The organism is Microbacterium marinilacus, assembly GCF_019753765.1.
In the GTDB taxonomy this organism is placed as follows: Bacteria; Actinomycetota; Actinomycetes; order Actinomycetales; family Microbacteriaceae; genus Microbacterium; species Microbacterium marinilacus.
The window spans coordinates 338,055-393,306 of sequence record NZ_JAIJZW010000003.1 but is presented as its reverse complement, the minus strand read 5'-3'; the positions used below and the strand labels follow the sequence as shown (position 1 = coordinate 393,306).

Sequence of the window (55,252 nt, the reverse complement as noted above, 5' to 3'; positions counted from 1 at the left end):
TCTCGAAGTCGGGGCCCTTCGGTCGCGACCCTCCGGTCACGAGCGTGGCGCCCTGCTCGGTGCCGACCTCGATGTAGTCGGTCACGCGGCTGTGCTGCTTCTCGTTGATCAGCGGGCCCATGTTGACGGGCTGATGCCACGGCCCGACGGTGACCTTCTGCATCTGCGTGGCGAGCCGCTCGACCACCTCGTCGTGCACGCTGCGCAGCACGACGACGCGGGACCCAGCCGCGCAGATCTGGCCCGTGTTGAGCGTGATGCCCATCGCGATGGCGGGGATGGCGGTGTCGAGGTCGGCGTCCGGGAAGATGACCTGCGGCGACTTGCCGCCCAGCTCGAGGTGCAGCGGCGTGAGGTGCCGCGAGCAGGCCTCCATGATCAGGCGGCCCGTCTGCGGCGAGCCGGTGAAGCCGATGCGCCGGATGCGGGGATGGTCGGGGATCGCGGCCCCGGCCTCCGAGCCGTAGCCCGTGACGACGTTGATGACGCCCGCCGGGATGCCGGCCTCGATCGAGAGCTTCGCGAGCGCGAGCGGGGTGAGCGGCGCGTCCTCGGCGGGCTTGATGACGATGGTGTTGCCGGCGGCGATCGCCGCCCCGACCTCGGTCACGAACATGGGGCCGGGGGCGTTCCACGGGATGATCGCGCCGACCACGCCGTAGGGCTCGCGCAGCGTGTAGCCGACGGTGTCGGGCGAGTAGGTCGGCAGGGACACTCCCTGCACCTTGTCGGCCTGCCCCGCGATGAAGCGCAGCTGTCCGGCCATGGGCGGCGGGCCCCAGCTGGGCCGGCCGACCTCCTGCGACTCGAGGCCGTCGAGCTGCGAGGAGTGGCGCTCGATCAGGTCGGCCCAGCGGAACAGCAGGCCCGCGCGAGCCGTGGCGTTCAGGTCGCGCCAGGCGGGGAACGCGGCCTCCGCGGCGCGGACCGCCTGGTCGACGTCCTCGGCGTCGCTCTGCGGCACGCGGGCGAGCAGCTCGAGGTTGGCGGGGTTGATCACGTCGATCGTGCGGCCGGTGTGGGAGGGCACCCACTCGCCGCCGATGAGCTGGGCCCCGTCGACGACCAGCGACGGCGCCACGGCGGGGGAATCGAGGGTGTCGGTCATGACATCGTCCTGTCTCTCGTTGTCTGTCTGTTCTGGTGCGCCGGTCTCGTCGGCCGGCATCGTGGGCCGGCGTCGTCCGGTCAGTGCTCGAGCAGGATCACGCCGCGGATGTTCTTGCCGTCGAGCATGTCCTGGTACCCCTGGTTGACGTCCTCCAGGCGGTAGGTGCGGGTGACGAGCTCGTCGAGCTTCAGGCGACCCGACCTGTAGAGGCTCAGCAGGCGCGGCACGTCGTACAGCGGGTTGCAGCCGCCGAAGATGGCCCCCTGGATGCGCCGCTGGTAGCCGATCAGCATGCCGGGGTTCTCGTCGATCCAGCCGTTGCCGACGGCGGTGATCGTCACCTGACCGGTCTTGCCGACGGCGCCTATCGCGTGGTGGATCACCTCGTCGTGCAGCACGCCGACCGTGATGATCGCGTGGTCCGCGAGCTCGCCCCACGTCGACTGCACGATGAACTCGTGCGCCTCCTCGGCCGTGGCGAACGTGTGGGTCGCGCCGAAGACCTCCGCCATCTCGCGCTTGAACTCGACGGGGTCGACGACGATCACGCGCTCCGCTCCGGCGAGCGCCGCGCCCTGGACCGCGTTGCTGCCGACTCCGCCCGACCCGTAGACGACGACCGTCTGGCCCGCCCGCACCCCGGCCGCGTGGACCGCCGACCCCCACCCGGTCGGCACGCCGCAGCCGACGAGGCAGGCGACCTCGAACGGGATGTCTTCGGGGATCGGGATGACCGAGAACTCCGACACCACCGTGTACTGCGAGAACGTGCCGAGCACGCACAGGCCGCCGAAGTCCTCGCCGTCCTGGTGGAAGCGGAAGGTGCCGTCGGGGAACTCGCCGGTCGCGGCGTTCTTGCCCTCGTCGCACAGGTTCTGGCGGCCGGTGGAGCAGTAGCGGCACTTGCCGCACGCGGGGATGAACGAGAACACCACGTGGTCGCCCACCTTGGTGCGGGTGACGCCGGGACCGACCGCGTCGACGATGCCGGCGCCCTCGTGACCGCCGACGACGGGCATCCTCATGGGCGCGTCGCCCTTCTGGATGTGGTCGTCCGAGTGACACATGCCGGCGGCGATCATCTTGACGCGCACCTCGTTCGCCTTCGGCGGGTCGAGCTGCAGGTCGGTGATCTCCCACGGCTCGCCCGGGGTGCGGCACACGGCCGCGCGCACCGTCATCGGCCGGGCCTGCGCGGCGGACGTGCTGGGGGCGTCTGCGGTGATGCTCATGTCTCCTCTTTCCCGCTGGGGGCGGAGCACGGGGCGGACGTCGTCGTCCGGGAGCCCGCGCCGTCGCGTGCTGATCCCACGGTGGATCGTGCCGCTCGGGGCTCACACGGGTCTTCTGCCTCCCGGAAGACAAGTTGGGCGGCCCCGCACCGGCACGGTCGGATGCCCTCATGAGAGAACTGCGGGAGAGCGTCGTCGTCATCACGGGCGGATCGAGCGGCATCGGACGCGGCATCGCGCGGGCGTTCGCCGGGGCGGGCGCGACGGTGGTGGTGACCGGCCGGCGCCAGGAGCACCTGGACGAGACGCGCGACGAGTTCGCGGCCTCCGGACTGGAGGTCGACACGGCGCGCGTCGACGTCACGGACAGAGACGCGATGGCGAGCCTGGCCGACGACGTCGTCGCGCGGCACGGCCGCGTGGACGTGCTGATCAACAACGCCGGCATCGGGCTGACGGGCCCGGTCGCGACGGCGACGGGGGCCGACTGGGACTGGCTCATCGACGTCAACATCCGCGGCGTCGGGAACGGCATCCTCGCGTTCCTGCCGCACATCCGCTCGCACGGCGACGGCGGCCACATCGTCAACACCTCGTCGATGGGCGGTCTCGTCCCCATCGTGGCCGGCCTGTACTCGATGACGAAGGCGGCGATCATCGGGCTGAGCGAGGCGATGCACATCGAGCTCGCGCCCGACGGGATCGGCGTCTCGGTCTACTGCCCGGGGCCCGTGCACAGCAACATCGGCGCCGGCACCGCGGAACGGCCGTCGAAGTACGGCGAGTCCGGCTACCCGGCGCCCGACGTCTCGCGCCCGGGCCTCGACCGGCGCCAGCCGTACATGTCGGCGGAGGAGGCGGGCGAACGCGTGCTGCAGGGCGTGCTCCGGAACGACATGTTCATCCTGACCCACCCCGAGTTCAAGGAGGGACTGCAGGACCGCCACGCCGCCATCGAGCAGGCTTTCCCCGACGAGCCGATCGACGCCGAGCGCGCGGCGGCGATCCCGTTCCTCACGGCGTCGCCGTTCTACCTGCCCGAGAACCGCAACCCGTCGCCGACGCGTCCCCTCTCCGCGCGTTGAGCGAGCCGCCGGCGAGGGGCTTCGACTCCTCGCTGCGCTCGTCGCTCAACCGACAAAGGGGCGCGGCACCGCGCCCCCCACCGGCACCGCGCCCCTCCTCTGCTCGTTGAGCGAGCGAAGCGAGTCGAAACGCCTCCAGACGCCTCCGGCTCAGCCGGCGTGGACGTCGACGGGGTAGTTCATCTCGATGCGCTCGGCGTCGACGCCGATCATCGGCGAGAGCATGCGCTTCATGAGGTCCTTCGGCACCAGGCACTCGGCGCACGCGTCCGGGCCCGCGGTGATGGTCGCGACCGCGTCGTCGCCCGTGACCTCCAGCGAGAGGTGATAGTCGTCGGCCTCCAGCGACTGCTGCAGTGCCGCGAACTGCGCCTGATCCGTCGTCATGGTGGACTCCTTCGTTTCTGCCTGGCATGACGCTACGCCTGACCCGCGGCGCGGGGGCCGGGGCCTTCCGTTGCGCGGAAGCACGGACATCCCCTCGTCGAACCCGCATCCGTCCGCCGAACCGGCATCGGATCGCGCGCGGGGTCGCAGAGGACCTGCAGGCTCGGTCGCGAGGCGATCGGTCCGATCCGGCCCGGGCGTCCGCGCGCCTAGGGTCGATACGTGAATCGCACCGACCGTCTCTACGCGATCGTCGAGGAGCTGCGGGCCGTCGCGCCGCGTCCTCGAAGCGCCCGATGGCTCGCCGAGCGCTTCGAGGTGAGCTCCCGGACGATCGAGCGCGACCTGTCGGCGCTGCAGCAGGCCGGCGTGCCGATCTGGGCGGAGCCCGGCCGCACCGGCGGCTACTGTCTCGACAGATCGCACACCCTCGCACCGCTCGGCTTCACCGTCGACGAGGCGCTCGCCGTGATGATCGCGCTCGGCACGCTGTCCACCAGTCCGTTCCGCGACGCCGCCACCTCCGCCCTGCGCAAGGTGGTCGCCGTCACGGACGAGCGCAGCATGAGGGAGACCGCGCGTCTCGCCGACCGCATCCATCTGTTGGGCGATGCGACGACGCAGAAGGCGCCGCGCGAGCTGGCCGCCGCGCTGCGAACGGGACAGGTGCTGCGGATCGCCTACACCGACCGCGAGGGAAGCGCGACGCAGCGGGACGTCGAGCCGCTGGGTTTCGTCGGGAAGGGCGACGCCTGGTACCTGATCGCCTGGTGCCGCCTCCGCGACGGTCTTCGCGCGTTCCGCGGCGACCGGATCGTCCGGGTGACGCCCCTGGACGAACGACCGCCCCGGCGGACGCTCCGCGCGGAGGATCTCGGCATCGTCGAGGGTGAGCTGCGGGCCGTCGGCGCCGGCGCCGCCGTCGACGCGAAGTCGCCGTAAACACCGACAGGACGCTGTCGCCCGGCGGGTCGACGATGGTGACGTCGAGCCGAGCGGCCCGACGGAGAGGACACCATGGACTTCGCATCCATCCGCATCATCACCGAGGACGTCGACGGGCTCTGCCGGTTCTACGAGACGGTGACGGGAACGGTCGCCACGCGGCCAGCGCCGGTCTTCGCCGAGCTGCGGACCGAACACGGCACCCTGGCGATCGGCGACCCCGCGACGGTGGCGATGCTGGGCGAGCGCGCACCGCGGCCGGGCCGCAACGACTCGGTCGTCATCGAGTACCTCGTGGCGGACGTCGACGCGGAGTTCGCCCGGCTGCGGGACGTGCTCGACGACGTCGTGCTCGAGCCGACGACGATGCCGTGGGGCAACAGGTCGACCCTGTTCCGCGATCCGGACGGCAACCTCGTGAACCTCTTCTCCCGCCCAGCCGCGTGAGTCGCCGACCGCCGGGGGTCAGCGGGGGCGGGGTCCCGGCGCCTCGGCCCCGGCGAGCCCGCACGCTTTCGTCCACCCGGCAGCGGATCGCGTACCGGGTCGCAGAGAACCTGCGGGCTCGGTCGCGGGAGCGCCGGTCTCATCCGCCGATCCATCCCAGCTCGTACACGGCACGCAGCGCGAGGATCACGCCGATGATCCCGATGACCCACGCGGCGGTGGACTGTGCGTGCCTCGTGAGCCAGCGGTCGAGCTGGGACAGCGGCCGTTCGAGCGCGTCGCGGGCGAGCACCCGGCCGATCGTCAGGATCAGGGCGGGGAGGATCATGACGAGGCAGTATCCCGCGAGCAGCGCCGCGTCTCCGAGCGCGCCCGGGCCCTGCGTCGTGATGATGCCGACGGCCGCGAGATAGGGCACCATGGTCGCGATCTCGGTGGCCACCGCGGCGATCGCGAGTGCGACGACCGAGGCCGTGGTCCCCGCGGACGCCCTCTCGGAGCCCATCGCCTGCTCACGCCAGCGGGCGATGCGCCCCGTGCCCGCTGCCGCACGCTGCGCGGCGCGCTCACGCGCACGCCTGTCGTCCATCCGATGGCTCACGACCACCAGGGCGGCACCGACCACGAGCTGACCGACGAGGAAGCCGTCGGAACGCTTGACGCTGTCGAAGACGTCGAGCAGCGCGGATGCGCCCAGGAGGAGCGCCAGCCCGATCCCGAAGTACATGACGGTGACCGTGGCGAGGAAGAGCATCACGCGACCGAACCGGACACGCCCCGGCGCTATCAGCAGCCAGACGGGGACGAGCAGCGTGCCGAAGCTCGTCGAGTCCAGCAGCGCCAGCAGCACCAGCGACCCCAGCGATGTCAGGTCCATGTGCGGCCCCTTGCCTCGGTGTCGTCGAACTTCGTAACACGGTCGTGCTACGGAAGCACCGTAGCACGACCGTGTTACGGTGCTTCCGTGGCACAGACGTTCGACAGGCAGGCTCGCAAGGAGCAGCTCGCCGAGGCGGTCTGGCAGGTGATCCTGGACAAGGGCGTGGGGGCCGTCTCCATCCGCACCGTCGCGGATCAGGCGGGCGTCGTCGTCGGCTCGCTCCGCTACGTCTTCCCCACGCGCACCGAGCTCTTGAACTTCTCGGCCGAACTCATGGTCGCCCGCGCCACGGAACGCGCTCTCGCCACCCCGTGGGACGACGATCCGCAGGAGTACGCCTTCCAGGTCATCGCGCAGTTCCTGCCGCTGGAGCCCGAGAGCAGGGCGGAGCTCGAGGTCAACCTCGCGCTCGTCGGCGAGTCCGCGGCACAGCCCGCGCTGATCGACATCCGCAACCACGCCCACGAGCAGCTGCGCGCCGCATTCGTCCGACTCGTCCAGCTCCTCACGGGCTCCGCGGAGGGCGACGGCGAGACTCTCGCCTCCGCCCGGCGGCTTCACGCGCTCGTCGACGGCCTCGCGCTCCACCTTCTCCACACGGACCCCACGGATGCCCAGGGCGCCGAGTGGGCGCTCGTCCTCGTCCGGCAGGAGATCGCCCGCATCTCCGCAGAGGCGGAGCGGGCCGCCCGCCCGGCCCCGTGACTCGCCGACCGCCTGGGCTCAGCGGGAGCGGGGTCCCCGTGCTTCGGCCGCGGCGAGCCCGCACGCTTTCGTCCACCCGGTAGCGGATCGCGTGCCGGGTCGCAGAGAGCCTGCGGGCTCGGGCGCGGGAGCGGAACAGCCGAACGCCCGACGGGTCAGCGGGAGCGGATCACCGGGGCCAGCGCCCGCGGCGAGCGCGCACGCAACGCGCCCCACCACACGCCCGCGCCGTACGCGAGGTCGTCGAGGCGGCGGGCCACCGCGAACCGCACCGGGTCGAGCCGCGGCCTCAGCCGCGCGTACTCCACGACGGCGTCCGCGACCGCCGAGACGGCGACGATGCGCCGCACGCGCCGCGAGAACAGCGCGGCGACCGCGAACGCCGGCCACCAGTGCCGCACGGCGAGGGCGGATCCCTGGGCCGCCGCCGACGCGACGCCGTACGCGGTGAGCCGGGTCGCCAGCGCCGTCGGGCGGCCCATCTCCGGCAGCCGCCGGGCGATCCGCGCCGCGGCGAGACTCGAGATCGCGATGGCCACCGGCACCGACCAGCGCCGCTGCGCCGACAGCGCGAGCAGCACGCCGGCCGTCCACGGTGCCAGCACGGCGGGCGCCGCGAGACCCCCGTGGCGGCGGGCGAGCGTGGCCGCCCCCGTGCCGTAGACGAACTTCCGCGTCAGCCAGCTGCGCACGGTGCCGCGGTGCTCGTGGGCCGCGACGGCCGCGGGCTCGTACCGCACGCGCCAGCCCGCCTCCACGAGGCGCCAGACGAGGTCGACGTCCTCGGCCACGCGCATACCAGCGCCGAACCCGGCGCCGAGCGCCTCGACGCGCGCGAGCACGCACGTCGTCGACACCCACGCCATGGGCGAGTGCGGGCGCACGAGAGCGCCGTCCTCGCCGTGGTCGAGCGACGACCGGTCGCTCTCGTAGCGCAGCACCCAGCTGGGGCGGCCCGCCTCGAGCCCCGAGATGCGGGGAGCGACGAGGGCGAGCGCGGGGTCGGCGAAGTGCCGCAGCAGCAGACCGACCGTGCCCGGCCGCAGCACCGCGTCGGTGTCGACGAACAGCACGAAGCGCGTGCGCACCGCCCGAAGGCCGGCATTGCGGGCGTCGGCAGGCCCGCGGTTCTCGGGGAGCGTCAGCACCTCCGCGTCGTGCCGCGCGGCCGCCGCGCCGACCGCCGACGCGTCGGCGGGGGCGGATCCGTCGTCGACCACGATGATGCGGACGTCGCCCAGGTCGGCGCGCACGCTGTCGAGCAGGCGACCCAGCTGGCGGGAGCGCCCGTACGCCGGGACGACCACCGTCACCTCCCGCGGGTCGGCCGCCGGGAGCGTCCGGGGGTCGGGATCGGCGAGGCCCGCCTCGATCAGGTGGGCGGCGAGCGCCCGGCTCGCCGCGTCCCGCACCTCGATCCGCCGTCCACGGAGGAGCCCGCGCGCACCGGGCTTCAGCCGCGTGACGCGCGTGGGAGCTCCGCCGACCAGCACCGCGCCGCCGTCGGCCACGCGGGTGCGGCGGGCCAGGCGCACGACCGTGCCGTCCGGCAGCGCGCGCGACGGCTCGGTCCGGGGCGCATCCGTCCGAGGCGCGGCCGGCGCGCCGCTCAAGACACGTCCCCCGTGAGCCGGGCGAGCGCGGAATGGACAATGGCATCGAGCAGCCGGGCACCCTCCTCCGCCGAGGCGCCGGACGGGTCCCCGAGCACGCCGTTGGGCGACACTCCGCGCACGCCGTGCTCGCGAAGGCCCGGCAGGATCCGGGCGAGCGGCGCCGTCTCCCCCGCCTCGGCCGCGTCCCCGCGGACGAGCCCGGGCGCGAGGTGCAGCAGCAGCGAGGTCTCGGCCCTGCCTGCATGGGCGTCGGCGGGGAGACCGTCGGCGGGCGCGGCCGCGCAGGGCGCCCATGCCGCGTCGCGGCCCTCGTCCCTCAACCGCATGACGGCGTCGCGCACCGGTTCGACGTTGCCGCCGTGGCCGTTCACGATCACCAGCCGCGAGGCCCAGGCCGACGCCGACCTCCCGTACTCCAGCAGCAGCGTCGCGAGCGCGTCGCGGCCGATGGACACCGTGCCGGGGAAGCCCTCGTGCTCGCCGGACGAGCCGTAGGCGACCGCCGGCGCGACCAGCGTCGCCCCGCCGCGCTCGGCCAGCGCCGCGGCGACCCGCTCGGCCACCGCCACGGCGATGCGCGTGTCCGTGTCGAGCGGCAGGTGCGGCCCGTGCTGCTCCGTCGACCCGACCGGGAGCACGACCACGGGCGACGCCTCCCGCTCGGCGAGCTCCGGCCACGCGCGCTCCCCCAGGCTGCGTGCCCTCGGAGGGAGCGACGACGACGTCATGCCCCGAGTCTGTCAGCCGGGCGGCGTCGGGCGCACGCGCGACCGGCCGACCGCACGGATCACTCCGCGAGGCCGAGCAGCCTCGCGGCGTTGTCCCGCAGGATCCGCCGGCGCACGTCCTCGTCGAAGCCCAGCCCCTCGAAGTCGCGGAGCCACCGCTCCGCCGTCAGCACGGGGTAGTCGGTGCCGAAGAGCATCTTGTCCTTCAGCAGCGTGCGCGCGTACTGCACGAGGTTGGCGGGGAAGTACTTCGGCGACCAGCCCGACAGGTCGATGTGCACGTTGGGCTTGTGCAGCGCGACAGACAGCGCCTCGTCCTGCCAGGGGAACGACGGGTGGGCGAGCACGATCGGGATGTCGGGGAAGTCCACCGCCACGTCGTCGACCAGCATCGGGTTGCCGTACTTCAGCCGGATGCCCCCGCCGCCGCGGGTGCCCGCGCCGGCGCCCGTGTGGCCGCTGTGGAACAGCGCGATGATGCCCGTCTCGGCGATGGCCTCGTACACGGGGTAGACGGCGCGGTCGTCCGGCGAGAACTCCTGGGCGCTCGGGTGGAACTTCACACCGCGCGCGCCCTTCTCGGCGAGCCGGCGCACCTCGCGCGCGGCGCGGCGGCCGCCGTGCGGGTCGACGGTCGCGAACGGGATCACGACGTCCGAGTGCTCGGCGGCGAGCTCGATGATCTCGTCGCTCGTGACGCTCGGCTCCTCGCCGGTCTTCCATCCCGCGTCGATCGTGAACGCGACGCACATCATGTTCTGCGCGCGATACGTGTCGGCGAGGTCGTGCACCGTGGGGGTGCGCGCCTCGGTGCGGAAGTAGGCCGCCATGGCCTCGGCGTTGTCCTCCGCGGCGCCGGTGGTGCCGGTGCGCGCGGAGCGCTGGACGTGCGTGTGGAAGTCGATCGCGACGATGTCGTCGCCGAGCCGGCTCACCAGTTCTCCTGCATCACGCCGGGCGCCGCGGGCACCGACACCGCCATCGGCGTCAGCTCCAGCACCTCGTCCACCGTGAAGCCGGCAGCGATCTCCTTGAGCACGAAGCCCCCGTTCTCTCGATCCCATTGCAGCAGTGCGAGGTCGGTGACGACGGCGTCGACGCACGACGGCGCCGTGATCGGATACTCGGCGCGCTCGACGAGCTTGAGCCTGCCCTTGCTGTCGACGTGCTCCATCGTGACGATCACCGAACGCGCCCCGACGGCGAGGTCCATGGCCCCGCCGATGCCGCCGCCCGGGCGACCGGGCTGCGCCCAGTTCGCCAGGTCTCCCGCGGCGTCCACCTGATAGGCGCCCAGCACGACCGCGTCGAGGCGCTTGCCGCGGGCGATCTCGAACGAGGCGACCGAGTCGAAGAAGCTCGCTCCGGCCTCCAGGTCGATGAAGTTGCCGCCGGCGTCGTGCATGTCCGGGTCTGCGCTGTCCACCTCCACGAAGCGACCGTAGCCCAGGATGCCGTTCTCGGCGTGGAGCGTCACACCGCGGCCGTCGAGCCACTCGGTGATCTGGTTCGGCAGGCCGGCACCGAGGTTCACCAGTGCCCCGTCAGGCAGGAGCGCGGCCGCGCGACGGCCGATCTCGGCGCGGCTGAGCGCAGGCTTGCCGCCGTACTCGCGCCGCGAGTCGCCCCCGCGCTCGGCCTTGCGCGGCAGCTTGGCGGGGTCGACGCGCAGCGTCGAGAGGACCACGCGGGAGACCCACACGCCGGGCAGGTCGATGTCGTCGGGCTTCAGCTCGCCGACATCGACGATCTCCTCGACCTCGACGATCGCGATGCGCGCGGCCTTCGCGAAGCTGTCGTTGAAGTTGCGGCTGCCGCCACGGAACTGCAGGTTGCCGGCGCGGTCGGCCCGGTAGGCGCGCAGCAGGGCGTAGTCGGTCGTGATGCCCCGCTCGAGCACGTAGGACGACCCGTCGAAGTCGTCGACGGCCTTGCCCTCCGCGATCGCCGTGCCGACGCCGACCGGCGTGTAGAACGCCGGGATGCCGGCGCCGCCCGCGCGCATCCGTTCGACGAGGGTGCCCTGCGGCACGACCTCGAAGTCGATCTCGCCCGCGAGGATCTGCTCCTCCGCCGCGGTGACGGGCCCGGGGCGCGCGGAGAAGCTCGCGACGAGCCGCGAGATCTGGTGGTTCTCGGCGAGCACCTGCGCGGTCGGGTGCCCGGGCGAGCCGAGGCCGTTGCAGTAGACCGTGAGGCCCTTCGCCCCCTGGTCCCGCAGCGCCATGATGAGCGTCGACGGGAACGAGTGCGTGATCCCGAAGCCCGCGATCGCGATCGACGCGCCGTCGGGGATGTCGGCGACCGCGGCGGCGGCCGAGTCGAAGACCTTGTTCATCGCTTCTCCTTCGACGCCGGGGCGGACCCCGCGGCGCCCGTGTTCGCCTTCATCGCGAAGCCACCGCCGTCGACGGCGATCACCTGGCCCGAGATCCAGCGCGCCCTGTCGGTGAGCAGGAAGAACGCCGCGGAGGCGATGTCCCACACCGTGCCCTCGGTCTGCAGCGCCACGTTCTGGCGGCGCAGCTCGCGCTGCTCCTCGGTCATGCCGCGAGCGGCGAACGCGCCCCAGATCATGCCGACACGCACGCCGTTGACGCGGATGCCGCGGGGGGCGAGCGACGACGCGGCTCCGATCGTGAGCTTCTCGAGCGCGGTCTTCGCGATCGTGTACGGCATGGTCGGCCCGCGGCCCTCGGTCGCGCTCGACGAGATCGTGACGGCGGCGGAGCCCTCGCCGAGGTGACGCTGCGAGTACTTCAGGATGCGCCAGGCGGAGAGGAAGTTGAGGTTCAGGACGCGGTCGAACTCGTCGTCGTCGACGTCGAACGCGGGCACCGCGCCGCCTCCGCCGATGGAGTCGGCGACCAGGTCGAGCCGCCCGAAGCGGGAGACCGCGGCCTCGACGGCCGCCTCGACGGAGGCCGAGTCGGTCACGTCGACCGAGAACCATTCCGCCTCGCCGCCGGCGTCCCGGATGGCGGCGACCGCGCGCTCCCCCGCGGCCTGGTCGAGGTCGAGCACCGCGACGCTCGCCCCGGAGCGGGCGCAGAGCCAGGCGATCGAGAAGCCGACACCGCCGAGGGGCCCGCTCAGGCCGCCTCCGGCGACGAGGGCGACCCTGCCGTCGAGGCGCGGGGCGTCCGCTGAGGCGAGGGCGTCCGCGGTGGTCTGGGCGGCCCAGTCGTCGTGCGTGCTCAAGGTTCCTCCGTCTCGTCCCCGCGGCGCCGTCGACCCGGGGCTGACCCCAGGATGGGCCGGGGCGCGGGGGCGATCGGAGGGCTATTCCGTGACGTGGAAGCTGACTGTCCGGTCCGGGTCATCGGCCGGCGGCCCGCCGACGTGCCCTCAGGCCAGGACGAACCGGCGGACGCTGCGGACGTAGCGGCGCAGGATCTCGTCGGGCTGCCGCAGGAGCGTGCGCGCCTCGGGATCGCGCGCGAGCCGCGAGACGAGTCGCTGCGCCACCGCCAGGGCGCGCCTGTTGTAGCCGCCGATCGAGTGGTGCACGCCGACGTCGTGGATCGTGCCGTCCGTCAGCACGAGCCGGACGCGGCTCTCGTCGTCCTGCGGCGCCTCGACCTGCTGCGACAGGAAGGTGAGGACCGCATAGCCGAGCGTCGCGAGCGCGCCCGGCCAGGGCAGCCACGAGCCGGGCAGGCGCAGGTCGATGTCGGACAGGTCGTCCCAGCGGAACGCGGCGAGCTGCTCCTCGCCGCGTCTGTGGCTCACCCCCGAGGTCGTCAGGCGCAGGTGCAGCCCTTCGGGCGCGGCGATCGCCACGCCGTCGGGCACGGTGTGCAGCGGACCGTGTCTCACTCGTCCTCCTCCGTCGCGACGCCGTCCGGTCGCCGACGTCAGCAACCCTAGAGCGCGCCGGCCGGGGCCTTGTCCGGTGCGGCGTGCTCGTCCGTGGTGCGCGCGTTGGTGAGGGTGAGCGCGCCGATGCCCGAGAGGAGACCGACGGCGACGGCCAGGATGACGAAGATGAGCTGCTCCCCGTGGAAGAACGAGGCGGCGAGCGCGGGGCTCCAGGCTCCGTCCGGCAGGACGTTCGTGACGAGCACGGCGATGAGCGTCCCGACGACGGCGGTTCCGATGCTGCTGCCGACCTCTTGCGCGGTGTCGTTCATGGCGGCGCCCATCGAGGTGCGATTGTCGGGCATCGCCCCGATGAGCGCGACGGCGCAGATCGTCATGACGGTGCGCAGACCGATGGTCATCACGACCATGGCGATCGCGATCGCCACGTAGTCCGCCTCGACACCCCATGCCATCAGGCCGAGGCCGGCGGCCAGGAGTGCGGCGCCGGCGAGGCTCGCCATGCGGTGCCCGAGCTGGCGCACCAGCCATTCGGTGATCGGTGTGGCGAGGAGCATCGTGGCGATGATCGGCAACATGGCCAGCCCCGCCTGCAGGGGCGACCAGCCCCAGGCGTACTGGAAGTGGAGGATCAGCGCGAACATCACGCCGGCCATCGCGACCGAGGTGCCGATCTGCGCGATCGCTGCGCCGCGCACGGTGCCGCGGCGAAACAGCGTCAGATCCAGCATCGGCGACGCGGCACGTCGCTCGTGGAGGATGAAGAGGGCGAGCGACGCCGCGGCGCCGAGGGCGACGGCGACGGTGATCGGCGCGAGCCACCCGTTCTCGGCCCCGCTCGTGAGCGCGTAGCAGGCGAGCCCGATCGTGAGCACGCTGAGGGCCGCGCCCGGCAGGTCGAGGCGGTCCTTCGTGAGACCCTCGGCCGTGTCGGCCGGCACGCCGAAGTGGACTCCGGCTGCGGCGATGAGGGCGATCGGGGCGTTGACGATCAGCAGCCACTGCCACGGCAGGTGCGCGAGCATCGTGCCTCCGAGGAGCGGCCCCAGGACGAAGCCCGACATGCCGACGACCATCATCAGGGTGATCGCGCGCATGCGCAGCTTCTCATCGTCGAACAGTCGGAAGACGAGGGAGTTCGTGATGGGCGCCATCGCGGCGGCGGCGATGCCGAGGGCGGCGCGCAGCGCGATCAGCTCGCCCGTCGAGCTCACGAGCAGCACGGCGAGGCTGACGAGCCCGAACACGGCGAGACCGATCTGCAGCACTCGGCGACGCCCGAAGCGGTCGGCGATCGACCCGGCGGTCAGCAGCAGTCCTCCGAACGTGAGCGAGTACGCCCCGGTGATCCACTGGAGCGACGTCGTGTCTCCCCCGAGGTCACGGCCGATGGTGGGCAGCGCGATCGAGAGCAGCGTGTTGTCGACCATCTCGACGAAGAACGCCAGGCAGAGCGCGGCCAGCGGAACCCAGGCGGCTTTCAGCGATCGGTAGGCGTGCGAGGTGGCGGTGACGGGTGCGGCGCTCATGGGGATCCTCTTGTCGAGATCGTATCGAACACTGTTCGTTGTTCGAACGGCGTTCGATACGATAGAACAATGTTCGAGAACGCGCAATGGGCCCGCCGGCCCGCGGCACGGGTGTGGTGGGATGGAGCCGTGTCCACACCCCCGCCGTCGAGCAAGGCAGCGTCGTCAACGCGCGGACCGCGCACACGCTCCCGCGCCTCCCACTCCCTGGAATCCGTCCTGTCCGGAGCCGTGGAGATCCTCGACGAGTCCGGCGTCCCGGGCCTGACCATCCGCGCCCTCGCCACCCGCCTGGGCGGCGGGGCCGCCAGCGTGTACTGGTACGTCTCGGGGAGAGAGGAACTGCTCAACCTCGCCGCGGACTGGGTGCTCGGGGGCGTCCTCGAGGCGACGAAGGACGTCGGCGCCGGCGATCCGATCGATGACCTGCGCGACATCGCCGTGACGATGTTCGACGCGATCGTGGATCGACCGTGGCTGGGCGCGTATGCGATGCGCAACACCACGCTCCAGCCGCACTCCCTGCAGCTGTACGAGCGGATCGGCGAGCAGGTGATGCGCCTCGGCCTCACCCCGCGCCAGACCTTTCACGCGACGTCCGCCCTCGTCGGCTTCGTGATCGGCATCGCCGCCGACATGGGCCAGGAGCCTCCCGCCGTCGTCGTCTCGGGCGAGATGAGCAAGGACGAGTACCTGGCCGATGCCACCGCGCAGTGGCGGGCGCTCGACCCTACGCGGTTCCCCTACATCCACCACATCGTCGACGAGTTCGACGGACACGACGACCGAGACCAGTTCCTCGGCGGCCTCGACCTGCTCCTGTCCGGGCTGCGGCTGCAGGCGGACGCCGGATAGCGCCCGCGCGACTCGACGGATCGATCCGACCCGAGCGGCGGAGCGGAGCCCGCCGCGACGTCGATGTCAGCAACCCGGGTTGACAACGGGCGGACGAGCAACCTAGGTTGACAGGCATGGAGTCGTCCGAGGTCGCCGCGGTCGCCGCGGACACGACCGATCCGCGCGCGGGGCTGCGGGCCGTCTCGTCGCTGCGCCTGCTCGCCGACACCCTCGAGCTGCGCCAGGTCGAGGCCGCGCTGCGGGCCGGGATGACCTGGCAGGACGTCGCTGACGCCCTCGGCGTGACGAGGCAGGCCGCCCACAAGAAGCACTCGAAGCGGATCGATCCGCGCATCACCGTCCCCAGGAGGAGCACATGAGCACGTTCATCCGCATGGCGCAGACGAGTCAGTCCCTCTCGCTGGCGGCGATGGAGGAGGCCTCGCGGCAGGGGCTCCGCGAGGCCGACCTGGACCACCTGCTGCTGGCGCTCGTGCTGTCGGACCAGCCCGCGGGACGTGCGCTGCGCGGCCTCGGCATCGGCATCGACGACGCCCGGCGCGCGGTCCAGGAGCAGCACCGTGCTCAGCTCGCCTCGCTCGGGGTCCGCGCCGAGCTGCCCGAGCCGGGCGCGATCGTCTTCCACGAGACCGACGGCTACGAGTGGACCCGGCGGGCCTCCGACCTCATCGCGCGCGCCGGCGGCAGGGACCGCGACGGGAGCGCCGCGGCGGTGCTCCGAGAGCTCGTGGCCGAGCCCAGCGGGCTGATCTCCGACCTGCTGCGGCGCCTCGGCACCGACACGTCAGAGGTGCTCGCGGCACTCGACGGGATCGCGCCGGCGGCCGAGCCGCCGCGCCCCGCGGCACCGTCGGACGGCCGGGTCTCGCACTCCTCGGACACGTTCGTGCCCGCGCCCGCCTCGGAGGTGTGGGCGTACCTCGCCGACCCGGCGCACGTGCCCCTGTGGGACGCCGGCACCGGCTCGATCGACCTCCAGTCGGACGACCGCGACGCGGGCGACGCGCTCCGCGGCACGACCTGGAACGCGCACGCACCGACGACCCGCCCCGACGGCCGCCCCCTGCGCACGCGGAAGGGCTTCGGGCGACGCACCGTCGAGCTGGTCGAGAGCCGGGCTCCCGAGCGCGTCGTGTGGCGGCTCGGCTACCCGGACGCCCCGGCGAGCCGCCCGGTGTCGACCGCGTTCTCGCTCGCTCCCACCGAGGGCGGCACGCAGGTGACCGTCACCGTCTCGTGGACGCGGCGGTCGGGCTGGCGGGGGCTGCTCGGCATCGCACTGCGCCCCGTGCAGGGGTTCTTCGTCTGGATCGCGCTGTTCCAGATCGGCAGCTCGATCAGCCGCGCCTTCCGCTGACCGACGCGCCGACCGCTGAGTCCGCCCACCTCCTGACGGTCCATCGGTACATCGCCACTACAGTCGGCCCCGCACCTACGCCGCTGTCGCGCCGCTTATGGCGATCGTGGAGAAGATCCCTGTCACCACGACGATGATCGCGCCTGCGGCTGGTGCCCACCAGCTTTCCTTCCCCCGCAGCGACAGAGCGACGACCGTCAGCGTGGCGACGATGAAGGCGCCTACGCTCACCCACAGCTGGATCTGCGTCGCCCCGTAGACGACGTCGTATCGGCAAGAATCGCCGCATCCGGCAACGGCGAACGTCTGCATGAACACCCACCACGCGATGGCCGCTGAGACCAACGCCTGGATGATGAGGAATCCGACGGCCCTGGCGCGAGCTGCCGGATTCCTCCTGGGCAAACCGCCATGACGCGCACACGACCGCACCGCGGGCCCTGCCTCAGCCGCCCTGCGCCGTCGCGGCGGTCACCTCGTCGGGGTGCGTCTCGGCCGCGACCGGCTTCTGCGCCGTGCCCGCCCGCGGGCGACGCGGCCGGGTCGGGCGCGCCTGGCGCTCGTCGCCCTCGCCGAGCTTCAGGAAGAAGTCGGGCGGCGCGATGAAGTCGGCGCGGTCCAGCTCGTGGATCGACGCCTTCCCGAGCCCCAGCACCGCGGAGTCGAGCCCGCCGCGCAGCAGGTCGAGCACGTTCTCGACACCCGCCTGCCCGTTCGCCGCGAGCCCCCAGAGGTAGGCGCGGCCGATCATCACGGCCTTCGCGCCGAACGCGAGCGCCTTGGCGACGTCCGATCCGCGGCGCACGCCGCCGTCGAGGAGCACCTCGATCTGCGAGCCGACGGCGTCGGCGACGCCGGGCAGCACGCGGATCGTCGCGGGCGTGGTGTCGAGGTTGTTGCCGCCGTGGTTCGAGACCGAGATCGCGGTCACGCCCGCGTCCACCGCGCGCTTGGCGTCGTCGATGCGGGTCACCCCCTTGAGCATGAAGGGCCCGCCCCACTGCTCGCGCAGCCAGGCCACGTCCTCCCACGACGGCGGCGGCGTCGTCATCCACTCGTAGTACGCGCCGAAGAACGTGGGGGCCTCTCCCCCGGGCGGCTCGAGGTTCGGCGCGGACAGGTCGGGCACGCGCCCGGTGCGCAGGTAGTCGGCGAGCCAGGCGGGCCGCGTGAGCGCCTGCGGGGCGAACCGCATGGCCGCCTTCAGGGTGAGCTTCTCGGGGATCCAGGGGCTGCCCCAGTCGCGGCCGTTCGAGAACGACCAGTCCAGGGTGGCGATGAGGCCCTTCGCGCCCGCCGCACGGGCGCGCTCCATCCGCTGCACCATCGCGTCGCGCGACCCCGACCAGTACATCTGGAAGAACGTGTTCGGGTTGGCCTCGGCCACGTCCTCGACGGCCTTCGACGCGAACGAGCTGAGCCCCATGATCGTGCCGCGGTTGGCGGCCGCCCTCGCCACCGCCACCTCGCCCTCGGGGTGGACGGCCTGCACGCCGGTCGGCGAGATCAGCACGGGCATTGAGACGGGGATCCCCATCACGGTCGTGGACAGGTCGCGCTCGGGCTGATGGCCGGCCACGTGGGGCGCGAACCCGAGCCGCGCGAACGCGTCCTGATTCTGCTCGATCGTGACGCCCTTCTCGCTGCCCGCCACCAGGGCGCCGTACACGGACGGGGGCAGTCGCCGCTTCGCGCGGCGCTGCGCCTCGGCGACGGTCTCGAACCAGGCTCCAGCCATGATCGTGGTCCTTTCCGGGCGTCATCGCCCCACTGCTCAAGAGGTACGGCTCAAGGGGTACTGCTCAGAAGTGCTGCATCCCGGCGTCGATCGACAGGTGCTCCGCGGTGATGAATCGCGCGGCGTCCGAGGCGAGGAACGCCACGGCGTCGGCGATGTCCTCCGCCTCCATGGCCCAGACGGGCAGGAACGGCGTGCCCATGCCGTTGAGCGGAGGGTTGGTCTCGCCCGCCGTCGCGAGCGCCTGCTGCATGTCGCCCGAGCCCATCGGCGTGTTCACCGCGCCCGGGTGCACGCTGTTCACGCGGATGGAGTGCTTGCCGAGCTCCGCCGCGAACGCGCGGGTGAGGCCCACGACGGCGTGTTTGGACGCCGTGTAGTGCACCATGAACGGCTGCATCTTCTTGCCCGCGTACGAGCTCGTGAGGACGATGGATCCGCCCCCGCCCGCCACGAGGTGCGGGGCGCCCGCCATCACCGTGTTCCAGACGCCGGTGACGTTCGTGTCGATCGTCGCGGCGAACGTGGCGGGCGTGATCGCGTCCCACGCCTCGGGGATGCAGATGCCGGCGTTCGCGACGACGATGTCGAGCCGGCCGAGCGTCGCCACCCCCTCGTCCACCACCGCCTTCAGCCGGTCGTGGTCGCGCACGTCCGCCACGGTCGCCTCGATCCGCCGATCCAGCGCCTCGACGAGGCGCACGGTCTCGTCGAGTTCGGCCGGCGTCGGCGAGTCGTAGGGGACGTGGTCGATCGGCCCCGCGAGGTCGATCGCGATGATGTCTGCGCCCTCGCTCGCCAGCTTCACGGCGTGGGCTCTTCCCTGCCCTCGCGCCGCGCCGGTGATGAAGGCGACCTTGCCGTCGAGACTTCCCATGACTCCTCCTGCTCCATCGCAGTCGGGCGGCGGACATCCGTCGTCCGGTTTCCGGCATAGTAATGACACTCGGTGCCAAAAAGCGAGGGGGCTTCTACCTGGCGAAGATGCGCCCCAGCGCCGGAGCCACGTCGCGATGGCCCCGCACCACCTCGAGGACGCCCCTGCCGCGGGCCGCCAGCTCACGACCCAGCTCGACGTCCTTCTCCCCGCTCGCGTCGAGCAGCACGTCCAGACGAGGCAGCCGCGCGGCGATCGGCCGCGGGTCGGGCCCGGCGTTGTGCACGCAGTCGGACAGCAGCAGCACCCGCGCATCGCGCACCGGCACGCGGCCGAGCTCGCGCTGCGCGAGCGCGAGCGGGAACCCCACGTTCGTGAGCCCTCGGGCCGGGATACGCAGCAGGCCGTCGAGCACGTCGCCGGGCGACACCGGGTCGCCGAGATGCAGCAGCACGGCCGCGTCGGACCAGAAGGCGACCACCGCGAGCGCCTCGTGCGCGAGCTCGGCGCTCAGCGCCCCCACCGTCGCCGCCGCCGTGCGCACGCGCTCGCCGCGCATCGATCCGGACACGTCGATCGCCAGCACCACCGCCCGTCGCGCGCGCACGCGGTCGCGCACCACGATGTCCTCGTCCTCCGGCACGGGCCGCTCGGCGAGCACCTCGATCGTGCGGTCGAGGTCGATGTCGTCCGATCCGCCGCGATACGGCAGGCTGCCGAGCAGGCCCGCCCCGCCGCGCACCGTCGCGCCGGTCCTCGGCCGCGGCATCGACAGCCGCGCGGCGATCTGCCGGGCGCGCGCCCGCACGAGCGGGTCGGGCTCGACCGCGTCGAGCTCGGCGGGCACCACCGACCCGCGCTCGTCGGTGAACACGCCGGCCTGTCCGCCCGGCCTGCCCCGGCCGCGGGACGCGCGAGCGGACCCCGCCGCCTGCAGCACGAGACCCGATCCGCCGGCCCCGAGCTCGTACTCGGTGGGCGGCTCGTCCAGCCGCTTCGGCCGTCTGCGCAGCGGCCGCGTCGCACGCGCGCCCTCCGACCGCCGCCGCAGGGGCGTGTCCGCCTCGACGCTCCTTCAGCCCGGCGCCGCGGCGTGCGGCTCGAGCAGGAACCGGTCCTCCCAGATCTCGCGCAGCACGCGCTCCGGCGTCGTCTCCGCCGCCTCGTCCACGTGGATGCGACCCGACAGCGCCACGATCATGCCGTCCAGCACGAGCGACGGGTACGCGTCCGCGTCGGGCTCGGCGACGTCGCGCAGCTCGGCGAGGCGCAGCGCGACGAGCGTCAGGTCGATGGCCCCGCGCACGCTCGATCCCTGTCGCACGTCGGGGTGCTCGCGGGTCGCACGGGTCACGGCGACGGCGTCGCGGACGAGGCGCTCAGCGAGCGGTCCCGTCGCGCCCGACCGCAGCTCGACGATCCGCTCCTCGGCGGGCGCGTCCTGATAGCCGACGGCCAGGCGGTTCAGCCGGTCGTGCACGCTGGTCGACAGCCGCGTCGTGCCGACGTTGTCGTACGGGTTCATCGACGCGATCACGCGGAACGTCGGCAGCGCCTCGATCCGCCCCACCCGCGGCACGGTCACGGCGCGATCTGCCATCGCGGTCAGCAGGGCGTTCAGGGTGTCCTCCGGCGCCCGGTTGAACTCCTCGATGTAGAGGAATCCCCCCGACTGCATCGCCTCGACGAGCGGACCGGGCACGAAGTTGTCGGCGCTGTAGTCCTCCCGCAGCACGCGGGCCGGATTGTGATGGCCGACGAGCTTCGCCGGCGTGAGATCCGCGTTGCCCTCGACGAACAGCAGCGGGATGCCCCACTCGGCGGCGATCGCCCCCAGCATCGTCGTCTTGCTCGTCCCCGGCGGTCCCTCGAGCACGAGGTCGCGCCCCGCCGCGACGGCCGCGAGGGCGAGCTCCAGCTCGCGCTCGCGGCCGACGAGGTGCGCGGCGATCCGCTCCCGGCTGGCAGCCAGGTCGGGATCGGTCGTGACCTCCTGGGCGGTCATTTGACGGCGGCTCCCGCGTCGACGGGCAGCGGCACGCCGGTGATGTATCGCGACTCGTCGGAGGCGAGGAACAGCAGCGCGTTCGAGATGTCGACCGCCTCCACCCAGGGGATGGGCAGGGCGTTCATCGTGATCGCCGCCTGCTGGAAGTCCTCGACCGTCGGGTCGTCGAGGTCGGGCCGGAACAGCCGGAACGTCGCCTCGTTGTTCACCATCGTCGTGTTCACCGTCGTGGGGTGGATGCTGTTGACCCGGATGAAGTCGGGTGCGAGCTCCAGCGCGAGCGTCCGCATCAGCCCCACGACGCCGTGCTTGGCCGACACGTAGTGCGAGATGTTCTCGTACGCGAAGAGCCCGGCGTCCGAGCTGGTCAGCACGATCGACCCGCCCCGGCCGCCGGCCTTGAGGTGCGGGATCGCCACCTTGCAGGTGCGCCAGACGCCCGTCAGGTTGACGTCGATCATGTCGTTCCACAGCTCCTCGGAGATGTCCTCCGAGTGCGCCATGGCCGTCGAGATCCCGGCGTTCGCGCTGACGATGTCGAGCCGGCCCAGCTGGGCGACGCCCTCGTCGACCGCCGCCTTCAGCTGGCCGGCGTCCCGCACGTCGGCCTTGGTCGCGACGATGCGCCGGTCGAGCGCCTCGACCTTCGCGACCGTCTCGGCGAGGTCCGCCTCCGTCGCCGGCGGATACGGCGCGCCGGGGATCTCGTCGCAGACGTCGATCGCGATGATGTCGGCGCCCTCCTGCGCGAGGCGCACCGCGTGCGAGCGCCCCTGTCCACGGGCCGCGCCCGTGATGAACGCGACCTTTCCCTCCACACGTCCCATGACGTGCTCCTCTCTTCATGGCGCGCTCGGCGCCTCCTCGGGGACGCCGCACCGGCGCCCTTGCCGCGCCAGGGCGCGGCGACGTGCTCGGATCACTTGATGGAGTAGCCGGCGTCGACCTTCAGCTCGGTGCCGGTGACGTAGCGCGCCTCATCCGACGCGAGGAACAGCACGGCGTTCGAGATGTCGACCGGCTCGACCCACGGGACGGGCAGCGCGTTCGTCGACTCGAAGACCGGCGCCGCCTGCTCCTTGGTGGGGTGCTCGACGTCGGGCAGGAACAGCTTGAACGTCGCCTCGTTCTGGATCATGTCGGTCGCCACCCCCGTCGGATGGACGGTGTTGACCCGCACGCGGTGCGGCGCCAGCTCGAGCGCGAGCGTGCGCATGATGCCCACGACGGCGTGCTTGCTGGCGGTGTAGGCCACCACGTTGGGCGTGCCCTTGAGACCCGCCGTCGAGCTCGTGAGGATCATCGACCCTCCCGTGCCCTGCTCGATCAGGTGCGGGATCACGGCCTTCGCCGTCAGCCACACGCCCTTCGCGTTGATGCTGTTGACGAGGTCCCACTCCTCTTCGGTGGCGTCCTGCGACTGGTCGCCGAACGCGAAGACGCCCGCGTTCGCCGACACGATGTCGACATGGCCGAGCTCGGCGACGCCCTCGTCCAGGGCCGCCTTCATGGCCCCGAAGTCGCGGACGTCCGCCTTGCGGGCGACGATGCGCCGGTCGAGCGCCTCGACCTGCGCCACCGTCTCCGCGAGGTCGTCCTCCGTCGCGCCGGCGTAGAAGCGCTCCATGCCCGGCAGCGCCTCGCACACGTCGATCGCGATGATGTCGGCGCCCTCCTGCGCCAGGCGCACGGCGTGCGAGCGTCCCTGCCCGCGCGCGGCCCCGGTGATGAACGCCACTTTCCCTTCGACACGCCCCATCGCGTGCTCCTTTCGTCGGGGCGCCGGAGGCGCCCGCCTCTCTCCTGTTCCCCTCCCTGGTACGCGTCCCCCGCAGACCACGATGGGCGTCGCTCACGCGACGCCCATCGGCTCAGGTCTTCGGCTCCTCGCGGGAGCCCATCATCTGCAAGAGGTGTTCCGGCGGCGCGAAGTCCGCGAGCGGGTTCACGTCGCACGCCGACACCAGCGGCGCGACGCGATCGCGCCGCTTGGAGATCGTCACCCGCACGGGCCCCATGCCGGTGCGCGGACGCTGCGCGGTGCCTCCCCGCGGCCGCGGCGGCTCGGTGCGGTGCGAGTGGTCGCCGGTCGGCTTGGGCTTCTGGCCCTTGCGGTCCGAGAGCGCCTGCTCGCCGTAGCCCTGCACGCACTCGGGGTCGGGTCCGTCCAGCGGAAGCCCGGTGAAGAACTTCGCCGCCATGCACCCGCCCTTGCACGTGTCGAAGAACTGGCACGAGGTGCACGCGCCGCCCGACTGCGGCGCCCGCAGCCGGGTGAACAGCTCGGACGAGCGCCACACCTCGCGGAAGCCGCCGGGCGCCCGCACCGTGCCCGCGAGGAACTCCTCGTGGATCGCGAACGGGCACGCGTACACATCGCCGATCGGGTCGATCAGGCACACCACGCGACCCGCGCCGCAGAGGTTGAGGCCGGGCAGCGTGCCCTCGCCGAACGCTGACAGGTGGAAGAACGAGTCGCCGGTGAGCACGCGGTCGCCGTGCGCGACGAGCCAGTCGAACAGCTCGCGCTGCTGCGCCATCGTGGGGTGCAGCTCGTCCCACACGTCCGCGCCGCGGCCGGAGGGGCGCAACCGCGTGAGACGCAGCTGCGCCCCGTACCGGTCGGCGATCTCCTTGAACTCGTCGAGCTGCGGGATGTTCTGCCGCGTGCAGACGACCGACAGCTTGAAGTTCTTCATCCCGGCGGCCTGCAGGTTCTCCATCGCGCGGATCGCGGTCTCGTACGAGCGCGGGCCGCGGATCCAGTCGTTGACCTCGGCGGTCGCGCCGTCGAGCGAGATCTGCACGTCCACGTAGTCGTTGGCGGCGAGGCGCTCGGCGATCTCGGGCGTGATCTTCACACCGTTGGTCGAGAACTTCACGCCGACGTGATGCGCGGTGGCGTAGTCGAGCAGCTCCCAGAAGTCGCTGCGCACGGTCGGCTCGCCGCCGCCGATGTTCACGTAGAACACCTGCATCCGCTCGAGCTCGTCGATCACCGCCTTGCACTCCTCGGTGGTCAGCTCGCGCGGGTCACGGCGGCCCGAGCTCGACAGGCAGTGCACGCACGACAGGTTGCAGGCGTACGTCAGCTCCCACGTCAGGCAGATCGGCGCATCGAGACCGCTCTCGAAGTGGTCGACGAGCCGCTTCGGCTGCGGCGGGGCGAGGGGGGCGTCCATCAGGGTCATCGTTCACGCTCCACGATCATGCGGGAGTCGGCGAGCGCGTTCAGCGCGCTCAGGTAGGTGGCGGTCGCCGGTCCCGTCACGCCCGTCGCGGCCAGGGCGGCGCGGGCGCTCGGCTGCTCCGCCAGCGCGCGCACCAGCCCGAGCAGGCGGCGGTCCTTCAGGAACGACAGCTTGCGCGTGCCGAAGTGGTACAGCAGCGCGCCGAAGGGCTCGGGGCGCACCGCCACCTGGGGATGGATGGCCCACGCCCGATCGGCATCGAATGCGGTCATGGCCACGGCTCAGTAGACGCCGCACATCCCGTCGATCGACACCTCTTCGATGAGGGCGTCGGCCTCGACGGGGGTCGCGGTCGTGTCGGTCGTCTCGCTCACGTTCGTGTCTCGGGACATCGTCGTCTCCTCGTCCGTCGCCCTCGTCGGCGACATCCATTGCGACCGTCGTCGATGACGGTCTACTGTGGCGCCGATGCTAATGGCACTCAGTGCCGATAGGAAGAGGGGTTTCCATGCCGGAACCCGACGGACGCGCTCCGACCCGAACCGGGCGAGCGTCCGCCACGTCAGCGAGCGAGCTCGGCCGCATCGGCCTCGAGCTCATCCTCGAACGCGGCTTCGACGCCGTGACGGTCGACGACATCGCCGCGCGGGCGGGCATCGGCCGGCGCACGTTCTTCCGCTACTTCGCCTCGAAGAACGACCTGCCGTGGGGCGACTTCGACCTGATGCTGCAGCAGCTGCGGGACCACCTGGCGGCCGCCCCGGACGACCTGCCGCTCGTCGACGCGCTGCGCGACGCCGTGGTGGGCTTCAACACCTATCCGGCGGCGGAGCTCGCCTTCCACCGCCGGCGGATGGCGGTGCTGCTGGAGACGCCCACGCTCGTCGCCCACTCGTCGCTGCGCTACGCGTCCTGGCGGCAGATCGTCGCCGACTTCACCGCCGAGCGCCTCGGCACGACGCCGTCGTCGCTCGTCGCGCAGATCGTCGGGCGCACGTGCCTCGCGATCGCCCTCGCGGCGTACGAGCGCTGGCTCGCGGACGACGACGCGGTGCTGCCGGACCTGATCGCGGAGGGCTTCGACGAGCTCGCCGACGCCTTCTCGGCGCGCGCCCTCGCGGGCAGCGCGGCGGCGGGAGGTGGCATGCCGTGAGCAGCGCGGAACGCGATCACGACGTGGTGATCGTGGGCGGAGGATCGGCCGGCGCCGTGGTCGCGGCCAGGCTGAGCGAGGACGCGGGCCGCCGGGTGCTGCTGCTCGAGGCCGGCGCCGCCCCGCGCAGCGAGCTCGACTATCCGCGCGAGGTGCGGGACGCCACGACGATCGCCGCCTCTGCGCCGGGCACCGCGCACGTCTGGTCGTACCCCGCCGACCTGGCCCCCGGCAGGCCGCACACGGTGGCGCGCGGCCGGATCCTCGGCGGATGCAGCGCTGTGAACGGCGGGTACTTCTTGCGACCCCGCCCAGAGGACCTGGCGGCGTGGGCCCAGGCGGGCGGCCCGGCCTGGTCCTGGGAGGGCGCGCTTCCCGCGATGCGCGCGCTCGAGACCGACCTCGATCACGGCGAGACCGAGCTGCACGGCGGCTCCGGGCCGATGCCCGTCGCCCGCGCGGCCCAGGACCATCCGGTGTCCGAGGCCTTCACCGCTGCCGCCCTCGAGGTGGGGCACGCCGCCGAGGCCGACAAGAACGCTCCGGGGCCGCCGGGCGTGGGGGCCGTGCCGCAGAACGTCGTCGCCGGCGAGCGCCGCAGCACGGCGCTGCAGTACGTGCTGCCCGCGCTCGCGCGGCCCGGCCTGACGGTGCGCGGCGGGGTGCGCGTCACCCGCGTGATCGTCGAGCAGGGGCGGGCCGTCGGCGTCGAGGCGCTCACGGATGCCGGCGCCGAGACGATCCTGGCCGACGAGATCGTGCTCGCCGCCGGCGCGATCGCCACGCCCCAGCTGCTGATGCTCTCGGGCATCGGGCCGGCCGACGCGCTGCGGGAGCTCGGCATCGCGGTGGTCGCCGACGTCCCCGGCGTCGGCGCGGGCTTCTCCGACCATCCCGACCTGGTGCTGCTATGGCGCCCGACCGTCGCCCTCCCGCCGACGGTGGGCGGGCCGTTCCCGGCGGCCCTCAACTTCGCCTCCGAGGCGGGCCCGGCCTCCGGCGACCTCGAGATTCTGCTGTCGACGCGACCGATGTCCGCCCTGTTCCCCGACACCGCGATGCCGGACGAGCATCCGCTGATCCTGGGGCTGCAGGCGCAGGAGGCTCGCGGCCGCATCCGGCTGCGCTCGGCCGACCCGCTCGAGCTGCCGGAGATCTCCTACGGATACCTGCAGTCAGGCCCCGACCGCGCGCTCGCGCGCTCAGGTCTGCGCGCCGCCGGAGAGCTGCTGCGCACCCGGGCATGGGCGGCCGTGTCGGACGGCGAGAGCGACCTCGACCGCGACACGCTCGCCGACGACGACGCGCTGGACGCCTGGGCCTTCGATCACCTCGGCACCGCCATCCACCTGTGCGGCAGCGCCCGCATGGGGACGCCTTCCGACCCCCTCGCCGTCGCCGACGGCGAGGGTCGCGTGCGAGGGGTCGACGGTCTCCGGATCGCCGACACCTCGCTGCTGCCGACCGCTCCGACGCGCGGTCCCGCCGCGGCGGCGGTGCTCGTCGGCGAGCTCGTCGCGCGTTTCCTGCGAGGAGAGGAGGCCGTCGTCCGCTGATCTCCCATCCATCGGCGGCTCCCCGCCTCTCCCCAGGCGGAACGAAGATCATCTCCCCATCGGAAAATCCGCACGACGACGTGCGGTCACACCCAGGAGGTCTGGTCGACGATGACCATCACCGACACCATCCCCGACGCCTTCCCCCGTTCGCCCGCGCCCTCCGCGCGAGCGGAGACCCGCCTCACGGCCGCCCAGCGGGTGCTCGCCGTGCTCGAGGTGTTCGACCACGAGCACCTGCTTCTCACGCTCAGCGAGATCTCGCGCCGGGCAGGCCTCAGCCTCTCCACGACGCACCGCCTCGTCGGCGAGCTGCGCGAGTGGGGTGCCCTCGAGCGAGCGGACGACGGCCGCTACGCGATCGGCATGCGCGTGCTGGAGCTGGGTGCGCTCGAGCCGCAGGGGCTGCGGCTGCGCAACGTCGCGCTGCCGTTCCTCGGCGACCTGCACGCCGCGGTCGCCGCCGACGTCACGCTCTCGGTGCGGGACGGCACCGACGTGGTCTACGTGGAGTTCCTGCGCTCGCGGCACGGCGCCCCGGTGCTGACGCGGCTCGGCGGCCGCTGGCCCCTGCACGCCACCGCCACCGGCCAGGTGCTGCTGGCCACCGCACGGCCCGAGCTGCAGGAGCGGGTGCTGACCGGACCGCTCAAGCGGTTCACGTCCAAGACGGTCGTGGACACCGCCGAGCTGCGGCGCACGCTCGCCGAGGTGCGACGCGTCGGCTACGCCGTCGTGGACGAGTCGATCACGGCCGGCGCGGTGGCGGTGGCGGTGCCGGTGCGCGGACCCGCCGATCGCATCGTCGCCTCGGTCGGCGTCACGATCCGGCGCGGCAGCTGTCCCCCCGAGTCGGCGCTGCCGGCTCTCGCGACCACCGCCCGAGCCATCTCGCGCGGCCTGGGCGCGCCGTCCGCCACGGGCCGCGCCCAGGTGTGACGGTACGTCGTCCACCTTGGCCGCGGCGCACATCCACCCGACAATCCCTCTTTGCGCCGAGAATGCATGCGGCACACGCATTCTCGGCGCAAAGTCGTATTCTCGCGGATCGGCGCCGTCAGGCCAGGACGGTCGCCAGGCGGCGCACCGCGAACTCGTAGCCCTGCACGCCCGCACCGACGATCACGGCGCTCGCGACGTCCGACAGGTAGGAGTGATGGCGGAACGGCTCGCGCGCGTGCACGTTCGAGATGTGCACCTCGACGAACGGCAGGCCGACGCCGGTGAGGGCGTCCCGCAGCGCGACCGAGGTGTGGGTGAAGGCGCCGGGGTTGATGACGATGCCGTCGCAGTCGGCCTTCGCCTCGTGGACGACGTCGATGAGGGCGCCCTCGTGATTGCTCTGGAACGCGCGGAGGTCGAAGCCGACGTCCTTCGCCGTCGCGGAGGCGAGGGCGAACACGTCGTCCAGGGTGTCGGTGCCGTAGACCCCCGGCTCCCGGGTTCCGAGCAGGTTGAGGTTCGGTCCGTTGACGAGCAGCAGACGGTTGTTCACGAGCGCTATGCCCCCTTCTCGATGCCGGCCATGCGCAGCGCGGTGTCGACCAGCGCGACGCGCTCGATCCCCCGCACCCGCGAGAGGGGGATCCACTCGGCCAGGTCGCTGGATCCGTCGACCTCGTGCGTGAGCGTGCCGCCCGTGATCGTCGCGCGGTAGACGATGCGCAGCGCGTGGAGAGGCCCGTTCGCATCGCGCGCGAGGCGCCTCTTGGCGGGGATCACGTGCGAGTCGACGCCGATCAGGCCGTCGAGCCGCACCTCGTAGCCCGTCTCCTCGCGCACCTCGCGGCGCGCGGCGTCGGCCGGGTCCTCGCCCGGCTCGAGGCCGCCGCCCGGCATGGACCAGGCCGGCACGCGCCCCTCGATCCATCGCGTCAGGAGCACCCGGTCCTGGTCGTCGACGATCACGCAGTAGGCGGCGACGCGCATGTCCATGGGGTCAGCCTAGCCATGGGCGCCGAGGGCGCAGCCCCCGTCAGAGCAGGATCGAGCTCGCGGCCTCCAGCACGCGGGCGGCGGCCGGCGACAGCGCGTCGGCGCGCCAGGCCACGTTCAGCTCGGCATCGGCCAGCGCCGCCACCTCGCCGGGGAGGCGCAGGGGCACGAAGGCGAGGCCGTCGCGGCGCATGATGGCCGCCGATGCGGGCACCAGCGCGTAGCCCATCCCCGCTGCGGCGAGCGCGAGGACGGTCGCGACCTGGCTCGCCGTGTGGGCGGGCGCCGACACCACTCCCGCGGCGAGCAGAATCCGCTGCGTGAGCTCGGAGAGGTAGCGCGCCTCGACGGGCCCGTACCCGATCAGGGGCGTGTCGGCGAGCTCTTCGAGCGACACGTCCGGCTCGCCGGCGGCGGGATGCGACGACGCGACGACCGCCACCATCGGCTCGGCGTGGATGCGGCGCACGTGGAGGCCGTCGCCGACCTCGGCCGGACGCAGCAGCGCGAGGTCCACGGCGCCGCTGCGCAGCAGTGCGAGCTGGTCGACGGTGACGTGCTCGCGCAGGTCGAGGGTGACGTCGGGCAGGGCCGCGCTGGCCGCTCGGACGATCTCGCCGAGCACGCTCTGCGCGGCGATCGAGGTGTAGCTGATCGAGACGATGCCGCCGAGGCCCTCCGCCGCCGCGTGCACCTCGGCGCGGGCTCGGGCCGTGAGCTCCAGGATGCTCCGCGCGTGGGGCAGCAGGGCGCTGCCCGCCGCCGTGAGCTGCACGCGCCGGCTGGTCCTTTCGAACAGCCGAGCGCCGAGCGCGCGCTCGAGGAGCTGGATCTGCCGACTGAGGGGCGGCTGCGTCATCCGGAGCCGCTCGGCGGCGGCGCCGAAGTGCAGCTCCTCGGCGACGGCGATGAAGCACTCGAGCTGGGCGAAGGTCGGCATCTATCCACAATCCAGAACAATGGGTTCAGATTATGATACGTCGCGACTTGATCCGCTCGACGCCCGCCGGGGTCGCTGCTGCGCGCCGGGGGCGAGCAGACCGGTCTCGTAGGCGGCGATGACGAGCTGAGCGCGATCGTGCGCGTGGAGCTTCGTCATGATGCGGTTCACGTGCGTCTTCGCCGTGTGCGGCGAGATGACCAGGCCGTCGGCGATCTCCTGGTTCGTGCGCCCACGGGCGACCAGCAGCAGCACCTCGCGCTCCCTGTCGGTGAGCCCCTCCAGGCGCTCGGCGCTCAGCGCGGGGGCGACGGGCTCGACGTGGCGTGCGATGAGGGCCCGGGTGGCCGTGGCGGAGAGCAGCGAGTCTCCGGCGTGCACCGCGCGGACGGCGCGGACGATGTCCTCGGGCTCCGCACCCTTACCGATGAACCCGCTCGCCCCGGCGCGCATGGCCGCGACCACGTAGTCGTCCTCCTCGAACGTGGTGAGGATCAGCACGCGCGTCTCGTCCGCGGCGGCGCCGCCGCAGATGAGGCCCGTGGCGGCGATCCCGTCGAGCCCGGGCATGCGGATGTCCATCAGCACGATGTCCGGGCGCAACGCCGCGGTGAGGGCGACGCCCTCCGCGCCGTCGACGGCCTGCCCGACGACGGTCATGTCCGCCTCGCCGTCGAGGATGTCGGTGACGGCCTGGCGGATGAGCGCCTGATCGTCGACGACGAGAACGGTGATCACGGGCGCTCCTTCGTCAGCGGCAGCCGCGCGTCGACCTTCCATCCGCCCGGCGCCGGCCCGACCTCGATCGTGCCACGGACGGCCGCGACTCGCTCCCGCAGCCCCGCGAGCCCGAAGCCGGACCCCGTCGCGTCGGCGGTCGGGACCTCGGCGGGCACCGGGTTCGTCACCACGACGGTCGCGGCGTCGTCGCCGACGGCGACAAGCACGTGCGCGCGATGCTCGGCGCCGTGCTTGTGCGCGTTGGTGAGCGACTCCTGCACGACCCGGTAGGCCGCGCGGCCGGGCGCACCGTCGACCGCCTCGACGGAGCCCTCGACGCGCACGGTCACGTCGAGTCCGACACGACGGAACGTGTCGGCCAGGTCGCCCAGCCGGTCGAGACCCGGTTGCGGTGCGGTGGTCGGCTCCTCGTCGTCGGAACGCAGCACCGACAGCAGGTCTCCGATCTCGCCCAGCACGGTGCGCGCGGCGCCCCGGATCGTGGTGAGGGCCTGCCTCGCCTTGTCGGGGCGCGCGTCGATGGCCGACGACGCGACGCCCGCGTTCAGGTTGATGACGGCGATCTGGTGCGCCACGGTGTCGTGCAGGTCGCGGGCGATCCTCAGCCGCTCCTCGGTCACCCGCCGCCGGGCCTCGGCCTCACGCGTGCGCTCCGCGCGCTCGGCGCGCTCCATGATGGCGGCGATGTACTCGCGACGCGACCGCGCCCCGTCGCCGGCCGCCGCCGCGAACGCGGCGATGAGGCCGAACTGCAGTACGCGCGGGTCGAACACGCTGCCGAACGTCGCGGGCAGGCTGAGCAGGATCATGGCGGGCACCGCGCACGCGGACACGGCGAGCGCTCGGCGCCTCGGGCCGCGCACGTTCACGTGGAACACCGCCACCGCCACCGCGATCCCCGCACCCGGGGAGAGCGTGCCCGCGACCGAGGCGCCCCCGAACGTCGCCACCAGCGCCGCCAGCGTGGCGATCGGCCAGCGCCTGCGCCAGGGCACGATGAGCACCGGCAGCAGGCAGAACACCCAGGCGACGGCGCCGGTGGGACGGAACTCCGCCACCGGCGCCGGCAGGAACGGCGAGGCGACGATGAAGACGCTCAGGACGACGTCGGGCAGCCACCTGAGGGCCCGCGCGCGGGGACGTCGCGCGGGGACGGTGCCGACCGCCGGAGTGTCCATCACGCCAGTCTGACGCGCACGCCGCCCCTTCGCGTCATGCGTCCGCGTCATTCCTCCGTACCGCGACCGCGGTACGGAGGTGTCCGCGCCGGGTGGACGCGCACCCGTGCGGACCGGACGAGGCTCGAGACAGCCGACCGATCCGCACACCGCGGAGTAGGCGTCACCCGAGGAGCACACATGACGAACACCCCGATCCTGTCGATCAGGGACGTGCACAAGTCCTATGGCCGGGGGCAGAACCGCTTCGACGCGCTGAAGGGGGTGAGCTTCGACATCGCGGAGGGCGAGTCGGTCGCGATCGTCGGCAAGTCCGGCTCCGGCAAGTCCACCCTGATGCACGTGCTGGCCCTGCTCGACGCGCCCACGGCCGGTGCCGTCGTGCTCGAGGGCGCCGACACCGCCGGCCTGCGCGGATCGCGCCTGAACAGGACCCGCAACAAGACGTTCGGGTTCGTCTTCCAGCAGTTCTTCCTCACCGGCAAGGACTCGGTGCTGGAGAACGTGGTCCTGCCGCTGAAGATCGCCGGCGTTCGACGCTCTGAGCGCCGCCGTCGCGGGCTCACCGCTCTCGAGCAGCTCGACCTCGCCGACAAGGCCAAGAACCGCGCGCTCGACCTGTCGGGCGGGCAGAAGCAGCGGGTGGTGATCGCTCGCGCCCTCGTGAACAACCCGAGGGTCATCTTCGCCGACGAGCCCACCGGCAACCTCGACTCGAACACCGGCGCGGTCGTGGAGGACATCCTGTTCGACCTGAACCGCGAGCACGGCATCACCCTCATCGTCGTCACCCACGACGAAGACCTCGCCGCACGCTGCGACCGCCGCATCCTCATCCGCGACGGTCTCATCGTCGAGGACGCCCGCCGGGGGGTGGCCGCGTGAACGCCCTCGACCTCGTCGGCTCGGCCGTCTCGAACACCTTCCGCTCCAAGACGCGCTCGATCCTGACGATCCTCGCGATCTTCGTCGGCGCGTTCACCCTCACCCTCACGAGCGGCCTGGGCACCGGCATCAACGCCTACATCGACGACACCGTGTCGGGGGTCGGGGCGTCGGACGCGATGACCGTGACGAAGGCCAGCGACAGCTCGTCCGACCCGCTCTCCGGCGGCTCGGAGCCGCGCGAGTACGACCCGGACGCGGTCTCGACGGGCGTCCCCGGCGGCACCGTCACCGCGCTGACGCCGGACGACATCGACGCGATCGAGCAGGTCGACGGCGTGCTGTCGGTCGACGCGATCCGCACCATCACGCCCGACTACATCCAGGTCGGTGACGGCGACCGGTACGTCGCGTCGGTCGGCAGCCTCGTGCCGGGCCAGACCACGGTGCTCGCGGCGGGCGCCGAGCCCGACCACGACGCCGCCGAGCTCGAGGTGGCGCTGCCCGAGGCCTACGTCGAGCCGCTCGGCTTCGACGGCGACACGGACGCGATCGGCCAGACGCTGACGATCGCGATCACCGACGCCGAGCGCACACAGCACACGGTCGAGGCCGAGATCGTCGGGGTGACGGAGGAGGCGCTCGCCAACCCCACCGGCTCGAGCATCCTCCTCAACGACGCGCTCGGCGACGCGCTGTTCGACGCGCAGAGCACGGGGCTGCCCGAGGAGCAGGCGGATCGCTACGCGTCGGCCACGGTCTGGTTCGATCCAGGCGCCACCGACGGGCAGATCCAGGCGCTCAAGGACGACCTCGACGAGGCCGGCTACACCGGCACCACGATCGCCGACCAGCTCGGGGCGATCACCGCGGTGATCGACGGGATCGTCCTCGTGCTCAACGCCTTCGCCGTCATCGCGCTGCTCGCCGCGGCGTTCGGCATCGTGAACACGCTGTACATGTCGGTGCAGGAGCGCACCCGCGAGATCGGCCTCATGAAGGCGATGGGCATGGGATCGGGGCGGGTCTTCACGCTGTTCAGCCTGGAGGCCGCGTTCCTCGGGTTCCTCGGCAGCGCGATCGGCGCCGGCGTGGCCATGCTCGCCGGCGCGGGCATCAGTGCCGCGCTCGCGGACGGGCTGCTGGCCGATCTGCCGGGCCTCACCCTCATCGCCTTCGACCCCGCGTCGATCGCGACCATCATCGTGCTCGTGATGGCCATCGCGTTCCTGGCGGGCACCCTGCCGGCGGCGCGCGCGGCGCGGGCCGACCCGGTCGAGTCGCTCCGGTACGAGTGAGCGCCGGTCTCCGGGACGGTCAGGGTTTCGCGTCCCTCCGGAGGCCCGGATGGGCGACGATGGGAGGGCGGCACGCGCTCACGCCGCCCGTCGACGACAGGGAGGGGGCCGACGATGCACACCATCGTCATCACCGGGGCGAGCGACGGGATCGGCGCGGCCGCCGCCCGGCAGCTCTCGGCGGGAGGGGTCAGGCTCGTCCTCGTCGGCCGATCGCCCGAGAAGACACGGGCGATCGCGGCCGAGACCGGCGCGGAGCACCACGTGGCCGACTTCTCGAGACTCGACGAGGTGCGCGCGCTCGCGGAGGCCCTCCGGGAGAGCTGCGATCGCATCGACGTGCTGGCGAACAACGCCGGCGGCATCTTCTCGGGGCCCACGACGACGACGGACGGCTTCGAGAAGACGTTCCAGGTCAACCATCTGGCGCCCTCCCTGCTCACGCACCTGCTGATCGACCGTCTGATCGACAGCCGTGCGTCGGTCGTGAACACCTCCAGCATCGGTGCGCGGCTCTTCGGCAACATCGACCTGGACGACCTGAACGACTGGCAGGACTTCTCGCCCAACCGCGCCTACGGCGACGCCAAGCTCGCGAACATCCTCTTCACCAAGGGGCTCCACGAGCGCTTCCACGACCGCGGGCTGTCGTCGGTGGCGTTCCATCCCGGCAACGTCGCGACGAACTTCGCCGCCGACACCGACAGCCCGCTGCGTCGGCTCTATCACGGCGCGCTCAAGGCGTTCCTCATCTCGCCCGAGCAGGGCGGCGCGCGCCTTCGCCACTTCATCGCCGGCCGGCCGGGCGACGACTGGAGATCCGGCGAGTACTACGGCTCGCCCGGCCGGATCGGCCGCACGAACAGGCAGGCGTACGACCCGGTGATGATCCGCGAGCACTGGCGGCGCAGCGCCGACATGCTCGGCATCGACTGGTGAGAGCGGGAGCCGCCGGCGCCTCAGCGCCGTCGCGGGCCGGTCAGGCGGCGGGCGAGTCGTCGTCCCGCGCCCACTCCTCGTCGGTCAGGCGGATCTCGGCGGTCATGTCCCGCAGGAAGCGGGTGACGACCGCGCGCTCGTCCGCCGTGAGCCGGGCCGCGGCGTAGAACCGCCGCGACTGCTGACGTCCCACGGTCTCCATCGCGGCGCGATGCGTCTCGGGCGTGATCGAGATGGCGAGCGCGCGCCGATCCGTGGGATGCGGGGCGCGCACGATGTGACCGCCCCGCTCCAGGCGGTCGAGCAGCTTGGTGATCGAGGCCGACGACATCCGCAGGTGCTGCGAGATGCCGCCGGGAGTGGCGATCCTCGACTGGTGCGCGCACACGATCAGGTAGTGCAGGGCGCGCATGTCGGTGTCGTTGAGCTGCATGTAGCGTCTCGAGGCCTCCGAGAGCCGCTGCTCCGCCTCGCGGAGCGCGCCCAGGGCCTCCATCAGCTCCGTGATCTGGCGGACGTCCTCCGCGGCCATGCCGCTGCGGTCGACGAGGGTCGCCATCGGGTCGCTGTGGTCGACGTCGTAGATCGCGGAGTCCGACACGCCGTCCTGGGTCACGGACGGCGACGTCGTCGTATCGCCCGCGGCGCCGCCGGCGATGCCATCGTCGTCGGTCATGAAACTGATATTACACCTCTGCTTTTTCATGCTAGGTTTATTTCTCGCCTGGTTAGCAAAAGTGTCCGCGAGCTGCCACGGCTGACGCACACCTCGGAAGGCTCGATCCCATGTCTCGGTCCACTCCTCCCACCCGTCGCGCCCGCACCCGCACCGGCGGCGTCTGGATCCGTGCTCTCGTGCCCGCCGCGCTGATCCTCGCCTGGCTCGTGGCGGCCGGGCTCGGCGGTCCCCTGTTCGGCAAGGTCAGCGAGGTGTCGTCGAACGATCAGACGACGTACCTGCCCTCCTCTGCCGAGGCCACCGAGGTGCAGGAGATCCTGGGCGACTTCAACGACACCGAGGCGATCCCGGCCATCGCGGTGTTCGTCGCGGACGAGGCGCTCTCCGACGCGCAGCTCGAGGCGATCGGCGACGCCGTCGCCTCGGCTCCCGACGTCGAGGGCGTGAGCGACGACGTCTCGCCGACCCTGACCTCCGACGACGGACAGGCCGTGCAGGCCTTCATCCCCATCTCGAGCGACGCCGAGCTCGGCGACACGGTCGAGGCCCTGGAGGCCCAGCTGGACGGCGACGCACCCGACGGCGTGTCCGTCTACGTCACCGGACCGGCCGGCTTCAGCGCCGACCTGGCGGCGGGCTTCGCCGGCATCGACGGGCTGCTCCTCGGGGTGGCGCTGCTCGCCGTGCTCGTCATCCTGGTGCTCGTCTACCGCTCGCTCCTGCTGCCCGTGGTGGTCCTCTCCACGAGCCTCTTCGCCCTCTGCGTCGCGCTGCTCACCGTCTGGTGGCTGGCGAAGGCCGAGGTACTGCTGCTCAGCGGGCAGACGCAGGGCATCCTGTTCATCCTCGTGATCGGCGCGGCGACGGACTACTCGCTGCTGTTCGTCTCGCGGTTCCGCGAGGAGTTGCGCACGACGCGGAACCGCGGCGCGGCGGTGATCGCCGCCTGGAAGGGATCTTTCGAGCCGATCGTGGCCTCCGGCGGCACCGTGATCGCCGGCCTGCTCTGCCTGCTGCTGAGCGACCTGAAGTCGAACAGCACGCTCGGCCCCGTCGCCTCCATCGGGATCGTCTTCGCCATGCTGGCCGCCCTCACCCTGCTGCCCTCGCTCCTGTTCCTCTTCGGACGCGCGGCGTTCTGGCCCCGGCGCCCGAGGTTCGAGCCCGAGGTCGTGGCGGAGGAGGCCGGCATGCCGGGGCGGGGCCTCTGGACGAAGGTCGCCCGCCTCGTCCGCCGTCGCCCCCGCGCCATCTGGGTCGTGACCACGGTCGTCCTCCTCGTCGGTGCCGCGGGGGTCACGCAGCTGAACGCCTCGGGCGTCCCGCAGTCCGACCTGGTGCTCGGGTCGTCGCAGGCGCGTGACGGGCAGGCCGCGCTGGGCGAGCACTTCCCCGGCGGCTCCGGGAGCCCGGCGTACGTCGTCGTCGCCGAGGACCGGCTGCAGGAGGCAGCCGACGTGCTGCTCGCCGACGACGGCGTCGACTCGGTCGCCGTGACGGCATCCGACTCGCCGAGCGGCACGGCACCCGTGACCGAGGACGGCATCCAGGCGGTGGGCGCACCGGGCAGCGCGGCTCCCGCGCCGACGGTGGTCGACGACCGGGTCCTGCTGCAGGCCACGCTCACGGACGCCGCCGACTCGGATGCCGCGGCGGAGACGGTCCGCGAGCTGCGGACCGGACTGCACGGGATCGATGCGCTCGTCGGCGGCGTCACCGCCACCGCGGTCGACACGAACGATGCCTCCATCCACGATCGCAACCTCATCATCCCGATCGTCCTCGGCGTGATCCTGGTGATCCTGATGCTGCTGCTGCGCTCGGTGCTCGCGCCCGTGCTGCTCATCCTGACGACGGTGCTGTCTTTCGGCACCGCCATGGGGGTGTCCGCGCTCGTCTTCAACGGCGTCTTCGACTTCCCCGGCGCCGATCCCGCCGTGCCGCTCTACGGGTTCGTCTTCCTCGTCGCCCTCGGCATCGACTACAACATCTTCCTGATGACGCGCGTCCGCGAGGAGTCGACGAAGCACGGCACGCGCGACGGCGTGGTGCGCGGGCTCGCGATCACCGGCGGGGTCATCACGTCGGCGGGGGTCGTGCTCGCCGCGACGTTCGCGGCGCTGTCGGTGATCCCGATCCTCTTCCTCGCCCAGCTCGCGTTCATCGTCGCGTTCGGCGTGCTCCTCGACACGTTCGTGGTGCGTTCGCTGCTCGTGCCCGCGCTCGCCTACGACCTCGGCCGCGCCGTGTGGTGGCCGTCGAAGCTCGCCCGACGCGAGCAGTGACGCCCGCGCCCAGGCGCGGGGCCGTTTGACCCTGTTCCCCCCACACGGTGTGGAATGGTCGTCGTCGCCGGGCGCGCGACGACGACACACAGGGGGTCCCGCACATGCCGAAGCCGAAGAGACTGTTGTCCGTCGTGACCCTCGCGGCGCTGGCGGCCCTCACCGCCGGGTGCACGGCCCCGGGTGGCGCGGCGGCGACGCGGCCGAGTGCTGAGGCAGGCGCGCCGGAGGCGTCGGCGCCGAGTGAGGGGCTGCCGGGCGACGTCGAGGCCGCGCTGGTCGAGCTCGAGGAGCGGCACGACGTCACGGTCGGGGTCAGCGTGCACTCGGCGCAGGGTGCGGAGCTCGCCTACAACGCGGACGAGCGCTTCGGCTACGCATCGACGCTGAAGGCGTTCGCCGGGGCCGCCCTCCTGGCGACGCTGTCGGCCAGCGGACGATCGGCGACGGTGACGTGGACGCAGGACGATATCGACGCCGCCGGATACTCGCCCGTGACGACGGCGCATCTGGGCGACGGGCTGTCCCTGGCGATGCTCGCCGAGAGCGCGGTGCGGGAGAGCGACAACACGGCGATGAACCTGGTGATGCGGGCGATCGGCGGCCCCGGTGGGCTCGAGGCGTTCCTGCGCTCGCTGGGCGACGAGCACACCCTCGTCAGCGCCGAGGAGCCGGAGCTGAACGACAGCGCCCCGGGTGAGCCTGCGCACACCACGACGCCCGACGCGTTCGCCGCCGCGCTGCAGGCGGTGTTCGAGGACGACCACCTCTCCGCGGACGACGCGCTCACGCTCGAGGAATGGATGTCGGGCAACGCGACGGGCGATGCGCTGATCCGTGCGAGCGCCCCCGCCGACTGGGAGGTCGCGGACAAGTCCGGCGGCGCGGGCGGCGTGCGCAACGACATCGCCGTGGTCACGACGCCGGCAGGAGAGCGGCTCTTCGTCGCCATCCTGACGGCGACGAACGATCCTGACGCGAGCTATGACGACGCGGTCGTCGCCGAGGCGGCGAGCGTCGTCTTCGAGGGCATCGCCCGCCGCTGACGAGACCGCTAGTCCCTTGCCGTGACGGCGTCCGCGCTCAGCATCGCCGCGATCGAGTCCGCCTCAGACTCGATCGTCGCCGATTCCACGAGATCACCCGCCTCATCGGAGAGAAGCTCGACGAGGCCGTCGAGATAGTCCTGGGCGTCGCCGGACTCGTAGATGGCCGCGCTGAGCTCGTCGAGTGAGGACTCGTAGAGTGCTGCGAACTCCTCGTTCTCCAGGAATCGCGTGACCAGCACGTTCTCCCCGCCCATGCCCGCTCCCCCCGGTCCCCCCTGGGCGTCTCGATCGCCCTCCTGGCCGTCCGCCGGTGCGTCCGTGGGAAGGCCGTCGGGCTGCTCGGCGCCATCGGGGAGGTCTTCCGCTTCCGGCGGCGTCATGCCGCCCTCGGACGGACCGCCTCCTTCTGGCCGACCGCCCTGCTGCGGGCCCCCGCCGCCGGGCGCCCCGCCGAGACCTCCATAGGAGAGATTCTGGTCCCACGCCACGACCGTCATGAGTCCGGTGTCCGGGTCGTAATGCAGGTACGAGTTGTTTCCCGGGCCGTCGATGTCGTCCGAGTTCGCGACGAGGTCCTGGACGGCGAGGTAGTCCGCGAACGAGTCGACGTCGAGATAGTCCGACAGCTGTGACGCGAGCTCTTCGTCCGAGGCGTTGTTGATGAAGTCGAGGAACTCGATCAGCGGGGCGTACGCCTGGTCCTCGGGGAGATCGTCCGCGTCGAACTTCACGTCGAAGACGTCCAGGTAGTCTGCGCTGTCGTCACCGCGATAGGAGTAGTCGCCGTCGGAATCCGCCTTGTAGGTGATCCCGGTGCCGCCGAAGGCGTCGTCGTTCCAGCCCTCGTCATCGGGGACGTCGATCACGAGGCGCAGCTGTTCGTCGCTGCCGTTCACGCTGAGTCGGGTGTACGCCGCCTGCTCGCCGGCGACCCCGGCTTGCTCGATCACCTGGAGCGCGACGGCCTCGTTCAGCGAGGTCTCGGAGTTGTTGCCCCTGACCACGAAGTCGCTCCGACCGGCGTACTCCTGACCGTCGACGTACTTGTCCAGGCGGATGAGCCACGGGAGCCCCGCGGGGTCGTCCGCGGACACCGACCCGTCGCCCTCATCGAACCCGCCGTCCGGCGCGCCCCCCGCTCCCGCGTCCTCACCCTCGTCGGCGTCCTGCTCGGTGCCGTCCTCCTCACCGGCATCACCAGGCTCCGCTCCGCTCGACTGGTCCCCGGAGAGACCCCTGAGACTGGAGTTCCCCTTCAGGCGCAGGCCGACGTCCTCGAAGGTCTCACCGTCGATCGTCACCGTCGCGGTGATCCAGTCCTTGTCGCCCGTCTCGGCATACGCGTCGATCATCGCCTGATAGTCGTCCTCGTCGTAGACGATGTCGATCGTGTGCACCTCGTCCATGTCGAAGAACGTCGAGGACGCGGACGAGTCGCCGGTCTGCGAATCGGTCGCGGAACACCCCGCGACGACAAGGGAGGTGGCGAGCAATCCGACCGAGAGCCAGACTCCTCGCCTCATCACCCGGTTGTGCGTCCGCATGCGATCTGACAGCATCTCGATCCTCTCGTCGGGTCCCTCGTCGCTTCGGTGCGCGGACTCGCAGCACGTTCGCGCACCGGCGCGATGCGCGCAGAAGACCGCCGGCCCGCGTGCCGGCGAGGGATCTCGGCAGCTGTTCGGCGGGCGCTCACGGCAAGGACGCTCCTATTCACGCAGCATCCGATTTGTGACCGCGATGAGACGCCTTGGGGGCGGCGCAGAACCCGATCGCGAGGGAAGCGGATGAGGTCCGGTCTCCTGATCGCGCTGACCATCGCGCGGCCTCGCAACCGATCGCGCGGGACGTCTGTCATGCGGCAGTCGACCGCCGAAAGCTCGCGACGCGAGGATGTCGCGGGATCGCGGAGGTGAGGAACGGCCCCGTCGAGACCGGAGCAGGTCGAGAAACTGTGGAGCCTAGGAGATTCGAACTCCTGACATCCTGCTTGCAAAGCCTCCTATTAGGCATAAAAAGCCCAGGTGGGAGGCACTTTCTAAAATAGCCAGGGCACATTTCGGGCACAAATTTACGGCAGTACGGCCATGAGCACCGCACCAGCTGCTTTGCCGTACCTGCGCCGCTCCATGCTGCAGCCGCGCACTGGTGGCAAAATCACTACCACCTCAGTCCGGCGACTTAGGAGGGAACACAGCACATGAAACCCGGTGACCAGCGTGATGCGTCCCGCATCTACTACGAGGATCAGAGCGACTGGTCGACCGAGGACTTCTACGCTCTGTGGCGCTACTTCAACAGGCTTGCGCAGTACGTCGGACCTACGCCATACGAAGCGCAGCACCCGGAGTCGCGGACCGCACGGATCCAAGCGAAGCGAACTGGCAAGCGGGACGAAGAACTCGCCAGCCTCGATCTCGACCGGATGTCGTTGAGGGCGCGGTACCTACTCAAGCACGTACTGATCCACACCCAGCGTTGGGAGCTCGCGCTCCACCGATTCCCGAACCTCGCTGGCCTGGAAACGGTAAGCCCGCTGGAGGACCCAATATACCTTCGCGACTCGCCGCGGTTCACCTATCGATACCTCACCGACATGGGCATCTACTTGTAAGTACAGGGGAGATTACGACGGCCTCCGTTGGCTGCACGTGATCTTCTCCTGGGCATGGCGTGTATCCGGTCGTTGTTCTAGTTCGTCGACTTGTTGGGAACTAGGTAGTGCGGACCGACCAGACCAATATGCATCTTCCTAGTGGGACCTTTGGTGTCGTCGTAGAAGTAGACGCGTGGCGCGAGATTCCCGCCGCCCTCGGAGATCTTCAGATGCGCGAGCATGGTGATCTCGCCGGCCGGATTGACATCCGGGTCCACCCCGAAAACGCGGGTCTTGCTCAACCTGTCGCTGTTCTGAACCGTCTCGCTCTCGGTCATCGACAGCTTCTTGCTTGTCGCCGGCCACCCGAGCAGTGGACCCGAAGCACACCAGTCCCAGAATCCTCCCCGGTCCCAACCGCCTGCACGGTCCTCGGCGTAGGCGGCGAGGGCGCGAAGCCCGCGCCAGGTCTTGTTCCCCCAGTTGTATGCCTCCGGCGCAGTATCGATGTCGTCGAGTTCGCGGATCGCCGAGTCCGGTAGCGCGACCCAATCAGAAAGGTAGATCTGAGCGGCCATCGCGGCTTCCGAGGTGTATTGCACCTCATCGGGAATCGAGCCTGCGTCCTCGTGCTGGGTTCCCCACAGCAGGTCCGCTAGGCCGGCGGCGATCAGCTCCTGCTTGAGGCGTGCCAGGTGGCCGTTCGCGCTAACGAGCTCTCGCTCCAAGGCGCTCTGCTCATCACGAGCCACTCCAAACTCGAACTCCCACTGCTCGCGCGCAACGAGCAGCTCCTTGGCGGGGATCATTCCGTCGAGAGCTTCTACCGGCAGGCCGTTCTGCTCGCCGAAGACGCGGAAGGCGTCAGGGACCCGACGCCTAGTTGAGAGCTGCGTGACGGAGTACACGATCCGGTCCACAGTGGCGCGTGTGGATTCTTCGAGTCGGGATCGAACGTAGTAACGGTGTCTCCACCCTTCTGATTCCGCGGTCACGACTCCAGGTGCATATACCCGAACGCCACCGTCCCAGATCGCCAGCGAACCGAACTTGCCCCGCAGTGCATTGACTGCGTTCCAATCGAGCGTGATGACAACGGCAACCCCCTCGGCGCGCGCCGCGATATTGCCCGCCGTGCGCAGCCATGTCCCATCGTGGTGGCCGTTGGGTTCGGCGCAAACGATGATTGGAAGCGTCCGGTCGGGGTTCGCGAGCATCTCAACCAGGATGTCGATCCCGTTCGCTGGCATCGCCAGGGCCCCAGTCAGCACGCCACTGCCGCCGATACGCGGCTTCTCGGCCATCTCCAACAGTTCGTGCACGATCTTGGGACGCCCGACGGATACACGGCGCGCGAGGTCGTCGGAAGACATGCTCAGCTCGACGAGTGCGTGCACTCCTTCATCATCGGCAACGATACGTATCGCCGTGACCCATTCAGTCGCATCGCCCGGAACCTGGTCAGTCACCGTGACCTCGAAGGCCTCCGAGCCGATCGATCGGACGGCCAGTTCTCTACACCGGCCCTGCGAGACCTCGAAGTCCCTCCGGCCATCCACCAAGGGCGCAGGATCGTCGGATTCCTGGACCCATCCTGCAACGAGTTTCCTGAGCCCATCGACAGTTTCAGAGTCGCGCGCCGACGCGGCATCCGACCACACTGCCCGATAGAGAGTACTCATGCACCGACGTTACCGGAGCCCGATGACCGGCATCTATGGATATGCAGCAACGAGCGCAGCTCTGGCGTGATCCAGCGGGCTCGATCTGACTCAGTTCCGGTTCAACCCGTGCTTACGCGAGTCCAGGGCGTTCTTAAAGTGACTCTCGGTTTCGTCGATCACGCGTGTCGGCGTCGCCGGGTCGAAAACTCGCAACAGTGAGAATCGGAACGTCGAAGGGTCAACACTGCGCAGCTCGACGTTGCCGCCGTGACCGTTGGCCGCGTAGGCGCTCCATCGCTGACAAATACTCTCCGCACCGTCGGCTTTGCCGACATACTGTCGGCCGTCACGTGTGTCGGTGATGAGGTAGATCCCGACCACAGAGGAGAGCGCTGTTCGCCAGGCCGCATAGCGGTGCTCGCGCATGACTGCTTGTAGCTGCGAACGATCAAGGACGAGGCGGTCGAAGCCGGGAAACGGCACCGGCTGTGCGTCGGCGATCTCCATGACCGGGTAGCGGCCAGCCGTCGGCCCGTTGAGCCGCCAGGTGCGCGGGGACCTCCAGCCGATCACGAGCCGGTTTCTGAGGTCGGCGAGGTGCTCGGAGACGACAAGATCGAAGGTGCGCAGCATCCCGTCGTTCGAGATCTCGCCGCGATTCTCCACAACCGACCAGAGCCGGGCCCTATCCCCGCCTTCGCGGATGAACACGGCCCAGAGCCTGGGCGGCTCCGTCGGGAAGATCCGCGGCTTCGACGACTGCTGGCTCGTGTACGCGAGGATCTCCTGGTCAGTCGAATCTGCGTGGATGCCCTGCAGTCCAGTGTCCTCATGCTCTTTGACAAAGGCATGGCGGATCACTTGCGCGCCGGACGGCTCGATGCCGGCGCTGTCGAGGATGGAGCCGAGAGTGAGGGTCATCGAGATTGCCTTGAGATCACTTGAGCTCAAGCTTCAGGCCGAGTGCTTGCGCAATCTTGGCGATGGTGGCGGTCGTGACATCGTTGTTGCCCTCGACGCGAGCGATGGTCGGACGTGAAACTCCTGCTCGCTCGCCGAGCTCGACCTGCGACCAGCCTTGCTTCTTCCGAGCGTCACGAATGACGTCGCCAAAGCTCTGTTGCACCTCGTCGCTCATGCTCATTCTCCAGCTGGGCCAGAAGCCGTGTCCGCGTCGGGACGATGTTGGGCATAAAGCGCGTCGGCCGCAATGTCGGATAGCTGGCCGATGAACGCCGGATCCGTCATGTAGGCCTGGATCTCCTTCGACTCGTTCACGGTCTTGAGGACCGCGAGCCCGACCGCGTTGCTGAAGCCCTCAGACGCCTTGAGCTGCGCCACTGTGTTGTTCTTCGCCATCGCGGCTGCTTCCTCGCTGGCGTCGAGGAAGCCCCAGAACGTCGTGATGAATCCGGACACGCTCTCGGGACTGACATCGACGCCCTTGGCCTTGAACATCTCGTTGACCTTCTCGATAGCCTCGTCGAGCGGCCCCTTCTTCGGCGCAGCGCTCCCGCCGTACTCACCATCGAAGGTCGGCAATTTGATGCCGTCGCCGCTGCCTTCGCTGATCGAGTGGTCCTCCTCGATCGCGGAGGGGACGAGTTTGACGCCCGAGAGCTGCACGCCCTCGAGGAAGCTGTCGTCGCGGTCGTCGCCGTCAGCGTGGAGGTTCCGGCCTAGCAATGTCGCGAGGATGGCTCGACGGTGCAGCTCCGGGTCCTGGTAGTCGACGATCTGGCTGAGGAACTGCCAGGCATTGCGATAGCTGAGCACATCGGCGCGGAAGGCTTCGAGCTCCTTCTTCTGCTTCTTGTCCTTCGACAGCATGGCCTGACGCCACTGGCCACTCCAGCGGTTCTTGATCGGCGATAGAGCCTTGGCAATCGCCTCGCCACCCGCGTCCTGGATGAACGCGTCGGCGACTGCGTTCATCTCCTCGTGCGTGTAGAGCCCCGCGGTGTCGAGCCGCTCGCCGACCGTTATCAGCGCGTTCGGGTCGACATCGCCGTCGACGTGCGCGTCTGAGTAGTACAGCTTGAAGTCGGCCTGGACACTCGCCGGGGAGTTCCGGAAGTCGACGACCATCGGCGCAGTCTTGCCCGGGTAGATGCGGTTCAGTCGGGACAGCGTCTGCACCGTGGCGACACCGGAAAGCTTCTTGTCGACGTACATCGCCATCAGGCGCGGCTCGTCGAAGCCGGTCTGGAACTTGTTCGCGACGATGAGGACGCGGTAGACGCCCTGCTCGCGGAAGGCCCGCCCGACGTCGCTCACGCCGTTGACCGAGACCTCGGTGACGCTCTCTCCGTCCTCGTCGGTGAGCGAGCCGGAGAACGCAGCGAGCGTGTGCAGGTCGTAGCCCTTCTCGGCGATGTATGCGTCCATCTTCCGCGACCAGCTCAGTGCCTCCATGCGGGAACTGGTGACGACCATGGCGCGTGCCTGGCCGCCGAGGAGCGGCTGCACGTTGCGTCGGAAGTGCTCGACCACGACCCGGACCTTTTGGGCGATCGCAGTCGGGTGGAGCCTGGCATAGCGGACGATACTCGAGACCGCCTCACCGGTGTTGACCTGGACCTCGCGCTCGGACTCCTCACCGTCCAGAATGTTCTTCACTCGAAGAAACATGTCGTAGGTCGAGTAATTGGTGAGGACGTCGAGGATGAAGCCTTCTTCGATCGCCTGCGCCATCGTGTAGGTATCGAAGGCCTCCCAGCGCTCTCCGACCTTGGTGCCGAACAGCCGGAGAGTCTTTCCCTTCGGGGTCGCGGTCAGAGCAACGAAGGTGATGTTGGCCGACGCCGCGATGGCCGAGTCCTTGGCTGCCAGGAGGTCGTCGGCACTGATCTCCTCGTCGGGGTCGATCTCAACGTCCACGAGCAGTTCCTTGAGCTGCTTGGCGGCGGATCCTGACTGGGAGGAGTGTGCCTCATCGGCGATCACGGCCCAGCGTCGGCCGCGCAGCTCTTCCGTGTCCTCGATAAGCCTCATGACCTCGGGAAAGGTCTGCAGGGTGCAGGTGATGATGTGGTCGCCGTCGATCAACGCCTTCTTCAGCTGCGGAGACTTCGCGCCGGACTTCTCGCCCACCGCCACAACGAGGCCCTTGCTCGACTGCACTAGGTTCATGTCGTCGCGGATGTTCTCGTCAAGCACCGTACGGTCGGTGACGACGATGACCGAGTCGAATGTCGACTTCGAGTCGGCGTTCATGTGCCGGATCAAGCGGTGACTGAGCCACGCGATGGTCTTGGTTTTACCGGAACCTGCCGAGTGCCAGACCAGGTAGCGCTTACCGGGCCCGTTCTCCTCGATGTCAGCGACGACGCGCTCTACGGCTCGCAGTTGGTGAAAGCGCGGGAAGACGAGGCGACCGTCCTCCTTCTTCCCCGACTTCCCCGGCTCGAAAAGGGCAAAGTCCTTGAGGATGCGCATGAAGGTCTGGCGCGCGAGGATCTCGCGCCAGAGGTAATTGGTCGACGAGCCCGTGCTCGACGGCGGGTTACCCTCGTGGCCGTCGTCGCCCTGGTTGAACGGCAGGAAAACCGTGTCCCCGCCCTGAAGCTTGGTCGTCATGTAGACGAGGTCATTGGAGACCGCGAAGTGAACGAGTACGCGGCCGGGCGCGAGAAGCGGCCGGCCCCTGCCGGGCTTGCGATCCTCTTTGTACTGGCGGATCGCGTGGTTGACCGTCTGCATGTTGTCGGTCTTGAGCTCCAGCGTGACCAACGGCAGGCCATTGGCGAGGAGCACGACGTCGATGCTCTCGTTCGTCTTCGTGTCGAAGCGCACCTGGCGGAGGACCCTGAGCCGCACAGCCGCGGCCGCCTCGACGACCTCGGTCAGGTTCGGGTTCGCCGGTGGGAACACCATCATCGGGCCGAACTTCGCAGCGGGGCGGCCGATCTGTGCGTAGGAGAAGCCCTTGCGCAGCACGCCGAGGAGGCCGCCGACCGGGTGCCCGGTCGTCGGGTCCATCCGCGTCGCCTTGGCGAGCTCCTTGGTGATGTGCTCGAGGAGCTTCCGCTCGGCATCGGCCTTTTGCTCGCCGACGAGGTCCTCGGGGACGGCCTTCTCGTACTCGTCCGGGTACTGCGTGGCCAGCCAGTGCAGCACGTCGGCAGGCACTATCGCCAGGCCGACGTCCCATCCCGTAGGTCTGCCGTCGTCCTCGTAGAGCCAGCCGCGCTCGGCCAGTTCGGAGCAGAGGTTCTCCTCGAACTCGCGTTCCATCAGCTGCGCGTGGCTCATGCGACTTCCTTGTTGCCGGTGACGACGTCAGTGATGAGCGCGGCGCGGCGCTCGAGGAGCAGAGACTTAAGGTCGGCGACCTTCGCCAGCATGGCGTCGACGCGGGTGGTCGCCTCGTCGAGCTCGTCGGCGATCCTGACCTGCTCGTCGAGGGACGGCAGCGGGACAGGGGTCGCGTCCAGCACCGTCTTCGTGACGCGCTGGGCGTTCGGGCGGACCCCGGTCGCGATCGCGGCGAAGTAGTCGATGTACCGCGAGCTCCGGAAGAGGTGGTGGACGTAGCGCGGCTCGAAGCGGTCCGAGATCCAGAACGCCTTGTAGTCCGGGCTGATGTACCCGGTGAGGGAGGAGACACCGAGGCCGCCGTGGTTGAGCCACATCATGTTCGCCGCGAGCTGGCCGGGCCGCACCACCCGGTACTTCGAGACGTCGAGCGACGCTTGCTGGCCCTCCGTGCGGTTGTTCAGCTCGACCCCCCGGTACTCAGAGATCGAGAGCAGCGGGCCGGGCGGGTCATCGCCGTTCCGCTCGGTGCTCTCGGTGAAGTCGTAACCAAACTTCGTGCGATCCCAGTGCTCGGGAATGCCGGACAGAGGCGAGTGGGCATCGGCGGCGCTGTGGCGCTGTCCTGCTGCGAGGCCGAAGACGGCCCTGGTCTGGACGCTGCGGGCGCGCTCGCGTAGCGCCTCGCTCAGGAGATCCATCTTCGCCAGTACCGAGTCCATCTCAGCGGTCTCGCGCTCGAGGTAGCTGACGATCGCAGCTTGATTCTCTCGGGAGCAGTACGGCACACGCATGCGATGCAGGGCGCTGCCCTGGATCGCCGGATAACTGACGCCGACGGATGTCGCGATGATCTCATCCATGACCTGGCGCGATGACAGGACGAAGGAGATGTAGCGAGGATCCACCAGGTCTCGATCGGGCCTGAGCACGGCGAATCCGGTCGAGTAGACGGTGGGCCCTTCGGTCTCGCCAACGCGCGCGATCGCCCTGAGGTACGTCCGCACGGTCGAGATGATTACGTCGTCCTGCCGCGCGACGCGCCGCGCTCTGGACGGTGCGTCGCGGAAGGCGTAGGTCTCCAAGTCGTCGGAGATGTGGCCTTCCGTCACGTTCGAGATGTCGACGTAGTCGAACGTGTACGCACCGGGCGTGGTGTCCGGCAACGACTCGTCGTTCAGCGACGTGAGTGTCCAGAGCGGCTGCGTCTCGACGGTCATTCCTCGCTCACCGCCGTGAAAGCCGTAGCTAGCTCGCCCATGAGCTTCTTGACGTCCGCATCGATCTCGGTGAGCGGGCGCGGTTCCTCGGGCACGTAGAAGATCCGTGTGAACGGGATATCGGTGCCGTGTTTGGCCTTACTCTCGTCCCACTGCGCACCGGGCGCATAGGGCAGCACCTCGCGCTCCATGTGTTCGTTCAGCTCCTCGCTCAGGGGAACGCGCTCCGTGAGCTTCCAACCCGGCACGATCACGGGCTTGCCCTTCCGGTCGACGGCCAGCGGCGCAGTGTCATCAAGCGCGGCCATCGCCTTCATGACCGCGTCGATCAGCCCCAACGGGGCCTTCAGCCCAGCGGTCTTGGCAGCAAGCGGGAACGCCTTCGGCAGGTCGTTCCACGCTGTGCCGTCGAGCGAACGCATGATCGCCGCGTGCCCTTCGACAAAGTCGCGGCGACCGCGGACGGCCTCGAGCGCCTCCTCGCTGAACCGCGTCGCGAACCGAGCCTGCTTGTACACGGGCACGTCGCGGAACATGAAGTCCTCAGGCGTCATCACGCGCGAGATCGTCGGATCCGCGTACTCGAATGCCTCGTAGGCCTCCAGCAGTTTGGTGCGGTGATCCTTGCTCATTTCGCGGCGCTTGTCGCCCATGGGCTTGCGCAGCGAGTCCCAGTGGCCGGAGCCGTCGATGAGCTGGATCTTGCCCTTGCGCTCCGAGTCCTTGTTCGCGTCGAGGATCCACACGTAGGTCGCGATGCCGGTGCCGTAGAACATGCTCGTCGGCAGGGCGATGATCGCGTCGATGAGGTCCTCTTCGAGGAGCCACTGGCGGATCGAGTTCGGCCCGTTGTCGCTGTTGAACAGCGGCGACTGGTTCGAGACCACGGCGGCGCGGCCGCCCTGGCCGTTTTTGCCCGCAGGGCTGAGCTTCGAGGCGCAGTGGGCCAGGAATAGCATCTGGCCGTCGGCTGTGCCCGGCAGGCCATGACTAAAGCGGGAACCCTCGGTCTTGGCCTGCTCGCGCACCGATGCCTCCTCGACCGCCCAGTCGACGCCGAATGGAGGGTTGGAGAGCACATAGTCGAAGGTCTGCCCCTCGTAGAGGTCCTCAACGAGGGTGTTGCCCTTCTTGATCGCGTCGGGGCGACCGCCCTGGATGAGCAGGTCCGCCTTGCCGAGCGCGAACGCCGAAGGCATGAGCTCCTGGCCGTAGAGGGTGACGTCGACCTTCTCGTTGGTGCGCTTCAGCGCCTCTTGCGCGATGAGCAGCATGCCGCCGGAACCCGCCGTCGGGTCGTAGACCGAACGCGCGGCGTGATCGGACGCGATGGTGTCGTCGTCGTTGCTGATGAGCACGTCGACCATGAGCCGGATGGCGTCGCGCGGGGTGTAGAAGTTTCCTGCCGCCTTGCCCTTCTTGTTGAAGGCCCGATACATGACGTCCTCGAAGACGTCGCCCATGCCGGTGTCGCTGAGGTCCTTCGGCCCGAGCGGCAGCGTCGAGAAATGCTTCACTACGGCAAGCAGGCGGTTCGCGTCGGCGAGGACCTTCGCGCGCCGGTTGAAGTCGAACGAGACCCAGATGTCGGCGATGTTGCTGGAGAAGCCGTCGATGTAACTCTTGAGCGACTTGTCCACATTGTCGTCGACCGAGGCGATCGTCGCGAGGTCGAGCGGCGAGACGTTGTAGAAGCCCAGGCCGAACCTGTCCTTGACCGCGATGTCGATGAGGTGCTGCGGCATGGCGACGAAGGCGTCGACGAATTTGATGACATCGTCCTTGCTATCGGCGAGCATGCACTCCAGCCGACGGAGGACGGTGAACGGCAGGATGTAGTCGCCGTAGTCTTCCTCGTCGACGATGTTGCGCAGGTACTTGTCCGCCGTGTCCCAGACGATCCGAGCCGTGGTCTTCCTGGATAGCCCCGCCGTCTGTGTCATCGGTGATCAGTCCTGCCGTCGTCGATTGCTCCGTGTATCAGAAACTTTACACGGTGCGCTACGTTGTGCGTCTTGACTCGCGACAGCACGGCTAGTCCACATGAGCCGTGGTGTGCGCCTGTGCCGAGAGGCCAGTCTGTTCGGTCGACCGCCGACCATCACGCCACGGCGAGTGTGTGAATGAAGCTAATCGCCGACTCAACCCGGTTCCGAAGCGCACTGAGTTGCGTGATCGTGAAGCGCCCCGCGTGACCGTGCGTTCCGTCATTGAAGTCGCGAAAGAGCGTCAGGACGTTGTCGACATCCTGCTCGATGAGGGCCTCGATTTCATCCACGCTCACGCCCTTACGGCGAAGCAGGAAGCCAACCTTCGCTCTCCTCGTAGGCACCCCGCGATCCGTGCGATCACAGGTGGGGTCCGCCTCGACCACCCCCTGATCCGGAGCAGCGTGATCGATCATCGCAATCAGGACTTCGCGTGCGCTAGTGCAGAAGTGCCGCGCAGCATCCGGGTTACGCGGACTCAGTGAAAACAGCGCCCCGGACCACCGATCAACGAGGTCCTGGCCAAATGGAGCGAGTTCAGACTGCATGCTCGCCTCCCGCAACTCCTCTTCGGTTGGATCGTCCTCGGGGGCTCCATCACCGTCCATAGCGTTGAGCAGGTACGCGCTGTTCGCGGCCTCCTCACTGACGCGGTCCATTAGGTCACGCTCTGCAGGCGTGACCTGGCGACCTGTCAGGCGCTCCTCGGTCGAGACGTAGCTGAGGCCAAGTGACTCGACAGAGGTCCGATAGCTGACGAAGGTGGTGCTAGACGGACGGGAGTTCAGCCGGCGAATCTCCTGTTCCAGACGGCTCCGGTGATTCCTGACCGCGGTGTTGTGAGCTCTCGCCTTGGCGTTGTAAACGCGCACCTCACGGTTGTAGTCGTTCACCGACTTCTTCACAGCAGCGTTGTATCGACGCGCCTCACGGTTGTACTTGTCGACGGCTTGCTTCTGCTGGCGTTGCGCCCTGTTCAGGGCTGCCTTCAGTTGTGCGGGCGTCATCTTCCGAGCCATGCACTCAGTATGGGTGCCGACACTGACATTCGGTGAGTGATCTATCTAGCCGCAGCCAAGAAGGGCTGGCACCCCGGTCGCACCTCAACGTCTTTCATCGGGGACGTGGATCGAAGGCATCCAACCGCTCCATCAACGTCTCCAGTCCTGCCGGCGCGAGGTGACCATAGTGGTTGAGTGTCGTCGATGGTCGGGAGTGCCCGAGCGCCCGTGAGACGGAGAGAATGTCTGCGCCGAGTTCGGAGAGCGTGATCGCGGCGAACGTATGACGGAGGCCGTGCGCGGTAATCTCAGGAATCTCGTTCTTTCGGCCTTGGTTCGCGATCGTGCGGGCTCGCTCAAGCGCAGTGCCGGTGTATCGCGCGCTGATGGGCTGTCCCCGTCGTCGTGGGCTCGCGAAGAGCCAGGAGTCTCTACTTCTGTCGCCGGCGATGTCCGTGAGCAAGGGGCGGAGAGAGCCGGGAATCGGCAGGGTTCGCATGCTGGCTCTGGTCTTGGTGGTGTCTGCGCCGGCCCCGGAGTTCCTCACCTTGAGTGTGTCCCCGACGATGCTGCCGACAGTGAGCGAGCGCGCCTCGCCGAGACGCAGACCCATCAGGCCCTGCACGCCAAGCAGCGCCCGATCGAAGGATGTCGGGGCAACAGAGAGGACGGCGATGAGTTCCGCATGCGACCAGTGCGGCCGTTCCTTGTGGCCGAGCGATACAACGATCCCCTCGGTCGGATCGGCGTCGACGACGCCGTCGCGAATTCCCCGCCTGATCGAAGCGCGGAGAAGCTCGAGCGTCTTCTTCCGCGACTGTGCCGCAACTTCCGCGCGGGCGGACCAGATCTCGATCTCCGTCGTATCCAGGCTCGTGACGACGCGGTCGCCGAATCGCCGACGGATCTCCTGGGAGCGGTAGTGGTAGTCCCTGACCGTGTTCGGTGACCGATTCGCTCGCGCGGCCAGGTGCCGGTCGAGCAGGTAGTTGACGGTGATCGGGCCGTATTTGATGGTCTTTCCGCTGTGGCCCATCTGCTTGGCGTCATCGACGTAAGCCTGCACTCGCTGCGCTTCGGAGTAGCTCTGCTTACGCTGAACAGCCTCGCGGCCTCGGCCTTCTCGCCATCGACGCTGATACCGAAGGCCGCCCTTGGCGCGTCTCTGCTCGATCTCGTTCTTCGTCAGGCCCTTCCACGTGTCGTGGACTGTCATGACACCGTCGCCTCCACTGCACGGACTCAGCTGCTCCCCCAGAGAGTAGTGGAAGTGATGACTACCTGGTACTCATCGCTTCCTGCTTTCAGCCTTGAGGTATGAGTGAGCGGCCCCTGAAATCAGTGCTCGGGAGTCAGGTCCGAGCACTGCGACAGGAACGGGGACTCACGCAGGAGAGGCTCGCCGAAGAACTCGGGGTCACGCCCCGCTACCTCGCCGGCACCGAGCGCGGCGAGCGGAACTTGACGCTGGACTCCGTGGACTCCCTCGCCGGACAACTCGGCGTGCCGGCACAGTCCTTGCTGATCGAGGACGCGACGACCTCAACGCAGCCGTAAGACGCGCTCTGGTATCTATTGCTCGCGGTCTCAGTCATCCGTTCGGCTCGGGACCGGCATCTGCTGATAGAGGGCGAGTCGCCACGCGCCGTCGTGGCGGGTGTACACGCTGGACATGAGGGCGACGAATGCCGGTTCGTCGCCGTCCCGATACGCGGGACCGGTGTAGACGAGAACTGCGCATTCGTGGCCGAGGGGGATGACCCGTTCATCGGCGATCTCGTAGGTCCGCCACGGCGGCACGTCGTTGAGAGATTCGACGACATCGTCCGGTCGAGCACTTGGCCGTGAGCGAGGACCATGACACCGTCGCTGGTCATCAGCTGACCGTAGAAGTCCGCCCCTGAGCCGTCGCAGAAAGAGGCCTACCCTCGGCGCTCCAGATTGAGCAGCTCATCGAGCATCGTGCATCACCTTCCGTCAGCTTGCTCCAAGCCCACGAGGGGTCTTCGGGCTGTTCGCAAGCCTGTAGAGACAGTGCACCAGGAACCGAGAGCGCTTGTCCTCCCAAAACGGTGTTTCTGGGGGCGCACCGGGCGCACCGCAGTTGTCTTAGCCGATCGCGAGCAACGTTTCCCCAGGTCAGAAGGCCTTCGACGGCTCGATTGGTAGTGATTGGTGTGGGGTCAGATGTGCCCTGCAGAGCAGTAGTCGTAGAAACGAGCCCACCCGCAGCCCGCCCCAGAGGCCGGGCAACGCAACGAAAAAGGCCCTCCCTCCCGAAGGAGAAAGGGCCTCTGACCTGGGGTTTTGTGGAGCCTAGGGGGATCGAACCCCTGACCTCCTGGTTGCAAACCAGGCGCTCTTCCAGCTGAGCTAAGGCCCCGTGTTCAGTGCTCTATTCTTCTTTGGTCATTGCAAAGCAGGCGCTCTACCAACTGAGCTAAGGCCCCGGGTCACCGGCCGTACGGCCACCCGCCGGAACGGGAAGAGCCTCCGCTTTCGCGAAGGCCCGACGATCTCGAGGATCGTGGTGGGGGTACCAGGACTTGAACCTGGGACCTCTTCATTATCAGTGAAGCGCTCTAACCGCCTGAGCTATACCCCCGCAGGGATCGGACTCGCGTCCTCAACCTCAGAGACTTTACCCTATCGCCAGGGGGAACGCGAAATCGGGCCGGGCTCGTCGACCGGCCCGATTCGCGCGCCCGATCAGTGGCCGATCGCGACCGCGAGCTCGTTGGGCACGTGGTCGAGCTCGACGCTCGCCACGGTCTCACCGGTCGTCAGATCCACGGCGTGGACCGCGTTCGCGGCGGGCTCGGTGACGTAGGCGATGTCGCCGTTCACCTTGATCGCCGGGTGGGCGTCCTGCCACTCGACCGGGCCCTCCCAGGCGTCGATCACGGGGTACTCGTCGACCAGGTCGCCCGTGGCCGGGTCGAGCACGTGGATCGAGCCGTTCGACGACAGGATGTACGCCAGGTCGTCGGGCCCGCGGGCGACGTCGCGGAATGTGTAGCGCACGTCCTCCGGCAGCTCCACGACCTCGAGCGTGTGCTCCTCGGTGTCGATCAGCGTGACCGCCTCGAGGAGGTAGCCCTCCGCGTCGGGGTCGTTCTTGTAGTCGCCGACGACGATCGGGCTGGTCTCCGACACGAACGCGTTGCCCATGCGGCCGTACTCGTCGGGCGCCGTGAGCTTCTCGAACTCGCCGTGGTGGAACAGCAGCGCTCCGTTCTCGCAGCCGAACACGACGGCCTCGTCGGCCGCGGTGCCCTCGCCGTGGATGCCCGGGCACTGGTCGTTCGACGCGGCCTCGTCCCAGTGGTCGTCGTGCGCGTGCAGCACGACGGCGCCGGTGCGGCCCGTGTC

General features: G+C 70.1%; 54 protein-coding genes and 2 tRNA genes (2 of these 56 only partly in view). 17 read left to right on the top strand and 39 right to left on the bottom strand.

Annotated elements, in window-relative coordinates; translation table 11 throughout:
• Together K5S26_RS07535 and K5S26_RS07530 are read right to left on the bottom strand one after the other, a co-directional pair.
• Positions 1-1,108, bottom strand: the 5' portion of a protein-coding gene (locus K5S26_RS07535) for an aldehyde dehydrogenase family protein (protein WP_221857348.1). It extends 380 nt beyond the left edge of the window; the window shows 1,108 of its 1,488 coding nt (coding positions 1-1,108); the start codon lies at positions 1,106-1,108; the stop codon falls past the left edge of the window.
• 80 nt (positions 1,109-1,188) lie between these two features.
• Positions 1,189-2,343: an NDMA-dependent alcohol dehydrogenase gene (locus K5S26_RS07530; protein WP_221857347.1), complete on the bottom strand. Its 1,155-nt coding sequence runs from the start codon at positions 2,341-2,343 to the stop codon at positions 1,189-1,191.
• A gap of 170 nt (positions 2,344-2,513) precedes the next feature.
• Here K5S26_RS07530 and K5S26_RS07525 point away from each other — a divergent pair, with 170 nt between their 5' ends.
• Positions 2,514-3,428 (top strand): SDR family oxidoreductase, encoded by a 915-nt coding sequence (locus K5S26_RS07525; protein ID WP_221857346.1) that lies wholly within the window; start codon positions 2,514-2,516, stop codon positions 3,426-3,428.
• 150 nt (positions 3,429-3,578) lie between these two features.
• Here K5S26_RS07525 and K5S26_RS07520 read toward each other — a convergent pair whose 3' ends face one another.
• Complete coding sequence (locus K5S26_RS07520; protein ID WP_221857345.1) at positions 3,579-3,815, bottom strand: hypothetical protein; 237 nt, start codon at positions 3,813-3,815, stop codon at positions 3,579-3,581.
• A gap of 222 nt (positions 3,816-4,037) precedes the next feature.
• Between K5S26_RS07520 and K5S26_RS07515 the strand changes: the two genes are divergently transcribed.
• Complete coding sequence (locus tag K5S26_RS07515) at positions 4,038-4,757, top strand: helix-turn-helix transcriptional regulator (RefSeq protein WP_221857344.1); 720 nt, start codon at positions 4,038-4,040, stop codon at positions 4,755-4,757.
• 75 nt (positions 4,758-4,832) lie between these two features.
• Positions 4,833-5,207, top strand: a complete 375-nt coding sequence (locus K5S26_RS07510; protein WP_221857343.1) for a VOC family protein — start codon at positions 4,833-4,835, stop codon at positions 5,205-5,207.
• Between the two features lie 139 nt (positions 5,208-5,346).
• Here the strand turns inward: K5S26_RS07510 and K5S26_RS07505 are convergent, their stop codons facing one another.
• Positions 5,347-6,084, bottom strand: coding sequence for a GAP family protein (locus K5S26_RS07505; protein ID WP_221857342.1), 738 nt, complete (start codon positions 6,082-6,084; stop codon positions 5,347-5,349).
• A gap of 87 nt (positions 6,085-6,171) precedes the next feature.
• On the opposite strand from K5S26_RS07505, the gene K5S26_RS07500 reads away from it, so the two are divergent.
• Positions 6,172-6,792: a TetR/AcrR family transcriptional regulator gene (locus K5S26_RS07500; RefSeq protein WP_221857341.1), complete on the top strand. Its 621-nt coding sequence runs from the start codon at positions 6,172-6,174 to the stop codon at positions 6,790-6,792.
• 155 nt (positions 6,793-6,947) lie between these two features.
• Here K5S26_RS07500 and mftF read toward each other — a convergent pair whose 3' ends face one another.
• From mftF to K5S26_RS07465, 7 genes are all read right to left on the bottom strand, one after another.
• Positions 6,948-8,405 carry a mycofactocin biosynthesis glycosyltransferase MftF gene (gene mftF / locus K5S26_RS07495; protein ID WP_221857340.1) on the bottom strand — a complete coding sequence of 486 codons (1,458 nt, stop codon included), beginning with the start codon at positions 8,403-8,405 and terminating at the stop codon, positions 6,948-6,950.
• Positions 8,402-9,136: a mycofactocin biosynthesis peptidyl-dipeptidase MftE gene (gene mftE / locus K5S26_RS07490; protein ID WP_221857339.1), complete on the bottom strand. Its 735-nt coding sequence runs from the start codon at positions 9,134-9,136 to the stop codon at positions 8,402-8,404. Before mftE ends, mftF begins: the two co-directional genes overlap by 4 nt.
• 59 nt (positions 9,137-9,195) lie before the next feature.
• Complete coding sequence (locus K5S26_RS07485; RefSeq protein WP_221857419.1) at positions 9,196-10,071, bottom strand: amidohydrolase family protein; 876 nt, start codon at positions 10,069-10,071, stop codon at positions 9,196-9,198.
• Positions 10,068-11,474 carry a 3-oxoacid CoA-transferase gene (locus K5S26_RS07480; RefSeq protein ID WP_221857338.1) on the bottom strand — a complete coding sequence of 469 codons (1,407 nt, stop codon included), beginning with the start codon at positions 11,472-11,474 and terminating at the stop codon, positions 10,068-10,070. Before K5S26_RS07480 ends, K5S26_RS07485 begins: the two co-directional genes overlap by 4 nt.
• Positions 11,471-12,337: an SDR family NAD(P)-dependent oxidoreductase gene (locus K5S26_RS07475; RefSeq protein ID WP_221857337.1), complete on the bottom strand. Its 867-nt coding sequence runs from the start codon at positions 12,335-12,337 to the stop codon at positions 11,471-11,473. The genes K5S26_RS07480 and K5S26_RS07475 overlap by 4 nt, the downstream gene beginning before the upstream one ends.
• Before the next feature lie 147 nt (positions 12,338-12,484).
• On the bottom strand, positions 12,485-12,955 hold the full coding sequence (locus tag K5S26_RS07470; RefSeq protein WP_221857336.1) for a hypothetical protein: 471 nt from the start codon (positions 12,953-12,955) through the stop codon (positions 12,485-12,487).
• Positions 12,956-13,002: 47 nt separating this feature from the next.
• The gene (locus tag K5S26_RS07465) at positions 13,003-14,487 is read right to left on the bottom strand and encodes an MFS transporter (protein WP_221857335.1); all 1,485 of its coding nucleotides are present in this window, start codon (positions 14,485-14,487) and stop codon (positions 13,003-13,005) included.
• 129 nt (positions 14,488-14,616) lie between these two features.
• Here K5S26_RS07465 and K5S26_RS07460 point away from each other — a divergent pair, with 129 nt between their 5' ends.
• The 3 genes from K5S26_RS07460 (at position 14,617) to K5S26_RS07450 (ending at position 16,702) form a co-directional block, all read left to right on the top strand.
• Positions 14,617-15,342, top strand: a complete 726-nt coding sequence (locus tag K5S26_RS07460; RefSeq protein WP_308122827.1) for a TetR/AcrR family transcriptional regulator — start codon at positions 14,617-14,619, stop codon at positions 15,340-15,342.
• 116 nt (positions 15,343-15,458) lie between these two features.
• Complete coding sequence (locus K5S26_RS07455) at positions 15,459-15,704, top strand: hypothetical protein (RefSeq protein ID WP_221857333.1); 246 nt, start codon at positions 15,459-15,461, stop codon at positions 15,702-15,704.
• Positions 15,701-16,702, top strand: a complete 1,002-nt coding sequence (locus K5S26_RS07450) for an SRPBCC family protein (protein WP_221857332.1) — start codon at positions 15,701-15,703, stop codon at positions 16,700-16,702. The genes K5S26_RS07455 and K5S26_RS07450 overlap by 4 nt, the downstream gene beginning before the upstream one ends.
• A gap of 75 nt (positions 16,703-16,777) precedes the next feature.
• On the opposite strand, the gene K5S26_RS07445 is transcribed toward K5S26_RS07450, so the two are convergent.
• From K5S26_RS07445 to mftA, 10 genes are all read right to left on the bottom strand, one after another.
• Positions 16,778-17,014, bottom strand: a complete 237-nt coding sequence (locus tag K5S26_RS07445) for a hypothetical protein (RefSeq protein ID WP_221857331.1) — start codon at positions 17,012-17,014, stop codon at positions 16,778-16,780.
• A 133-nt stretch (positions 17,015-17,147) separates the two neighbouring features.
• Complete coding sequence (mftD, locus tag K5S26_RS07440) at positions 17,148-18,440, bottom strand: pre-mycofactocin synthase MftD (protein ID WP_221857330.1); 1,293 nt, start codon at positions 18,438-18,440, stop codon at positions 17,148-17,150.
• 64 nt (positions 18,441-18,504) lie between these two features.
• A complete protein-coding gene (locus K5S26_RS07435) occupies positions 18,505-19,317 on the bottom strand; it encodes a mycofactocin-coupled SDR family oxidoreductase (RefSeq protein ID WP_221857329.1) in 813 nt (270 codons plus the stop codon).
• A gap of 94 nt (positions 19,318-19,411) precedes the next feature.
• Complete coding sequence (locus tag K5S26_RS07430) at positions 19,412-20,191, bottom strand: vWA domain-containing protein (protein ID WP_221857328.1); 780 nt, start codon at positions 20,189-20,191, stop codon at positions 19,412-19,414.
• A gap of 201 nt (positions 20,192-20,392) precedes the next feature.
• Positions 20,393-21,322, bottom strand: a complete 930-nt coding sequence (locus K5S26_RS07425) for an AAA family ATPase (protein ID WP_221857327.1) — start codon at positions 21,320-21,322, stop codon at positions 20,393-20,395.
• On the bottom strand, positions 21,319-22,152 hold the full coding sequence (locus K5S26_RS07420) for a mycofactocin-coupled SDR family oxidoreductase (protein ID WP_221857326.1): 834 nt from the start codon (positions 22,150-22,152) through the stop codon (positions 21,319-21,321). The genes K5S26_RS07425 and K5S26_RS07420 overlap by 4 nt, the downstream gene beginning before the upstream one ends.
• A gap of 92 nt (positions 22,153-22,244) precedes the next feature.
• Complete coding sequence (locus K5S26_RS07415) at positions 22,245-23,084, bottom strand: mycofactocin-coupled SDR family oxidoreductase (protein WP_221857325.1); 840 nt, start codon at positions 23,082-23,084, stop codon at positions 22,245-22,247.
• Positions 23,085-23,196: 112 nt separating this feature from the next.
• Positions 23,197-24,507 carry a mycofactocin radical SAM maturase gene (mftC, locus tag K5S26_RS07410; RefSeq protein WP_246603702.1) on the bottom strand — a complete coding sequence of 437 codons (1,311 nt, stop codon included), beginning with the start codon at positions 24,505-24,507 and terminating at the stop codon, positions 23,197-23,199.
• Positions 24,508-24,512: 5 nt separating this feature from the next.
• The gene (gene mftB, locus K5S26_RS07405; protein ID WP_221857323.1) at positions 24,513-24,788 is read right to left on the bottom strand and encodes a mycofactocin biosynthesis chaperone MftB; all 276 of its coding nucleotides are present in this window, start codon (positions 24,786-24,788) and stop codon (positions 24,513-24,515) included.
• 9 nt (positions 24,789-24,797) lie between these two features.
• Positions 24,798-24,908: a mycofactocin precursor MftA gene (gene mftA / locus K5S26_RS07400; protein ID WP_221857322.1), complete on the bottom strand. Its 111-nt coding sequence runs from the start codon at positions 24,906-24,908 to the stop codon at positions 24,798-24,800.
• 116 nt (positions 24,909-25,024) lie between these two features.
• Between mftA and mftR the strand changes: the two genes are divergently transcribed.
• From mftR to K5S26_RS07385, 3 genes are all read left to right on the top strand, one after another.
• A complete protein-coding gene (gene mftR / locus K5S26_RS07395; protein WP_221857321.1) occupies positions 25,025-25,669 on the top strand; it encodes a mycofactocin system transcriptional regulator MftR in 645 nt (214 codons plus the stop codon).
• Positions 25,666-27,225 carry a mycofactocin dehydrogenase MftG gene (gene mftG, locus K5S26_RS07390; RefSeq protein WP_221857320.1) on the top strand — a complete coding sequence of 520 codons (1,560 nt, stop codon included), beginning with the start codon at positions 25,666-25,668 and terminating at the stop codon, positions 27,223-27,225. Before mftR ends, mftG begins: the two co-directional genes overlap by 4 nt.
• 111 nt (positions 27,226-27,336) lie before the next feature.
• The gene (locus K5S26_RS07385; protein ID WP_221857319.1) at positions 27,337-28,164 is read left to right on the top strand and encodes an IclR family transcriptional regulator; all 828 of its coding nucleotides are present in this window, start codon (positions 27,337-27,339) and stop codon (positions 28,162-28,164) included.
• Positions 28,165-28,282: 118 nt separating this feature from the next.
• On the opposite strand, the gene aroQ is transcribed toward K5S26_RS07385, so the two are convergent.
• Genes aroQ through K5S26_RS19150 form a run of 5 tightly spaced genes read right to left on the bottom strand, consistent with a single transcriptional unit; the run spans position 28,283 to position 32,019 of the window.
• The gene (aroQ, locus tag K5S26_RS07380) at positions 28,283-28,720 is read right to left on the bottom strand and encodes a type II 3-dehydroquinate dehydratase (protein ID WP_221857318.1); all 438 of its coding nucleotides are present in this window, start codon (positions 28,718-28,720) and stop codon (positions 28,283-28,285) included.
• A gap of 5 nt (positions 28,721-28,725) precedes the next feature.
• The gene (locus K5S26_RS07375) at positions 28,726-29,160 is read right to left on the bottom strand and encodes an NUDIX hydrolase (RefSeq protein WP_221857317.1); all 435 of its coding nucleotides are present in this window, start codon (positions 29,158-29,160) and stop codon (positions 28,726-28,728) included.
• Positions 29,161-29,200: 40 nt separating this feature from the next.
• Positions 29,201-30,100, bottom strand: a complete 900-nt coding sequence (locus tag K5S26_RS07370; protein ID WP_221857316.1) for a LysR family transcriptional regulator — start codon at positions 30,098-30,100, stop codon at positions 29,201-29,203.
• 30 nt (positions 30,101-30,130) lie between these two features.
• Positions 30,131-30,838, bottom strand: a complete 708-nt coding sequence (locus K5S26_RS07365; RefSeq protein WP_221857315.1) for a response regulator — start codon at positions 30,836-30,838, stop codon at positions 30,131-30,133.
• A complete protein-coding gene (locus K5S26_RS19150) occupies positions 30,835-32,019 on the bottom strand; it encodes a sensor histidine kinase (protein ID WP_221857314.1) in 1,185 nt (394 codons plus the stop codon). Before K5S26_RS19150 ends, K5S26_RS07365 begins: the two co-directional genes overlap by 4 nt.
• 180 nt (positions 32,020-32,199) lie before the next feature.
• On the opposite strand from K5S26_RS19150, the gene K5S26_RS07355 reads away from it, so the two are divergent.
• From K5S26_RS07355 to K5S26_RS07345, 3 genes are all read left to right on the top strand, one after another.
• The gene (locus tag K5S26_RS07355) at positions 32,200-32,904 is read left to right on the top strand and encodes an ABC transporter ATP-binding protein (protein WP_221857313.1); all 705 of its coding nucleotides are present in this window, start codon (positions 32,200-32,202) and stop codon (positions 32,902-32,904) included.
• Positions 32,901-34,202, top strand: a complete 1,302-nt coding sequence (locus tag K5S26_RS07350) for an ABC transporter permease (protein ID WP_221857312.1) — start codon at positions 32,901-32,903, stop codon at positions 34,200-34,202. Before K5S26_RS07355 ends, K5S26_RS07350 begins: the two co-directional genes overlap by 4 nt.
• A gap of 114 nt (positions 34,203-34,316) precedes the next feature.
• Positions 34,317-35,141 carry an SDR family NAD(P)-dependent oxidoreductase gene (locus K5S26_RS07345; protein WP_221857311.1) on the top strand — a complete coding sequence of 275 codons (825 nt, stop codon included), beginning with the start codon at positions 34,317-34,319 and terminating at the stop codon, positions 35,139-35,141.
• Positions 35,142-35,181: 40 nt separating this feature from the next.
• On the opposite strand, the gene K5S26_RS07340 is transcribed toward K5S26_RS07345, so the two are convergent.
• A complete protein-coding gene (locus tag K5S26_RS07340) occupies positions 35,182-35,817 on the bottom strand; it encodes a MarR family winged helix-turn-helix transcriptional regulator (protein ID WP_221857310.1) in 636 nt (211 codons plus the stop codon).
• A 110-nt stretch (positions 35,818-35,927) separates the two neighbouring features.
• Here K5S26_RS07340 and K5S26_RS07335 point away from each other — a divergent pair, with 110 nt between their 5' ends.
• Together K5S26_RS07335 and bla are read left to right on the top strand one after the other, a co-directional pair.
• Complete coding sequence (locus K5S26_RS07335) at positions 35,928-38,105, top strand: MMPL family transporter (protein WP_221857309.1); 2,178 nt, start codon at positions 35,928-35,930, stop codon at positions 38,103-38,105.
• A 104-nt stretch (positions 38,106-38,209) separates the two neighbouring features.
• Entirely contained in the window at positions 38,210-39,151 is a 942-nt protein-coding gene (bla, locus tag K5S26_RS07330) for a class A beta-lactamase (RefSeq protein ID WP_221857308.1), read from the top strand.
• An 8-nt stretch (positions 39,152-39,159) separates the two neighbouring features.
• On the opposite strand, the gene K5S26_RS07325 is transcribed toward bla, so the two are convergent.
• On the bottom strand, positions 39,160-40,560 hold the full coding sequence (locus tag K5S26_RS07325) for a CotH kinase family protein (protein WP_221857307.1): 1,401 nt from the start codon (positions 40,558-40,560) through the stop codon (positions 39,160-39,162).
• A 794-nt stretch (positions 40,561-41,354) separates the two neighbouring features.
• On the opposite strand from K5S26_RS07325, the gene K5S26_RS07320 reads away from it, so the two are divergent.
• Complete coding sequence (locus K5S26_RS07320; protein WP_221857306.1) at positions 41,355-41,768, top strand: hypothetical protein; 414 nt, start codon at positions 41,355-41,357, stop codon at positions 41,766-41,768.
• A gap of 77 nt (positions 41,769-41,845) precedes the next feature.
• Here the strand turns inward: K5S26_RS07320 and K5S26_RS07315 are convergent, their stop codons facing one another.
• From K5S26_RS07315 to K5S26_RS07280, 8 genes are all read right to left on the bottom strand, one after another.
• Positions 41,846-43,432, bottom strand: a complete 1,587-nt coding sequence (locus tag K5S26_RS07315; protein ID WP_246603701.1) for a hypothetical protein — start codon at positions 43,430-43,432, stop codon at positions 41,846-41,848.
• Positions 43,433-43,522: 90 nt separating this feature from the next.
• Positions 43,523-44,335, bottom strand: a complete 813-nt coding sequence (locus tag K5S26_RS07310) for a GIY-YIG nuclease family protein (RefSeq protein WP_221857305.1) — start codon at positions 44,333-44,335, stop codon at positions 43,523-43,525.
• A gap of 16 nt (positions 44,336-44,351) precedes the next feature.
• Positions 44,352-44,552, bottom strand: coding sequence for a helix-turn-helix domain-containing protein (locus K5S26_RS07305; RefSeq protein WP_246603700.1), 201 nt, complete (start codon positions 44,550-44,552; stop codon positions 44,352-44,354).
• Between the two features lie 2 nt (positions 44,553-44,554).
• On the bottom strand, positions 44,555-47,668 hold the full coding sequence (locus K5S26_RS07300) for a type I restriction endonuclease subunit R (RefSeq protein WP_221857303.1): 3,114 nt from the start codon (positions 47,666-47,668) through the stop codon (positions 44,555-44,557).
• Positions 47,665-48,891 carry a restriction endonuclease subunit S gene (locus K5S26_RS07295; protein WP_221857302.1) on the bottom strand — a complete coding sequence of 409 codons (1,227 nt, stop codon included), beginning with the start codon at positions 48,889-48,891 and terminating at the stop codon, positions 47,665-47,667. Before K5S26_RS07295 ends, K5S26_RS07300 begins: the two co-directional genes overlap by 4 nt.
• Positions 48,888-50,834, bottom strand: a complete 1,947-nt coding sequence (locus tag K5S26_RS07290; RefSeq protein WP_221857301.1) for a type I restriction-modification system subunit M — start codon at positions 50,832-50,834, stop codon at positions 48,888-48,890. Before K5S26_RS07290 ends, K5S26_RS07295 begins: the two co-directional genes overlap by 4 nt.
• Before the next feature lie 158 nt (positions 50,835-50,992).
• Positions 50,993-51,886: a pPIWI-associating nuclease domain-containing protein gene (locus K5S26_RS07285; protein ID WP_221857300.1), complete on the bottom strand. Its 894-nt coding sequence runs from the start codon at positions 51,884-51,886 to the stop codon at positions 50,993-50,995.
• 106 nt (positions 51,887-51,992) lie between these two features.
• Positions 51,993-53,096: a tyrosine-type recombinase/integrase gene (locus K5S26_RS07280; protein WP_221857299.1), complete on the bottom strand. Its 1,104-nt coding sequence runs from the start codon at positions 53,094-53,096 to the stop codon at positions 51,993-51,995.
• Positions 53,097-53,197: 101 nt separating this feature from the next.
• Between K5S26_RS07280 and K5S26_RS07275 the strand changes: the two genes are divergently transcribed.
• On the top strand, positions 53,198-53,437 hold the full coding sequence (locus tag K5S26_RS07275; protein ID WP_221857298.1) for a helix-turn-helix domain-containing protein: 240 nt from the start codon (positions 53,198-53,200) through the stop codon (positions 53,435-53,437).
• 753 nt (positions 53,438-54,190) lie between these two features.
• On the opposite strand, the gene K5S26_RS07265 is transcribed toward K5S26_RS07275, so the two are convergent.
• From K5S26_RS07265 to aztD, 3 genes are all read right to left on the bottom strand, one after another.
• Positions 54,191-54,263 (bottom strand) — tRNA-Ala (locus tag K5S26_RS07265).
• A gap of 145 nt (positions 54,264-54,408) precedes the next feature.
• Positions 54,409-54,485 (bottom strand) — tRNA-Ile (locus K5S26_RS07260).
• A 104-nt stretch (positions 54,486-54,589) separates the two neighbouring features.
• Positions 54,590-55,252 carry the 3' portion of a zinc metallochaperone AztD gene (gene aztD, locus K5S26_RS07255; RefSeq protein ID WP_246603699.1) on the bottom strand. 555 nt of this gene lie beyond the right edge of the window, so the window shows 663 of its 1,218 coding nt (coding positions 556-1,218); the start codon falls outside the window, past its right edge; the stop codon is at positions 54,590-54,592.

Bases quoted from the DNA above. Each gene is read 5' to 3' on its own strand.
- K5S26_RS07530 (WP_221857347.1), bottom strand. From the start codon at position 2,343: ATGAGCATCACCGCAGACGCCCCCAGCACGTCCGCCGCGCAGGCCCGG.
- K5S26_RS07525 (WP_221857346.1), top strand. From the start codon at position 2,514: ATGAGAGAACTGCGGGAGAGCGTCGTCGTCATCACGGGCGGATCGAGC.
- K5S26_RS07520 (WP_221857345.1), bottom strand. From the start codon at position 3,815: ATGACGACGGATCAGGCGCAGTTCGCGGCACTGCAGCAGTCGCTGGAG.
- K5S26_RS07510 (WP_221857343.1), top strand. From the start codon at position 4,833: ATGGACTTCGCATCCATCCGCATCATCACCGAGGACGTCGACGGGCTC.
- K5S26_RS07505 (WP_221857342.1), bottom strand. From the start codon at position 6,084: ATGGACCTGACATCGCTGGGGTCGCTGGTGCTGCTGGCGCTGCTGGAC.
- mftE (WP_221857339.1), bottom strand. From the start codon at position 9,136: ATGACGTCGTCGTCGCTCCCTCCGAGGGCACGCAGCCTGGGGGAGCGC.
- K5S26_RS07480 (WP_221857338.1), bottom strand. From the start codon at position 11,474: ATGAACAAGGTCTTCGACTCGGCCGCCGCCGCGGTCGCCGACATCCCC.
- K5S26_RS07465 (WP_221857335.1), bottom strand. From the start codon at position 14,487: ATGAGCGCCGCACCCGTCACCGCCACCTCGCACGCCTACCGATCGCTG.
- K5S26_RS07455 (WP_221857333.1), top strand. From the start codon at position 15,459: ATGGAGTCGTCCGAGGTCGCCGCGGTCGCCGCGGACACGACCGATCCG.
- K5S26_RS07450 (WP_221857332.1), top strand. From the start codon at position 15,701: ATGAGCACGTTCATCCGCATGGCGCAGACGAGTCAGTCCCTCTCGCTG.
- K5S26_RS07445 (WP_221857331.1), bottom strand. From the start codon at position 17,014: ATGCAGACGTTCGCCGTTGCCGGATGCGGCGATTCTTGCCGATACGAC.
- mftD (WP_221857330.1), bottom strand. From the start codon at position 18,440: ATGGCTGGAGCCTGGTTCGAGACCGTCGCCGAGGCGCAGCGCCGCGCG.
- K5S26_RS07435 (WP_221857329.1), bottom strand. From the start codon at position 19,317: ATGGGAAGTCTCGACGGCAAGGTCGCCTTCATCACCGGCGCGGCGCGA.
- K5S26_RS07425 (WP_221857327.1), bottom strand. From the start codon at position 21,322: ATGACCGCCCAGGAGGTCACGACCGATCCCGACCTGGCTGCCAGCCGG.
- K5S26_RS07420 (WP_221857326.1), bottom strand. From the start codon at position 22,152: ATGGGACGTGTGGAGGGAAAGGTCGCGTTCATCACGGGCGCGGCCCGT.
- K5S26_RS07415 (WP_221857325.1), bottom strand. From the start codon at position 23,084: ATGGGGCGTGTCGAAGGGAAAGTGGCGTTCATCACCGGGGCCGCGCGC.
- mftC (WP_246603702.1), bottom strand. From the start codon at position 24,507: ATGGACGCCCCCCTCGCCCCGCCGCAGCCGAAGCGGCTCGTCGACCAC.
- mftB (WP_221857323.1), bottom strand. From the start codon at position 24,788: ATGACCGCATTCGATGCCGATCGGGCGTGGGCCATCCATCCCCAGGTG.
- mftA (WP_221857322.1), bottom strand. From the start codon at position 24,908: ATGTCCCGAGACACGAACGTGAGCGAGACGACCGACACGACCGCGACC.
- mftR (WP_221857321.1), top strand. From the start codon at position 25,025: ATGCCGGAACCCGACGGACGCGCTCCGACCCGAACCGGGCGAGCGTCC.
- K5S26_RS07385 (WP_221857319.1), top strand. From the start codon at position 27,337: ATGACCATCACCGACACCATCCCCGACGCCTTCCCCCGTTCGCCCGCG.
- K5S26_RS07375 (WP_221857317.1), bottom strand. From the start codon at position 29,160: ATGGACATGCGCGTCGCCGCCTACTGCGTGATCGTCGACGACCAGGAC.
- K5S26_RS07370 (WP_221857316.1), bottom strand. From the start codon at position 30,100: ATGCCGACCTTCGCCCAGCTCGAGTGCTTCATCGCCGTCGCCGAGGAG.
- K5S26_RS19150 (WP_221857314.1), bottom strand. From the start codon at position 32,019: ATGGACACTCCGGCGGTCGGCACCGTCCCCGCGCGACGTCCCCGCGCG.
- K5S26_RS07355 (WP_221857313.1), top strand. From the start codon at position 32,200: ATGACGAACACCCCGATCCTGTCGATCAGGGACGTGCACAAGTCCTAT.
- K5S26_RS07345 (WP_221857311.1), top strand. From the start codon at position 34,317: ATGCACACCATCGTCATCACCGGGGCGAGCGACGGGATCGGCGCGGCC.
- K5S26_RS07340 (WP_221857310.1), bottom strand. From the start codon at position 35,817: ATGACCGACGACGATGGCATCGCCGGCGGCGCCGCGGGCGATACGACG.
- K5S26_RS07335 (WP_221857309.1), top strand. From the start codon at position 35,928: ATGTCTCGGTCCACTCCTCCCACCCGTCGCGCCCGCACCCGCACCGGC.
- bla (WP_221857308.1), top strand. From the start codon at position 38,210: ATGCCGAAGCCGAAGAGACTGTTGTCCGTCGTGACCCTCGCGGCGCTG.
- K5S26_RS07325 (WP_221857307.1), bottom strand. From the start codon at position 40,560: ATGGACGAGGTGCACACGATCGACATCGTCTACGACGAGGACGACTAT.
- K5S26_RS07320 (WP_221857306.1), top strand. From the start codon at position 41,355: ATGAAACCCGGTGACCAGCGTGATGCGTCCCGCATCTACTACGAGGAT.
- K5S26_RS07315 (WP_246603701.1), bottom strand. From the start codon at position 43,432: ATGAGTACTCTCTATCGGGCAGTGTGGTCGGATGCCGCGTCGGCGCGC.
- K5S26_RS07310 (WP_221857305.1), bottom strand. From the start codon at position 44,335: ATGACCCTCACTCTCGGCTCCATCCTCGACAGCGCCGGCATCGAGCCG.
- K5S26_RS07305 (WP_246603700.1), bottom strand. From the start codon at position 44,552: ATGAGCGACGAGGTGCAACAGAGCTTTGGCGACGTCATTCGTGACGCT.
- K5S26_RS07300 (WP_221857303.1), bottom strand. From the start codon at position 47,668: ATGAGCCACGCGCAGCTGATGGAACGCGAGTTCGAGGAGAACCTCTGC.
- K5S26_RS07295 (WP_221857302.1), bottom strand. From the start codon at position 48,891: ATGACCGTCGAGACGCAGCCGCTCTGGACACTCACGTCGCTGAACGAC.
- K5S26_RS07290 (WP_221857301.1), bottom strand. From the start codon at position 50,834: ATGACACAGACGGCGGGGCTATCCAGGAAGACCACGGCTCGGATCGTC.
- K5S26_RS07285 (WP_221857300.1), bottom strand. From the start codon at position 51,886: ATGACGCCCGCACAACTGAAGGCAGCCCTGAACAGGGCGCAACGCCAG.
- K5S26_RS07280 (WP_221857299.1), bottom strand. From the start codon at position 53,096: ATGACAGTCCACGACACGTGGAAGGGCCTGACGAAGAACGAGATCGAG.
- K5S26_RS07275 (WP_221857298.1), top strand. From the start codon at position 53,198: ATGAGTGAGCGGCCCCTGAAATCAGTGCTCGGGAGTCAGGTCCGAGCA.